This window comes from Ruegeria sp. HKCCD9138 (assembly GCF_057220975.1).
In genome coordinates this window covers 228096-283873 of sequence record NZ_JBWVAZ010000004.1, presented here as the reverse complement: position 1 = coordinate 283873, position 55778 = coordinate 228096, and the positions used below count along the sequence as shown (strand labels likewise).

The 55778-nt window shown below is 58.1% G+C and carries 58 protein-coding genes and 1 tRNA gene (2 of these 59 cut by a window edge); 19 read left to right on the top strand and 40 right to left on the bottom strand.

The features are described 5' to 3' along the window. Positions 1-527: the 5' portion of a DUF1223 domain-containing protein gene (locus AC2TEL_RS09400; RefSeq protein ID WP_480903365.1), read on the bottom strand. The gene continues 172 nt to the left of window position 1, outside the view; only the first 527 of its 699 coding nucleotides appear in the window; it begins with the start codon at positions 525-527; its stop codon lies beyond the left edge, outside the window. A gap of 227 nt (positions 528-754) precedes the next feature. Between AC2TEL_RS09400 and acnA the strand changes: the two genes are divergently transcribed. The 3 genes from acnA to AC2TEL_RS09385 all read left to right on the top strand — a co-directional run bounded on the left by acnA (position 755) and on the right by AC2TEL_RS09385 (position 5930). Further along, positions 755-3445, top strand: coding sequence for an aconitate hydratase AcnA (gene acnA, locus AC2TEL_RS09395; RefSeq protein WP_480843180.1), 2691 nt, complete (start codon positions 755-757; stop codon positions 3443-3445). A gap of 120 nt (positions 3446-3565) precedes the next feature. Beyond that, the gene (locus AC2TEL_RS09390) at positions 3566-5068 is read left to right on the top strand and encodes a BCCT family transporter (RefSeq protein WP_480843181.1); all 1503 of its coding nucleotides are present in this window, start codon (positions 3566-3568) and stop codon (positions 5066-5068) included. A 160-nt stretch (positions 5069-5228) separates the two neighbouring features. After that, a complete protein-coding gene (locus AC2TEL_RS09385) occupies positions 5229-5930 on the top strand; it encodes an SDR family NAD(P)-dependent oxidoreductase (RefSeq protein WP_480843183.1) in 702 nt (233 codons plus the stop codon). Positions 5931-5952: 22 nt separating this feature from the next. Here the strand turns inward: AC2TEL_RS09385 and AC2TEL_RS09380 are convergent, their stop codons facing one another. From AC2TEL_RS09380 to yajC, 10 genes are all read right to left on the bottom strand, one after another. Beyond that, complete coding sequence (locus AC2TEL_RS09380) at positions 5953-6492, bottom strand: DsbE family thiol:disulfide interchange protein (protein WP_480843185.1); 540 nt, start codon at positions 6490-6492, stop codon at positions 5953-5955. Beyond that, on the bottom strand, positions 6485-6643 hold the full coding sequence (gene ccmD / locus AC2TEL_RS09375; RefSeq protein ID WP_480843186.1) for a heme exporter protein CcmD: 159 nt from the start codon (positions 6641-6643) through the stop codon (positions 6485-6487). The genes AC2TEL_RS09380 and ccmD overlap by 8 nt, the downstream gene beginning before the upstream one ends. After that, positions 6640-7413 (bottom strand): heme ABC transporter permease, encoded by a 774-nt coding sequence (locus AC2TEL_RS09370; RefSeq protein WP_480843188.1) that lies wholly within the window; start codon positions 7411-7413, stop codon positions 6640-6642. Before AC2TEL_RS09370 ends, ccmD begins: the two co-directional genes overlap by 4 nt. Positions 7414-7473: 60 nt before the next feature. Continuing rightward, complete coding sequence (ccmB, locus tag AC2TEL_RS09365; RefSeq protein WP_480531669.1) at positions 7474-8130, bottom strand: heme exporter protein CcmB; 657 nt, start codon at positions 8128-8130, stop codon at positions 7474-7476. After that, positions 8127-8741 (bottom strand): heme ABC exporter ATP-binding protein CcmA, encoded by a 615-nt coding sequence (ccmA, locus tag AC2TEL_RS09360; protein WP_480903363.1) that lies wholly within the window; start codon positions 8739-8741, stop codon positions 8127-8129. The genes ccmB and ccmA overlap by 4 nt, the downstream gene beginning before the upstream one ends. A gap of 67 nt (positions 8742-8808) precedes the next feature. Further along, entirely contained in the window at positions 8809-9162 is a 354-nt protein-coding gene (locus AC2TEL_RS09355; RefSeq protein WP_480843192.1) for an Mth938-like domain-containing protein, read from the bottom strand. Between the two features lie 9 nt (positions 9163-9171). Next, complete coding sequence (locus tag AC2TEL_RS09350) at positions 9172-9918, bottom strand: sulfite exporter TauE/SafE family protein (protein WP_480903361.1); 747 nt, start codon at positions 9916-9918, stop codon at positions 9172-9174. Then, positions 9911-10879, bottom strand: a complete 969-nt coding sequence (gene secF / locus AC2TEL_RS09345) for a protein translocase subunit SecF (RefSeq protein ID WP_480843194.1) — start codon at positions 10877-10879, stop codon at positions 9911-9913. Before secF ends, AC2TEL_RS09350 begins: the two co-directional genes overlap by 8 nt. A 1-nt stretch (position 10880) precedes the next feature. Next, positions 10881-12542 (bottom strand): protein translocase subunit SecD, encoded by a 1662-nt coding sequence (gene secD, locus AC2TEL_RS09340; RefSeq protein WP_480903360.1) that lies wholly within the window; start codon positions 12540-12542, stop codon positions 10881-10883. Between the two features lie 33 nt (positions 12543-12575). Next, the gene (gene yajC, locus AC2TEL_RS09335; protein WP_480843197.1) at positions 12576-12860 is read right to left on the bottom strand and encodes a preprotein translocase subunit YajC; all 285 of its coding nucleotides are present in this window, start codon (positions 12858-12860) and stop codon (positions 12576-12578) included. Positions 12861-13061: 201 nt separating this feature from the next. Here yajC and AC2TEL_RS09330 point away from each other — a divergent pair, with 201 nt between their 5' ends. Continuing rightward, on the top strand, positions 13062-14723 hold the full coding sequence (locus AC2TEL_RS09330; protein ID WP_480843199.1) for a mechanosensitive ion channel family protein: 1662 nt from the start codon (positions 13062-13064) through the stop codon (positions 14721-14723). An 87-nt stretch (positions 14724-14810) separates the two neighbouring features. After that, a complete protein-coding gene (serS, locus tag AC2TEL_RS09325) occupies positions 14811-16103 on the top strand; it encodes a serine--tRNA ligase (RefSeq protein WP_480903358.1) in 1293 nt (430 codons plus the stop codon). A 53-nt stretch (positions 16104-16156) separates the two neighbouring features. On the opposite strand, the gene AC2TEL_RS09320 is transcribed toward serS, so the two are convergent. From AC2TEL_RS09320 to AC2TEL_RS09300, 5 genes are all read right to left on the bottom strand, one after another. Continuing rightward, positions 16157-16705, bottom strand: coding sequence for a helix-hairpin-helix domain-containing protein (locus tag AC2TEL_RS09320; protein WP_480903356.1), 549 nt, complete (start codon positions 16703-16705; stop codon positions 16157-16159). Between the two features lie 89 nt (positions 16706-16794). Next, a complete protein-coding gene (locus AC2TEL_RS09315) occupies positions 16795-17781 on the bottom strand; it encodes a fatty acid desaturase (RefSeq protein ID WP_480843205.1) in 987 nt (328 codons plus the stop codon). Positions 17782-17946: 165 nt separating this feature from the next. Then, complete coding sequence (gene der / locus AC2TEL_RS09310; RefSeq protein ID WP_480903354.1) at positions 17947-19410, bottom strand: ribosome biogenesis GTPase Der; 1464 nt, start codon at positions 19408-19410, stop codon at positions 17947-17949. A gap of 48 nt (positions 19411-19458) precedes the next feature. Then, positions 19459-20781, bottom strand: a complete 1323-nt coding sequence (locus AC2TEL_RS09305; RefSeq protein WP_480903351.1) for a PQQ-like beta-propeller repeat protein — start codon at positions 20779-20781, stop codon at positions 19459-19461. 45 nt (positions 20782-20826) lie between these two features. Then, positions 20827-21498, bottom strand: coding sequence for a hypothetical protein (locus AC2TEL_RS09300; protein WP_480843211.1), 672 nt, complete (start codon positions 21496-21498; stop codon positions 20827-20829). 224 nt (positions 21499-21722) lie between these two features. Between AC2TEL_RS09300 and AC2TEL_RS09295 the strand changes: the two genes are divergently transcribed. After that, a complete protein-coding gene (locus AC2TEL_RS09295; protein ID WP_480903350.1) occupies positions 21723-22952 on the top strand; it encodes an efflux RND transporter periplasmic adaptor subunit in 1230 nt (409 codons plus the stop codon). Beyond that, positions 22949-26728 carry an efflux RND transporter permease subunit gene (locus tag AC2TEL_RS09290; RefSeq protein ID WP_480903348.1) on the top strand — a complete coding sequence of 1260 codons (3780 nt, stop codon included), beginning with the start codon at positions 22949-22951 and terminating at the stop codon, positions 26726-26728. The genes AC2TEL_RS09295 and AC2TEL_RS09290 overlap by 4 nt, the downstream gene beginning before the upstream one ends. Positions 26729-26776: 48 nt before the next feature. Here AC2TEL_RS09290 and AC2TEL_RS09285 read toward each other — a convergent pair whose 3' ends face one another. The 4 genes from AC2TEL_RS09285 to AC2TEL_RS09270 form a co-directional block, all read right to left on the bottom strand. Then, the gene (locus AC2TEL_RS09285; protein WP_480843217.1) at positions 26777-27100 is read right to left on the bottom strand and encodes a hypothetical protein; all 324 of its coding nucleotides are present in this window, start codon (positions 27098-27100) and stop codon (positions 26777-26779) included. Between the two features lie 162 nt (positions 27101-27262). Then, entirely contained in the window at positions 27263-27670 is a 408-nt protein-coding gene (locus tag AC2TEL_RS09280; RefSeq protein ID WP_480843218.1) for a DUF2147 domain-containing protein, read from the bottom strand. A gap of 52 nt (positions 27671-27722) precedes the next feature. Beyond that, a complete protein-coding gene (locus AC2TEL_RS09275; protein ID WP_480843220.1) occupies positions 27723-29528 on the bottom strand; it encodes an ABCB family ABC transporter ATP-binding protein/permease in 1806 nt (601 codons plus the stop codon). Positions 29529-29604: 76 nt separating this feature from the next. Continuing rightward, positions 29605-30930: a LysM peptidoglycan-binding domain-containing protein gene (locus tag AC2TEL_RS09270; RefSeq protein WP_480903346.1), complete on the bottom strand. Its 1326-nt coding sequence runs from the start codon at positions 30928-30930 to the stop codon at positions 29605-29607. A gap of 126 nt (positions 30931-31056) precedes the next feature. Between AC2TEL_RS09270 and AC2TEL_RS09265 the strand changes: the two genes are divergently transcribed. After that, positions 31057-31608, top strand: a complete 552-nt coding sequence (locus tag AC2TEL_RS09265; RefSeq protein WP_480843224.1) for an LOG family protein — start codon at positions 31057-31059, stop codon at positions 31606-31608. 42 nt (positions 31609-31650) lie between these two features. Here AC2TEL_RS09265 and AC2TEL_RS09260 read toward each other — a convergent pair whose 3' ends face one another. Both AC2TEL_RS09260 and AC2TEL_RS09255 read right to left on the bottom strand, forming a co-directional pair. Further along, positions 31651-32103: a baeRF12 domain-containing protein gene (locus AC2TEL_RS09260; protein WP_480843226.1), complete on the bottom strand. Its 453-nt coding sequence runs from the start codon at positions 32101-32103 to the stop codon at positions 31651-31653. A 347-nt stretch (positions 32104-32450) separates the two neighbouring features. After that, positions 32451-32867 (bottom strand): winged helix-turn-helix transcriptional regulator, encoded by a 417-nt coding sequence (locus AC2TEL_RS09255; RefSeq protein WP_480843228.1) that lies wholly within the window; start codon positions 32865-32867, stop codon positions 32451-32453. Positions 32868-33012: 145 nt separating this feature from the next. Here AC2TEL_RS09255 and AC2TEL_RS09250 point away from each other — a divergent pair, with 145 nt between their 5' ends. Then, entirely contained in the window at positions 33013-33783 is a 771-nt protein-coding gene (locus tag AC2TEL_RS09250) for a nuclear transport factor 2 family protein (RefSeq protein WP_480903344.1), read from the top strand. Between the two features lie 213 nt (positions 33784-33996). Here the strand turns inward: AC2TEL_RS09250 and AC2TEL_RS09245 are convergent, their stop codons facing one another. After that, positions 33997-34596 (bottom strand): superoxide dismutase, encoded by a 600-nt coding sequence (locus AC2TEL_RS09245; RefSeq protein WP_480903342.1) that lies wholly within the window; start codon positions 34594-34596, stop codon positions 33997-33999. A 100-nt stretch (positions 34597-34696) separates the two neighbouring features. Here AC2TEL_RS09245 and AC2TEL_RS09240 point away from each other — a divergent pair, with 100 nt between their 5' ends. Then, complete coding sequence (locus AC2TEL_RS09240) at positions 34697-35458, top strand: FkbM family methyltransferase (protein WP_480903340.1); 762 nt, start codon at positions 34697-34699, stop codon at positions 35456-35458. A gap of 102 nt (positions 35459-35560) precedes the next feature. After that, positions 35561-35956 (top strand): hypothetical protein, encoded by a 396-nt coding sequence (locus tag AC2TEL_RS09235; RefSeq protein WP_480903338.1) that lies wholly within the window; start codon positions 35561-35563, stop codon positions 35954-35956. Positions 35957-35995: 39 nt separating this feature from the next. Here AC2TEL_RS09235 and AC2TEL_RS09230 read toward each other — a convergent pair whose 3' ends face one another. From AC2TEL_RS09230 to AC2TEL_RS09210, 5 genes are read right to left on the bottom strand one after another with little or no spacing between them, the layout of a single operon-like run. Further along, the gene (locus tag AC2TEL_RS09230; protein WP_480843236.1) at positions 35996-36562 is read right to left on the bottom strand and encodes a sarcosine oxidase subunit gamma; all 567 of its coding nucleotides are present in this window, start codon (positions 36560-36562) and stop codon (positions 35996-35998) included. Beyond that, on the bottom strand, positions 36555-39569 hold the full coding sequence (locus AC2TEL_RS09225; RefSeq protein ID WP_480903337.1) for a sarcosine oxidase subunit alpha family protein: 3015 nt from the start codon (positions 39567-39569) through the stop codon (positions 36555-36557). Before AC2TEL_RS09225 ends, AC2TEL_RS09230 begins: the two co-directional genes overlap by 8 nt. Positions 39570-39612: 43 nt before the next feature. Next, on the bottom strand, positions 39613-39942 hold the full coding sequence (locus AC2TEL_RS09220; protein ID WP_480843238.1) for a sarcosine oxidase subunit delta: 330 nt from the start codon (positions 39940-39942) through the stop codon (positions 39613-39615). After that, positions 39936-40133 carry a hypothetical protein gene (locus AC2TEL_RS09215; protein ID WP_480903335.1) on the bottom strand — a complete coding sequence of 66 codons (198 nt, stop codon included), beginning with the start codon at positions 40131-40133 and terminating at the stop codon, positions 39936-39938. Before AC2TEL_RS09215 ends, AC2TEL_RS09220 begins: the two co-directional genes overlap by 7 nt. Positions 40134-40156: 23 nt before the next feature. After that, a complete protein-coding gene (locus AC2TEL_RS09210) occupies positions 40157-41401 on the bottom strand; it encodes a sarcosine oxidase subunit beta family protein (protein WP_480903333.1) in 1245 nt (414 codons plus the stop codon). Between the two features lie 178 nt (positions 41402-41579). On the opposite strand from AC2TEL_RS09210, the gene ccmI reads away from it, so the two are divergent. From ccmI to AC2TEL_RS09195, 3 genes are read left to right on the top strand one after another with little or no spacing between them, the layout of a single operon-like run. Beyond that, positions 41580-42800 (top strand): c-type cytochrome biogenesis protein CcmI, encoded by a 1221-nt coding sequence (gene ccmI, locus AC2TEL_RS09205; protein ID WP_480903331.1) that lies wholly within the window; start codon positions 41580-41582, stop codon positions 42798-42800. Continuing rightward, complete coding sequence (gene ruvX, locus AC2TEL_RS09200) at positions 42797-43261, top strand: Holliday junction resolvase RuvX (protein WP_480843245.1); 465 nt, start codon at positions 42797-42799, stop codon at positions 43259-43261. The genes ccmI and ruvX overlap by 4 nt, the downstream gene beginning before the upstream one ends. A 17-nt stretch (positions 43262-43278) precedes the next feature. Then, the gene (locus AC2TEL_RS09195; RefSeq protein WP_480843247.1) at positions 43279-43512 is read left to right on the top strand and encodes a DUF1289 domain-containing protein; all 234 of its coding nucleotides are present in this window, start codon (positions 43279-43281) and stop codon (positions 43510-43512) included. A gap of 10 nt (positions 43513-43522) precedes the next feature. Here the strand turns inward: AC2TEL_RS09195 and AC2TEL_RS09190 are convergent, their stop codons facing one another. From AC2TEL_RS09190 to dusA, 5 genes are all read right to left on the bottom strand, one after another. Beyond that, positions 43523-43732: a hypothetical protein gene (locus AC2TEL_RS09190; RefSeq protein WP_480903329.1), complete on the bottom strand. Its 210-nt coding sequence runs from the start codon at positions 43730-43732 to the stop codon at positions 43523-43525. Positions 43733-44094: 362 nt separating this feature from the next. Beyond that, entirely contained in the window at positions 44095-44823 is a 729-nt protein-coding gene (locus tag AC2TEL_RS09185) for a SpoIIAA family protein (RefSeq protein ID WP_480903327.1), read from the bottom strand. 36 nt (positions 44824-44859) lie between these two features. Then, the gene (locus AC2TEL_RS09180) at positions 44860-45645 is read right to left on the bottom strand and encodes a hypothetical protein (protein ID WP_480903325.1); all 786 of its coding nucleotides are present in this window, start codon (positions 45643-45645) and stop codon (positions 44860-44862) included. Further along, on the bottom strand, positions 45639-46463 hold the full coding sequence (locus AC2TEL_RS09175) for a sulfite exporter TauE/SafE family protein (protein WP_480843254.1): 825 nt from the start codon (positions 46461-46463) through the stop codon (positions 45639-45641). Before AC2TEL_RS09175 ends, AC2TEL_RS09180 begins: the two co-directional genes overlap by 7 nt. A gap of 28 nt (positions 46464-46491) precedes the next feature. Continuing rightward, positions 46492-47487: a tRNA dihydrouridine(20/20a) synthase DusA gene (dusA, locus tag AC2TEL_RS09170; RefSeq protein ID WP_480843256.1), complete on the bottom strand. Its 996-nt coding sequence runs from the start codon at positions 47485-47487 to the stop codon at positions 46492-46494. A 549-nt stretch (positions 47488-48036) separates the two neighbouring features. Here dusA and AC2TEL_RS09165 point away from each other — a divergent pair. Then, positions 48037-49680 carry a PQQ-dependent sugar dehydrogenase gene (locus tag AC2TEL_RS09165; RefSeq protein WP_480903323.1) on the top strand — a complete coding sequence of 548 codons (1644 nt, stop codon included), beginning with the start codon at positions 48037-48039 and terminating at the stop codon, positions 49678-49680. Positions 49681-49809: 129 nt separating this feature from the next. Here AC2TEL_RS09165 and AC2TEL_RS09160 read toward each other — a convergent pair. Both AC2TEL_RS09160 and AC2TEL_RS09155 read right to left on the bottom strand, forming a co-directional pair. Then, positions 49810-49886 (bottom strand) — tRNA-His (locus AC2TEL_RS09160). 47 nt (positions 49887-49933) lie between these two features. Continuing rightward, complete coding sequence (locus AC2TEL_RS09155) at positions 49934-50416, bottom strand: GNAT family N-acetyltransferase (protein WP_480843259.1); 483 nt, start codon at positions 50414-50416, stop codon at positions 49934-49936. A gap of 78 nt (positions 50417-50494) precedes the next feature. Between AC2TEL_RS09155 and AC2TEL_RS09150 the strand changes: the two genes are divergently transcribed. Beyond that, on the top strand, positions 50495-50683 hold the full coding sequence (locus AC2TEL_RS09150; protein ID WP_480843260.1) for a DUF6324 family protein: 189 nt from the start codon (positions 50495-50497) through the stop codon (positions 50681-50683). A gap of 4 nt (positions 50684-50687) precedes the next feature. Here the strand turns inward: AC2TEL_RS09150 and AC2TEL_RS09145 are convergent, their stop codons facing one another. After that, positions 50688-51119 (bottom strand): MmcB family DNA repair protein, encoded by a 432-nt coding sequence (locus AC2TEL_RS09145; RefSeq protein WP_480843262.1) that lies wholly within the window; start codon positions 51117-51119, stop codon positions 50688-50690. Between the two features lie 114 nt (positions 51120-51233). Here AC2TEL_RS09145 and AC2TEL_RS09140 point away from each other — a divergent pair, with 114 nt between their 5' ends. Beyond that, positions 51234-51557 (top strand): ArsR/SmtB family transcription factor, encoded by a 324-nt coding sequence (locus AC2TEL_RS09140; RefSeq protein ID WP_480843264.1) that lies wholly within the window; start codon positions 51234-51236, stop codon positions 51555-51557. Then, complete coding sequence (locus AC2TEL_RS09135; RefSeq protein ID WP_480903321.1) at positions 51550-51975, top strand: SRPBCC family protein; 426 nt, start codon at positions 51550-51552, stop codon at positions 51973-51975. The genes AC2TEL_RS09140 and AC2TEL_RS09135 overlap by 8 nt, the downstream gene beginning before the upstream one ends. A gap of 214 nt (positions 51976-52189) precedes the next feature. On the opposite strand, the gene AC2TEL_RS09130 is transcribed toward AC2TEL_RS09135, so the two are convergent. The 4 genes from AC2TEL_RS09130 to ribB are packed head-to-tail and all read right to left on the bottom strand — an operon-like array spanning position 52190 to position 54709. After that, on the bottom strand, positions 52190-52495 hold the full coding sequence (locus AC2TEL_RS09130) for a hypothetical protein (RefSeq protein WP_480843267.1): 306 nt from the start codon (positions 52493-52495) through the stop codon (positions 52190-52192). Between the two features lie 59 nt (positions 52496-52554). Next, positions 52555-53037 carry a transcription antitermination factor NusB gene (gene nusB, locus AC2TEL_RS09125; protein WP_480903319.1) on the bottom strand — a complete coding sequence of 161 codons (483 nt, stop codon included), beginning with the start codon at positions 53035-53037 and terminating at the stop codon, positions 52555-52557. Continuing rightward, positions 53034-53585 (bottom strand): 6,7-dimethyl-8-ribityllumazine synthase, encoded by a 552-nt coding sequence (locus AC2TEL_RS09120; RefSeq protein ID WP_480843270.1) that lies wholly within the window; start codon positions 53583-53585, stop codon positions 53034-53036. Before AC2TEL_RS09120 ends, nusB begins: the two co-directional genes overlap by 4 nt. Positions 53586-53587: 2 nt before the next feature. Next, on the bottom strand, positions 53588-54709 hold the full coding sequence (gene ribB, locus AC2TEL_RS09115; protein WP_480843271.1) for a 3,4-dihydroxy-2-butanone-4-phosphate synthase: 1122 nt from the start codon (positions 54707-54709) through the stop codon (positions 53588-53590). Between the two features lie 413 nt (positions 54710-55122). On the opposite strand from ribB, the gene AC2TEL_RS09110 reads away from it, so the two are divergent. After that, a protein-coding gene (locus AC2TEL_RS09110) for a phosphatase PAP2 family protein (protein ID WP_480903317.1) crosses the window boundary here: on the top strand, positions 55123-55778 show its 5' portion. Its footprint extends 334 nt past the window's final position; 656 of the gene's 990 nt are visible here — the first part of the coding sequence; its start codon is at positions 55123-55125; its stop codon lies beyond the right edge, outside the window.

Below are 55778 nucleotides of genomic sequence, written 5' to 3'. Positions count from 1 at the left end.
GCCAATTCACCACGGCGGATCGAGGCGTGACGCATCGGTGAATACTGCACGACCCGAACGTCATAAATCTCGCCTTCGGGCAATTCGATTGGTGTGACATTGACGGTGACCTCGTTACCGGAACGCATGGCACTGACTTCCGCCTCTGGTGCGGCGGTCAGATGCGCATTGATTATCCGATCCAGTTCCCGTTTCTGTGCACCCACAACGTCCTGCTGACCGTTTATTACCATTTGCGGAGTATAAATCATGGTCCGCCCCCCTTCGCGCGCATAAGCGCGCTGGCGGTCGGTGTGACCGGGGTCAGCGTATTCATCCTTCCAACCGATATAGTCCCAGTAATCCACATGCAGAGCCAAGCCTATCACGTCATCGCGCTGGACCAGATCGTGCATGATCCGGTCCGCCGGCGGGCAGGACGAACACCCTTGCGAGGTAAAAAGCTCCACCACGACCGGATCGGAACCGGCCTCGGCAACTGGGGCAAGGATCAACGATGCCAATGCGACTGCGGCGGGCTTCAACATGATGCAACTCGGTCTGATGGGCGATGCCTAGACCCTAAACTGATATCGTTTCACCCACCAATCAACGTTTCTTGAGACCTGAAAGGGGTCTAAATCAAAAAAATGTGTGCAATGGTATACAAAAATTGCCGCAGGTGGCCTGTTGGACCTTGAACCGGCGCCCTTGGTGATGCAGATACCCCTCAGCGAATCCCAAAATCCACGTCATTTGAGAGGGAGGCCATTAGATGCCCATCAAAGTCGGACAGGATACCGCCAAGACACGCCGCAGCCTGAGCGTGAATGGCAAGTCCATTTCCTATTACTCGATCCCCGCCGCGCAAGAAGCCGGTCTGGGTGATTTCTCGAAACTCCCTGCCGCACTGAAAGTGGTGTTGGAGAACATGCTGCGGTTCGAGGATGACGGCTTCTCGGTCTCGGTTGACGACATCAAGGCCTTTGGTGAATGGGGTGCCAATGGTGGCAAGAACCCGCGCGAAATCGCCTATCGACCAGCCCGCGTTCTGATGCAGGATTTTACCGGTGTTCCGGCCGTTGTTGACCTGGCCGCGATGCGCGACGGGATCAAGGGTCTGGGTGGTGACGCGCAGAAAATCAACCCGCTGAACCCGGTTGATCTGGTCATCGACCACTCGGTCATGATCGACGAATTTGGAAACCCGCGCGCGTTCCAGATGAACGTGGACCGAGAGTACGAGCGCAACATGGAGCGGTATCAGTTCCTGAAATGGGGCCAGAACGCCTTCAACAACTTCCGCGTTGTGCCCCCCGGCACGGGTATCTGCCACCAGGTAAACCTGGAGTATCTGGCCCAAACCGTCTGGACCGACACCGACCAAAACGGGGATGAGGTCGCCTACCCCGACACGCTGGTCGGCACCGACAGCCATACCACCATGGTTAACGGCATGGCCGTTCTGGGCTGGGGCGTTGGCGGCATCGAGGCTGAAGCCGCAATGCTGGGTCAGCCGATCTCGATGCTGATCCCCGAGGTTGTGGGCTTTGAACTGACCGGAGAGCTGGTCGAAGGCACCACCGGCACCGACCTTGTTCTGAAAGTCGTCGAGATGCTGCGCGAAAAGGGCGTGGTTGGCAAATTCGTCGAATTCTACGGTGAAGGTCTGGACCGTCTGCCACTGGCCGACCGCGCGACTATCGCCAACATGGCACCGGAATACGGCGCGACCTGTGGCTTCTTCCCGATCGACAACGAAACCCTGCGCTACCTACGCAACACCGGTCGTGACGAAGATCGCATCGCTCTGGTCGAAGCTTATGCCAAGGAAAACGGTTTCTGGCGTGGCGCGGACTATGCCCCGATCTACACCGATACTCTGTCGCTGGACATGGGCACCATTGTCCCCGCGATCTCGGGTCCGAAACGGCCGCAGGACTATGTTGCACTGACCGACGCCAAATCCGCTTTCACCAGGGAAATGGAAGAGACCTTCAAGCGTCCCATGGGCAAGGAAGTCGCTGTCAAAGGCGAAGACTACACCATGGAATCGGGAAAGGTCGTGATCGCCTCGATCACTTCATGCACCAACACCTCGAACCCTTATGTGATGATCGGTGCGGGTCTGGTGGCACGCAAAGCGGCCGCTTTGGGTCTGAACCGCAAGCCGTGGGTCAAAACCTCTCTGGCTCCGGGGTCGCAGGTCGTGTCCGCTTACCTTGAGGCCGCTGGTCTGCAGGAAGATCTGGATAAGATCGGATTCAACCTTGTCGGTTACGGCTGTACCACTTGTATCGGCAACTCGGGTCCGATCCAGCAGGAGATCTCGGAAGCCATTGCCGAAGGCGACCTGGTCGCGACGTCGGTTCTGTCGGGCAACCGGAATTTCGAGGGCCGTATCTCGCCGGATGTGCGCGCCAACTATCTGGCTTCACCGCCGCTGGTCGTGGTCTACGCTCTGGCCGGTACGCTGGATATTGACCTGACCACGGAACCGGTCGGTCAGGACAAGGACGGCAATGATGTCTACATGAAAGACATCTGGCCCACCCAGAAGGAAATCGCCGAGTTGGTCGAACAGACCGTCACCCGCGAAGCGTTCCAGTCGAAATATGCAGACGTCTTCAAGGGCGATGAGAAATGGCAAGAGGTCGAAGTTCCGCAGCAGGAAACCTATGACTGGCCGCCGACCTCGACCTACATCCAGAACCCGCCCTACTTCCAGAGCATGGGAGCCGAACCCGGCACGATCTCGAATATCGACGGGGCCAAGGTTCTGCTGATCCTGGGTGACATGATCACCACCGACCACATCTCGCCCGCAGGTTCCTTTGCGACGACAACACCGGCAGGTAAGTACCTGACCGACCGTCAGGTTCAGCCGCGCGAGTTCAACTCGTACGGGTCGCGCCGTGGCAACCACGAGGTCATGATGCGCGGCACATTCGCCAACATTCGCGTCAAGAACGAGATGTTGGACGGTGTCGAGGGCGGTTACACCAAAGGCCCCGATGGCGAACAGACTTCGGTCTATGAGGCGTCAATGGCCTATCAGGAACAGGGTGTTCCGCTTGTCGTCTTTGGTGGCGAACAGTACGGGGCGGGTTCCTCGCGTGACTGGGCGGCCAAAGGCACCGCGCTGCTGGGCGTCAAGGCTGTGATCGCCGAAAGCTTTGAGCGTATCCACCGTTCGAACCTGGTTGGCATGGGCGTCATCCCGTTCGAATTCACTGGCGGCGACACCCGCAAGACGCTGGGTCTGAGGGGCGACGAAACCGTTTCGATCCACGGGCTGGACTCGGTTGAGCCCCTGCAGGAAGTGCCCTGCACCATCGTCTACGGTGACGGCACCGAGAAGACCATCACCCTGAAATGCCGCATCGATACCGCGCCCGAGATTGAATACATCGAAAACGGTGGTGTTCTTCAGTACGTTCTGCGGAACCTGGCCAAAGCATCGTAATTCGAAAGCGCCATTGACAACCCAAACCCCCGGCCAATCGCCGGGGGTTTTTTGTTTACTGGCCATTCATTCGAAAATCTGAAACTGTTCGACCGAATTGGTTTGCGGAAACTCATCGCCATGAAGAAACCCAACGCCTTGCTGATCTGTTCACTCAGCGTCATCGCGGTGATCGGGATTTGGGGCGTCATCGACATTCAGAGTTTGGTGACCTGGGCAAATGGCATTGTTCAACAAACCTTCCGCAGTCGCGGATGGTTCGTGATGCTCGCAGCCTCTGGTATGCTGATCGGATGCCTCGTTCTGGCGTTTTCTCCCTATGGCAGCATTCGACTCGGACGGGATGATGAGGAGCCGGAGTTTTCCACCGTCACCTGGATTTCCATGCTGTTCTCTGCTGGGATGGGCGTCGGCTTGCTGTTTTGGGCGGTGGCAGAACCACTGACGCATTTCAACTTCATCTCAGGCATGGCGCCGGACTTCATCGCGGCGCAGCAAGCCATGCTGGCAACGAACTTTCACTGGGGCTTGCACGCATGGGCCATTTACGGCTCAACCGCCCTCACCATCGCCTATTTCAGCTTTCGGCGCGGAACGGGGATGATGGTCAGTGCGCCGATCAAAAGCCTGTTCCCCGGCGAACGCTGGGCCGAGCGCGTTGGGTGGCTGTCGGACTTCATGGCAATTGTCGCCATAGCCATCGGTGTTGGCGGTTCCATGGCCATGGGCGTGTTTCAGGTGGCAGACGGCATTGCCGTCATGGGCGGTCGGGATACGGTCGGTGCCATACTGATCGGTACGGTTTTTGTCGCAATGGTTGCCGCATATGTGCCCGCACTTCTGATCGATCTGGGCCAGGGTATGGCGCGCCTGTCAAACGCCGCGATGCTGATTGCCATCAGCCTGGTGGCGTACACCGTGGTCCTTGGCCCTACGGAGTACCTCTTGAACACGGTGGTTCAGGGATTTGGCGACTACGTCACCAATGTCATACCAAGGGGCTTTCAAACTTTTACGTTCTTCGGGGATGACGTCGCCAGATGGTTCAGCGACTGGACACTTACCTATATGGTCTGGTGGATCGCCTGGGGGCCGTTCGTCGGCGTGTTCGTCGCCCGCATCTCTCGCGGTCGAACGATCAGGGAATTCGTGATCGGCGTCTTGTTCGCACCCACATTGTTTTCCATCCTTTGGTTCGGCGCGTTCGGCGGCATCGGTTTGTTCGAAGCCCTGAACGGCGCAGGTGAGTTGCTGGCTTTGACCCAGACCAATATCGAACGCGTGACCTTTGCCCTGCTCGACCGGCTACCGCTATCGTTGATCACCACACTGGCAACGGTGCTGGCGGCGTTCCTGTTCATTGTAACAAGCGTCGTCAGCGCTGCCTTCGTCCTGGGGACATTCTCGACAGAGGGGGATGAAAACCCGCCCCCGCGCGTTCGGCTGATCTGGGGCGCGTTGCTGGGGCTGCTGAGCGTTGCGATGATCCTGTCGGGCTCGGTGGACTCGGTGAAGATCCTGATTTCGCTGGGTGCCCTACCCTTTGTATTTATCTCGGTTCTGCTGATGGTCTGCCTGTTTCGCGGACTGCGAGAGGAGGGGCAGCGCGATGCTGATCGGTGATCTCACGGACACTCTGATGAATCTGGTCACTTTCGCCTTCATCGCAGCAATGATCTGGATCCTGGTGCGTAGGTAACCCGAACCGGCGCAACAAATTCATTGGCGGATTCAAGGAAAATCGGCATTGAATCCCGGGCGTTTTGCCGGTCTTTTGTCCGATATGGACAAAGTAGCTTTGATAACCGGCGGAACACGCGGCATTGGCCGGGCCATCGTCGAAGACCTGAGCCGTGATCACAACGTCGCTTTTACGTGGAATTCCACTCCACCGCCGGCGCCACTTCAATGTGAAAACGCCCTGCCCATCCAATCGGACCTGACACAGCCGGACCAAGCCGAGGCCGTGATTGCGCAGACCATACAGCGGTTTGGGCGGCTGGATGTCATCGTCAACAACGCAGGTCTGGTGAAGATGACACCCAAAGAGGAGTTCCGGTTCGACGATCACAGGGCGATTCTGGATCTGAATCTGTTGGCTCCGGCTGCACTCTTGTCGGCTGCACTACCGCATCTGAAACGGGGTGCAGCGATCGTCAGCATTTCATCCATGAATGCCGTTTTGCCGCCACGGGATGCCGCCACTTATGGCGCCAGCAAGGCAGCGCTGAATCTCTGGACACGCGCTATGGCGAAAGAGCTTGGGCCAGAGGGCATTCGCGTCAATGCTGTGGCTCCCGGTGCGATCAACACCCCCGAAGCGCCTCGGTCAGACGACCTGACTGCCATATTCGTTGCGGAAACGGCATTGGGCCGCGTGGGCGTGCCTGAAGACATCGCCAGGGCAGTCCGGTTTCTGGCCTCGGATGATGCTGCGTTCATTACGGGTGAGACGCTGTCGGTAACAGGCGGCTACAGGCTGTAAAAGGCGCAACGCGGATCAGGGATCAACCGCCTGCGGCTTTCTCCAAAGCGGGTCGAATGGTGTTTTCGATCACACGCTGCGTGACCGGTCCTGCGAACCTCAGGATGATCGTGCCTTCCCCATCGATCACATAGGTTTCGGGTACGCCGTAGACACCCCAGTCCAACCCCATGCGGCCCTGCTCATCCCGACCGATTGCACGGTAAGGATCACCAAGTTCCGTTAGGAAGGCTTCGGCATTGTCCAACTGGTCTTTGTAATTGATGCCATAGACCGGAATTCCTTCGTCCGACAGGGCCTGAAGGTTGGGATGTTCGACCCGGCACGGCGCGCACCAGCTGGCCCAGTAATTGACAAGCTTGACCTCGCCATCGCGCAGCGTGGCATCGTCAAAGCTGGCTTTGCCTGCGAACTCGGTCAGGACCACCGGAGGAGCGGGTTGCCCCTCGCGCGCAGAGGGCAGCGCGTTGGGATCGTCGCGGAACATCCCAATTCCCGCCAGAACGGCGAAGGCACCAAAAATCAGCGGCGGTGCAAGCATCAGGGGCGAAATCTTAGCCATTGCGCGTCATCCTTTGCTCGACCTTTTCCATCTCGGCCCGAACCTTGCGCCCTCGCATCACGCTGAGAACCACCAGAGCGACCAGCAGAAAGATGGACGCTCCATAGGCGGACAGGACCGTATCAGAGTATTTGCCCAGATCGGGTATCATCCGTTCACCCTTTCCCTTGCAAGCAACGCCTTGATCCGGCGCGCCCGAATTTCAGTGCCGGTGCGATAGAACACCAGCGCAATGAACAGCAGCACGAATCCAACGATGCACAGCAACAGAGGATAGAAATAGATATTGCTGACCTTCTCCTCGGTGTCGGCGCCTGTCACGGCTGCCGCCCGCATGACCGAGGCCCCCTGATGCAGGCCCTGGTTCCAGAAATTCACCGCATAACGGCTGAGGATGGCAAAGACCGACCCCACCAGACACAGAACCGAGGTCAGATCAGCGGCAGTGTCCGGGTCTTCGATGGCTTCCCACAGGGCCACATAGCCCAGATAGAACAGAAACAGGATCAGGAACGAGGTCAGGCGCGGATCCCACGCCCACCAGGTGCCCCACATCGGCTGGCCCCAGATGGCACCGGTCGCCAGCGCAATCAGGGTCATCACGATCCCGATCGGAGCAGCTGCGCGCGCAGCCAGCGCGCTGACATGGTGACGGCGCACCAACCACACCAGCGAGGTCGCCAACATCATCAGCCAACAATTGATTGCCATCAACGCGGCCGGAACGTGCAGGTAGATAATCTTGACTGTCGACCCCTGCTTGTAGTCGTCCGGTGTGAAAAAGAACCCCCAGATAAGCCCAACACCCAGACACACAGAGGATGTAATCCAGAAGAACGGCAGTATCCGTTCGCTGGTCGCGAGGAACTTCCTCGGGTTGGCGTATTCCCAGAGGGCGTTGGCTTTGGCTGCGATAGACATGGGCCTTATCTAGTCCGACTCGGTGGTGTTCTCAATTGACCTCAGTCAAGATTGATCGTGTTATCGAAGATTGATGCGTAGCACCGCAGCGCTGGCAAAGGGCAGCAAAGCGACGGTTGCGGCAGTGATCCCCGCCAACATAAGCAAGGGCGTTTGCGTTTCCATCCCCGTGGCACCGCGACGGGCAACCTCGGCCCCGAAGATAAGGGTCGGCACGTAAAGCGGCAACACCAGAAGGGAAAGTAGCAAACCGCCACGTTTCAGACCAACGGTCAGCGCCGCGCCGAAGGTTCCGATAACGCTCATGGCCGGGGTACCGATCAGCAGTGAAATCACCAGCCAGAAAAACCCCGGCACTGGCAGGTTCAGCAACACGCCCAGAAATGGCGCGGCCAGAACCAGCGGCAAGCCCGTGGTCAGCCAGTGTGCCAGCGCCTTGATCGTCACGACAGATTCCAGCGGCAGGGGTGCGGTCGCCAGCAAATCCAGCGAACCATCCTCCCAATCCAGCGCCAGCAGACGATCCAGTGATAACAGGCACGCAAGCAATGCGCCCAGCCACAACACACCCGGCGCGATGGTTGACAGCAACGAGGACTGCGGGCCGACGGAGAACGGCACCAGCACCGTGACAATTAGAAAGAACGCCAGACCCAGACCGAATCCACCACCCGCGCGGAAGGCCAGTTTCAGGTCACGCAACAAAAGGGCGATCACAGAAAACCTCCGTCAAAGTCGTCGATGGGTTTCGGTTTTGCCTTATTGGGGCCGACATCCAGCACCTCACCATCCAGGCCAAGGTCGATATGGGTGGCAATCAGGGCCGAACCGCCCTGCCGCAGATGCTCGCGCACGGCATCCGCAAACATTTTCACTGCATTGCGGTCGAGTGACACGGTGGGTTCGTCCAGCATCCAGATCGGACGTCCCGTCACCAGCATCCGAGCCAGACCCAACCGTCGTTTCTGACCGGCCGACAGATTGCCCGCTTGCCGGTCTGACAATTCATTCAGGTCGAACGCGTCCAGCGCTGACTGAATACCGTTTGTCCCAAAAACAGCCGCCCAGAAGGTCAGATTCTCGGTCACGGTCAACGTAGGCTTTAACCCGTCCGAGTGAGAGGCATAGGCAATCTGGTCATCGGCCCCCTCAATCCGGCCATGCAGCGGCGGCTGAAGGCCCGCCAGAGTACGCAGCAAGGTGGTTTTGCCGATCCCATTCGGGCCGCGCAGTATCAACGCCTTGCCTGGCTCGAGGACGAAGTTCAACTCTTCGAGCACGGGCACGCCACCACGGGTGATAGCCAGATCGGATACGGTCAGTGTCATGGGGTTCCGCTTAGCCGATTGCCGCCAAAGGCAAAAGGTCGGATTTGCCGCAGGCCATGCGTCTGGCTCAGAGCGGCAACAGGGCCAGTGCAACGCGGCGGCCTTCGGACAGCAATACGTTGTATGTGCGACAGGCCGCAGGCGAATTCATGATCTCGACACCCATTCCTGCTTCTTCCAGTGTGATCCGCAGTTCCGCAGGGATATGAGACAGGTCCGCGCCCGTACCGATGAACAGAACGTCCACATGGTCGGACAATTCCAGCAACGTTGATTGATCGGAATATCCGCCCCAGGCTACTGTTCCGGTGGGGCCGGTCAGAACGGCCCCTTCATGAACCTGCCCGCCGATGCGGAAAAAGCCCGGCCCATACCCATCGATTGGAACGGCGTTGTTGTAGGTGATTTCGTTCAGGCGCATGAGGGTCTTCTAGCCCCAAAGTGGCAGGCCCGACAAGGCCGCAACCGCAATCGCCAGATAGGACGCCCCGCGATACAGCTTTTCCTGTTCAGGTCGAAACAGCCAGCCGCCCAGCCAGTTCCCCGCCATGTTCGGGATCGCCAATAACAGACCAAGAACACTGGCCATCAGTGTGACGCGCCCCATCCCCAAAAGATACCCGAGGATCAGGAAGTCAAAGGCAAAGAGAAACAGAAGGATCGTCGCGCGTATCACCTCAACCGGCAGCGGACGGGCCATGTAGAACAAAATCACAGCCGGGCCGGGTATCCCCGCGACTCCACCCAATAGCCCTGCCATGCCGCCAATAAAGGCGACCATCGCTCGCGATACCTGGCCCCGATAACGCAGGCCCAGGATCAGGATCATCACCATAGACAGTGAAATCAGGCTGACCGCATAGCGAAAGACTTCGGGCGCGACCTGCGTCAGCAACCACAGACCAACTGGCAGGATCAGGGCACAGCCGACCAGAAGGCGTACAAGGTCCGGTTTGCTGACCGCGCGCCAGGCCCGGCGCAGGTTGGGCAACGGGCCGAATATATCCATGAAGGTGAGCGCGACTAGGGCGCTGAATGGGTTCAGGTACTGGCCCGCGACCGGCAGAAAGATCAATGCGGTTCCAAATCCGGAAAATCCGCGCACCAACCCACCCATGAAGGCCGCCAGCGCGATGATGGCCAGCCCCGAAAGGGACTGGCCGAAATACTCAGGCATCGATATTGGCAAACTGGTTGCCCGCCGTATTCGACGGTTTCGACCAGTCGCGCTTGACACCCAACCACAGCAGGATTGTCGAGGCCACGAAGACCGAGGAATACGTCCCCACGATCACGCCCCAGATCATCGCAAAGACAAAACCGCGGATCACGTCCCCGCCCAGCACATAAAGCGAGATCAAGGCCAACAGTGTGGTGACCGAGGTCATCACTGTCCGGCTGAGCGTTTCGTTGATCGAGATGTTCAGGACCTCTTTCAGATCCTTCTTCTTGTACTTCCGCAAGTTCTCGCGAACCCGGTCGAAGACCACAACGGTGTCATTCAGCGAGTAACCCACAATGGTCAAAAGCGCCGCGATAATGGCCAGGTCAAAACGGATTTGCAGCTCCGAGAAAATGCCGATGGTCAGGATCACGTCATGCACCAACGCGGCGACCGCCCCCAGGGCGAACTGCCATTCGAACCGCAGCCAGATGTAGACCAGCACCGCGCCAATGGCGAGCATCACCGCGATGACGGCAGTTTGGATCAACTCGCCCGAGACTTTTGGACCAACGGATTCGACAGAAACGAATTCGATGTCCGGAGCGGCGGAAACCAGCGCCTCTTCCACAGCCGAGATTGTCGCCGCAGAGACGGCTTCGGCATCAGCCTGTGCCTGTATGCGGATCATTGCTACGTTTTCATCCGGGCCGAAGGTGGGGTCAAAAATCTCGGTGATTGTCACATCACCCAGTTCCAACGGCGAAATAGCGTCGCGATAGGCACCAACATCGATTTCCTGAGCGGATTGCGTGCGGATCGTGGTCCCGCCTCGGAAGTCGATACCGAAGTTCAGCCCCTGCAAAAGGAAAGACGTAAAGGCGATCACCATCATCAGGCCGGAGATTCCCAGCCAAATCTTCCAGCGGCTGAAGAAATCGAACGAGGTGTTTTGCGGTACGAGTTTCAGTCTCATGTCAAACCTCGATCATTTTCGGACGGCGGCGTTCAAACCACATGACGATCATCAGGCGTGTCACGAAGATCGCGGTGAAGACCGATGTCAGAATGCCCAGCCCCAGAGTAATCGCGAAGCCGCGCACAGGGCCACTGCCCATGGCAAACAGGATCGTTGCCGTGATGAACGTCGTCACGTTGGCGTCCAGAATCGCGGACAGTGCCTTTTCATAGCCCAACTCGATAGCGCGCGCAGGACCTTTGGCGGATTTCAGTTCCTCGCGAATACGTTCAAAAATCAGCACGTTGGCGTCCACCGCCATACCCACTGTAAGAACGATCCCCGCTATACCCGGCAAGGTCAGTGTGGCCCCGATCAGAGACAGCAATCCAAACAGCAGCCCCACATTGATGATCAGCGCGATATTGGCAAAGACCCCGAACAGGCCGTAACTGAGAGCCATGAAGGTCAGTACTGCGGCAAAGGCCACAATGGTGGCAACCTTACCGGCGTCGATGCTGTCCTGTCCAAGTTCCGGGCCAATGGTGCGTTCTTCAAGGAACTCCAACCCCGCTGGCAACGCACCGGCGCGCAGCAGGACGGCCAGATTGGTGCTTTCCTCTACGGTGAAATTGCCCGTGATGATACCCGAACCGCCTGGGATGTGGCTTTGGATCACCGGGGCTGAAATGACTTCATCATCCAGAACGATGGCAAAGGGCGCGCCGATGTTTTCCAGCGTGTAGTCACCGAATTTCCGCGCCCCGGTCGTGTTGAACCGAAAGTTGACCGCCGGGCGGCCGTTCTGATCGAACGCGGGTTGCGCGTCCACCAACTCTTCGCCGGTAACGACGGGCGCGGCTTCAATGGTGTAATACACGCCGCTTTCGTCAATTGACGGAACCACTTTTTCGCCGATCCCTGGAACTGTGTCCGGGTCCGTGCCGCGTCCAGCGACAGGATTGAAGGTTAACTGAGCTGTGGTCCCGATGATCTCTTTCAACTCGCCTGCACTGCCGATGCCCGGCACCTGAATCAGGATACGGTCGGCGCCCTGACGCTGAATAGTCGGCTCGCGCGTACCGACCTCGTCAATCCGGCGACGCACGATTTCCAGCGATTGACGCACTGTACGGTCGTCCGATGCCAGCTTCTCGGCTTCGGACAACTGCACAACGATCGTGTCGCCTTCGGCCCGCGCCTCAATATCGGTTGCACCGACGCCGGTCAGCGTCTGCACCTGACGGGCAAGACCGCGCACAACTTCCAGGGCTCTGGATATCCCTTCGGGCTGGCTGATCTTGATGCGAATCTCGTCCGGGCCCGAGGGTTGCTTGCGGATGGTGCCAACGGTGGCGCGCTCGTCACGCAGCGCATCGCGAATTTCGGGCCACATGGCCTCCATCCGGGATTCGTAGACGTCAGCGACTTGTACTTCGGCCAGCAGATGCGCGCCGCCTCTCAGGTCGAGCCCCAGATTGACCAGTGATGACGGCAGCCAGTTTGGCCACTGCGCTGCCTCGGCCTGCATTTCAGGGGTGTCGATGCCAAGCTCGATCGCGGCCTTGGCATCGTTTGATTGTTCGACGCGCGTGTAAAACGCATTCGGCAGGGCCATGAACAAGCCGGTCACGCAGACCGCCCAGATCAGAACCCGCTTCCAGGTGTCAATTTGCAGCATTACCCTGCCTTTTCAAGGGATTGTGGCGTGACGTTACTTCGCCGGTTCGGTCTTGTTCAGAACCTGGGCAATGGTTGCCTGAACCACACGCACCTTGACCCCTTCAGCGATCTCGACCTCGATCTCGCCGTCATCCTTGACCTTGGCCACTTTGCCGATCAGGCCGCCCTGCGTGACTACCTGATCCCCGCGACGCAGCGCTTCTACCATCGCTTTGTGTTCTTTCATCTTTTTCTGCTGCGGGCGGATCAACAGAAAATACATGATCCCGAAAATCAGGATCAGCGGGAGAAACTGGGCAATTGCGCCACCTTCCATGGGATATTCCTTTGTTCAGATCTTGCGGCATCGTTCCGCAAATTTGGCGGGAACCTATGCCTTGAACAGGACGTTTGCAAGCAAAGGTGGCACGGCAACGCACCTTGGCGACCGTGCCGTGCCAAAGGATCAGGAAAAGCGTTGCAGATATGCCCTAGGCACAGTGTCCGACTCGGTTATAGTCGCTGTGTAGGGGGACCAATGACAAAGCCGTTCAAGCCATTCCTTTTGCTGTCTTATTTTCTGACGTCACTTGTGCTGAGCCTGTGGCTGGCAACATCTCTCTTGGCGCAGGAAGCAATACCGGTTGAACCGGAATCCGAGGTCGAAGACTCCGATGCGTTCATGGCGCCGGTCATCGTGGATGGGGACATCCTGTTTCAGGTCCGCGGCTCAAGCGCGTTGCCTGCCCCGGAACGTGCGGAAGATGTACAGAACAAAATCATCGAAGTCGCCGAGGCCTCTGACGCCGCGACCGTAGACATCACGTACCAAGAGACGGAACTGGGAATTTGGATTCTGGCGGGAGGCACCAGGATTTCCATCGTGACCGATGCGGACGCCGAACTGGACCAGATGGATCTCAGCGTCGTGAGCGTTCTGCACGGGAACGCAATCAAAGAAGCCATTGAGGGATATCGCGCTAACCGGACGGAACAGGCCCGCGTATCCGGTGCCATCGAAGCAGCCGGATGGACCTTGGTATTCGTGCTCTTCGTCGTGGTGATCCTTTGGCTGCACCGCCGCATCAGACGGCGCACGCTGCGGTTCGTACAGCGCTACTTAAAGGATGTGGAGACGGCCACAGCCGAACATGTGCAGGCAGAGGCGATGGCCGCGCTGATCCGGTACGGGCTGAACTTCATTCTGCTCATCGTCTTTTTTCTGGGGTTCTACTATTATCTGTCCTTCATATTGCTGGCCTTTGCCGAAACCCGGTATTTTGCCCAGCTGTTGCTGACCTATCTGACCGAGCCGGTCCTGCAGATCGCCCAGGGCATAATCAGCTATTTGCCCAACCTGATCATGCTGGGGCTGATCACATGGGTTACCATGTACGTTATCAAGGGGATGCGCGTTTTCTTTAATGCCGTCGAAGCGGGAACTTTCGACCTTGGGGATTTCGAAAAGCACTGGGTCAACCCGACATTCAACATCGCACGCGTCGTCGTGATCCTCATCGCTCTGGTCTTCGCGGTTCCCTATATTCCGGGTTCGGATTCCGCTGCCTTTCAAGGTCTGACGATTCTGGTAGGGGCCATGTTGTCACTGGGCGCGAATTCGGTCGTTTCCAACATGCTTGCAGGCCTGTTCGTCATCTATCGACGATCGACCTCGATCGGGGACCGCATTCAAATAGGTGAACATATTGGCGACGTCGTCGAGATCAAGCTGATGGAGACACATCTGAAATCCATCAAGAACGAGTTGATTTCGATTCCCAACGCGCAGTTGATGAATTCCGACGTAATCAATTTTTCGAAAAAAACCGATGGCAGCGGCCTGTTGCTGCACACCACAGTTGGGATCGGTTACGAAGAACCACCGCAAAAGGTCGAGGCGATGCTGGTCGAGGCTGCGCACCGCACCAAGGGGATCAAGGCCAAACCGGAACCCTTCGTGCTGTGGACCGCGCTGGCCGATTACGCGATCAACTATCAGATCAACGGCTACACAACGCGCGGCAGCATCATACCGAAGATCCGGTCGGACCTGCATCGCAACATCGTTGCCGTATTCAACGAGAATAACGTGCAGATCATGACACCGTCCTATATGGCGGACCCACCCGAGCCGAAAATACCGGCCGAGGAATGGGATGGTCACCTGGCCCACGAATCCGAAGAGGATGCCGGAAAGTAAGTGTTATTTGCTTTACCGGTGCTACACCCTTCCCTCCATATGGTGCATAAGCGGCTCTAGTGATTCACGCATTCAAGGATCTGAGACATGCACGACATCCGCGCCATTCGCGAAAACCCCGATGCCTTCGACGCCGCCCTCGCGCGCCGTGGAGATGCGCCGGTGTCGTCAGACCTGCTGCGACTGGACGAAAGCCGCCGAGCCAAGATTCTTGCCGCCGAAACCGCTCAGGCCGAACAGAACAAGGCCAGCAAAGAGGTTGGCGCCGCCAAAGGGCGCGGCGACGAAGCTGAGTTCGAACGCCTGCGCGCGCTTGTGGCCGAGAAAAAGGCCGAAGTCGCCCGGATGCAGACCGAAGCCAAGGATCTGGACGCCCTTTTGACCGATCAACTGGCGCGCATCGCCAACCTGCCTGCCGAGGATGTGCCGCAGGGCGACGACGAGGACGACAATGTCCAGGTCAATCGCTGGGGCACCCCGCGCGAGTTCGATTTCGCGCCGAAGGAGCATTATGAGATCCCCGCTGTCGCCGCCGCAATGGATTTCGAAACGGCCGCCAAGACCAGCGGCAGCCGCTTTGTGAACCTGTCCAAAGGCGTCGCCCGCATTCACCGCGCTTTGGCACAGTTCATGCTGGACACGCATATCGACAAGAACGGCCTGACCGAAACCCAGACGCCCGTTCTGGTCCGCGATGAGGCGATGTACGGCACCGATAAGCTGCCGAAATTCGGTGATGACAGCTATCAGACGACAAACGGCTGGTGGCTGATCCCGACCTCAGAAGTCACGCTTACCTATTCGGTAGCGGGTGACATTCTGGATGAGGCCGCCCTGCCCGTCCGAATGACGGCCCACACAGTTTGTTTCCGGTCCGAGGCCGGCAGCGCCGGTAAGGACACCGCCGGAATGCTGCGCCAGCACCAGTTTGAAAAGGTCGAGATGGTCTCGGTCACTCATCCAGACAAATCGGACGAGGAACAAAAGCGCATGTTGCGCTGTGCCGAGGATCTTCTGGAACAGTTGGGCATCCCCTATCGCACCGTCGTCTTGTGCACCGGTGATATGGGTTTTGGCGCGCGCCGCACGTTTGACATCGAAGCCTGGCTCCCCGGCCAGAACACCTATCGCGAGATCAGCTCGGTTTCGACCACCGGCGATTTTCAAGCCCGCCGCATGAACGCCCGCTTCAGGCCCGAAGCTGGCGGCAAGCCGGAATACGTTCACACGCTGAATGGCTCTGGTCTGGCAGTGGGGCGTTGCCTGATTGCGGTGCTTGAAAACGGCCAGAACGCAGACGGCACCGTAACTTTGCCCGAGGTTCTGACCCCCTATCTGGGTGGAAAGCTGACACTGCAAACAGACGGCAACCTGGCATAAGAAAAACCGGCCACCCGCTGGGGCGCCGGTCTTTTTCACAAGGCGGAGAAAAACTACTTCTTCGCCTTTTTCTTATCTTTCTTTTTGTCGGCCTTCTTTTTGTCGTCCTTTTTGGACTTCTTAGACTTTTTGCCTTTCTTGGACTTCTCCTTGACTTTTTCTTTGGCTTTCTTGAATGCAGCCTCCATCTCAGATTTCTTTCTGGCGGCCTTTTCTGCCTTGGCTTTGGCTTTGGCTTTTTTCTTGGCTTTGGCCTCGGCTGCTGCCAATTCGGCTGCCAATTCAGCCGCCGCGCGCTGCTCAGCGGCTTTCCGTTCCGCTTCGGCCTTTTTTGCTGCGGCTGTTACCCGCGATGTCGTCGGACGCGCAGCCGGTTTGCGGGCCGGAGCGCGCCGGGTCGTGGACTTGGCCGCAGGTTTTGCCGCCGCCGCCTCTTGTGCCGCCGAGATCAAAACAGATGCCCGAGCCGTACCAATGCGCGGCACCTTGACCAGTTCCTCAGGTTTGGCCTTGGCCAGTTCTTCGGCTGTTTTGTAGCCATTTGCGCTGAGGGCCTGTGCCAGCGCTTTTCCTACGCCGCGCACATCGGTTACTGCGGTCATTGCGGGTCCTTTCGTTATCTCCTCATGCACACGTATATACGAGGCATATACACCTGCGCAAGTGTGCGCGGCGCTTATAATCGTTGACCTCAGCCGCTTTGGGCCAATTGCCGGCCCGAAGCCTTTTTCGGGAATGGGACCAGGCGTTTTGCGTCCTCGTCCCAAAGTTTAAGGTTCAGGGCCGCCACAGCCTCGGGGAACTTGATCCGGCGCGGCGTGTATTCGGGCGGCAGGTTATAGTGGCAGGCACGCAGCCGATAGGACGGGATCCGCGCATTGAAATGATGGATGTCGTGCAGTGTGATGCAAGCCACCGCGTTGTCGAACCACCAACCGAAATCCAACGCTGACGACCCTTCCAACGCCGCCAGCTTCGGATCCAGATCCGGGCGACGGTCCCAATAGGTGTCCTCGAAATTGTGCTGCAGGTAGACCAGAAAAACGCCCAGCATTCCGCCCAGCAGCGAGAACACAAGCCAGACCAGAATGCCCGTTGATCCGGCGATCAGATATAGCAGGCCAAGGAACACCACGATTGAAAGATTGTGCAGCAACACACCCTTCACTCCAAAGCGGACGGTGTTCTTGGGCCAGCGATAGCGGATGAAATAGGTGAACAGTGCTCCTACCGGAACCAGAATGAACGGGTTGCGATAAAGCCTGTAGAACAGGCGCTTTTTCCAATCAGCCTCATTCCATTCCCGCAGGGTCATCGTATGGATTTCCCCGGTTTCGCGGTGTTCCAGATTGCCAATACCAGCATGATGCAGGTTGTGGTTCTGTTTCATCACTTCGAATGGGGCAAAGGTGAACGGAGACAACCCGTGCCCAGCCCACTCGTTTTGTGTTCGCGTCTCGAACAACGAGTGATGGCCGCAATCGTGTTGCAGCACATAAAGACGTACAGCGGAGAAGGCGAACACCACGCCAGCCGGAACCATGATGTACCAGCGATCAACGTAGACAATCGCCAGTGCCAGTGATGCAAAGTAAACCGCGAAGGTCCCGAAATAGCTGAGAGCGGCCAGCCTGTTATCCTGAATTGCGTATTGCCTTGTGTAGTCTCTTAGGTCCATTCAGCTCGCTCCCCACGACGCCTTGGCACAAAGTCATATCCAAATTAGGCGCGGAATTTCCGCGTACAAGCAGCGCGTGCGCAAACAAATGCACGCGCCTGAATGCTAACGCGATGCCGAATGGCTGTCACGCCCCCACGGCTAAAATGCTGAAAATTGGCGCAGTTACGCGCGGCCCTTGAGATGTTTGGCCAGCGCGCCCGCGTTTTTCTTGCGCCGTCCCTTGTACGGGTTCTTGTCCCCTTGCCCGCGCAAGGTCAACCGGATTGGCGTCCCCGGCATGTCAAAGTCTTCGCGCAGTCCATTCACCAGATAGCGTGAATAGCTGTCCGGCATCTTGTCGGGATGTGAGCACATGACCACAAACCCTGGCGGACGGGTCTTGGCCTGGGTCATGTAGCGCAGTTTGATCCGGCGGCCCTGCGGCGCTGGGGGCGGATGCTGTTCCAGCATCGCGGTCAGCCAACGGTTCAAGGCAGCCGTCGGCACGCGACGGTTCCAGACATCATGGGCGCGCAAGATGGCGGCGCGCAGACGCTCCAGACCCCGGCCCGTTTTGGCGGAAACGGTTACCAGCGGCGCTCCGCGCAACTGTGGCAAAAGGCGGTCGAAGGATTCCTTCAACTCGCGCAGCTTTTCCTGCTTGTTGTCCTCGACATCCCATTTATTGACGGCGACCACGACGGCACGGCCTTCACGTTCAGCCAGATCGGCGATGCGCAGGTCTTGCTGCTCGAACGGAATGGCGGCATCCAACAGTACCACCACGACCTCGGCGAACTTGACCGCGCGCAGGCCGTCCGAGACCGAAAGCTTCTCAAGCTTTTCCTGCACCTTGGCCTTCTTGCGCATCCCAGCCGTGTCGAAAATCCGCATCGGCGTGCTGCTGCCATCAGGGTCCGCCCAATCGATCTGCAGGCTTATCGCATCTCGGGTGATCCCGGTTTCGGGACCGGTCAGCAGGCGATCTTCGCCGATGATCTTGTTGATCAAAGTAGATTTTCCGGCGTTCGGACGGCCAACAACGGCCACCTGCAGCGGTTTTGCCGCTGTGATCAGAGGGCTCTCGCCCTCGCCGTCTTCATCCAGTTCGATATCCGTCTCTGGGGCGTCGTCCTGCGCCTGTTCCTCGGCGGCATCCGCCAGAGGCATCAACTGCGCATAAAGGTCGGTCATCCCCTCGCCATGCTCACCCGACAGACGAACCGGTTCGCCCAGACCCAGATTGTAAGCCTCAAGCACTCCGGCATCAGCCGCGCTGCCCTCGGCTTTGTTGGCTGCCAGAATCACGTGCTTGGAGCGCTTGCGCAGGATTTCGGCGAACATCTCATCCGTCGGCGTCAGGCCAGCCCGGGCGTCGATCATGAACAGGCACACATCAGCCATGTCCACCGCTCGTTCGGTCAGCCGGCGCATCCGGCCTTGCAGGCTGTCGTCGGTCGCGTCCTCCAGCCCTGCCGTGTCAATCACGGTGAAGCGCAGATCGCCCAGACGTCCTTCGCCTTCGCGCAGGTCGCGCGTAACGCCGGGCTGGTCGTCGACCAATGCCAGACGTTTGCCCACAAGGCGGTTGAACAGGGTGGATTTGCCCACATTCGGGCGCCCCACGATGGCGAGGGTCAGCGACATGATACTCAACTTTCAAGACTCAGACGCGCCCTTTAGCGCATCTTGTCGTCAACGGAAAGCGTGTAGATCACCTTTGGTCGAGACCACATACAGCGTCTGCCCGGCCACGACGGGCGTGGTCGTTGCCCCGCCCGGCACCTCGGCCTGATAGACAAGTGCGCCGTCAACCGGGTTGAAGAATCGCAGGAAGCCGTCATTCGAGGCCACGACAATACGCCCACCCGCCAGGATCGGCCCGTAATGCGCATAGATCGCGCCGCGACGACCCGGCTTGTCCTTGACGAAACCGGGCAAGTCCTGCGCCCAGACGATCGAACCATCCGCCGCGTTCAGACGGACCAGTTGGTTGCGGTCGCTGATCAGAAACACGCTGTTGCCTGCGACCCAAACCGTGTCCACTGCACCTTCGGCGGCCGTCCAGTTCCGCTCGCCCGAGCTGGCGTCAAATGACACGGTGCGGCCAGAGTGGTTGCCGATATAGATCGCATTGCCAACGACCATCGGCCCTCCGGTCACATCCACGACCTGCGCAGCCGCGCGCCCCCGGCGACCACCTGCGACCGATGCATTCCAGCGCCGGATACCACCCTTGCGGAACGTGGCTGCAATATCACCTGAACCAAATGCAAAGACCGCGAGGTCCGAGGTCAGAACCGGGGCCGGAGCACCCAAGACATTGCCGACGCTGGGTGTACCGTCGATCTGCCAGGCAATGCGCCCGTCTTTGGTATTCACCGCCCAGCCGGTTTCGTCACCGGCCACCAGATAGAGCAGACCGCCGCTGACCAGCGGCGAACCACTGCCGGTCGCGTTCAACCGTTTTTGCCAACGCTGCGCGCCTGTCTTTGCGTCCAGGGCCGTCAGACGCCCGAAACCGGACGAAACATAAAGAACCCCTTCGGCATAGGCGAGGCCACCACCGGTGGCCTGGTTGTCTTTCTCGGATGGTGGGATCAGATTGGTGCTCCAGGCGACCTGCCCCTGTGGCGTGACGGCGGTGACGGTCGCTCCGGAATCGAGCGTGTAAATCAGGCCGCCCGCGACAACCGGTTCTGCCGTAATCCGTTGTTTGCGCGAATCCCCGGCACCGATCGATGTAGACCAGACACGCTGTGGTGTAGAGCCAAGCGCCGCATTTGTCGTCCGGAACGCGGGTGTTCCAGGGCTTTGCGCCCAACTGGCATTCCGTGACTGGGCAGGCAGGCTGATTGGCTTGGCCCCTTGGGTTTCGACAGTTTCGTTATCCTGAACAGACCGGATGTCTTCACGGGCACCAGGTAGTATGACTTCGGGTTCCTGACAGGCACTCAGCGTGGTCAGGGCAATCACAGCAGCGGGCATCCCAAAGCCTGAGAAAAATCTTGTTACCATCTTTGTTCGAACTCGCCTGTCTGTTTCCCTGGTTCCGCCGCCCGATCAGCCCTGCTGTCCTGCAACCGGAGCAGGCTCGCCACCCAGCGCGATGATCAGCTGCGCAGCGCGCTGTTGCAGATCGACACCCGCCTCAGCGTCCTGCCGCAACGCCTGCAAGCGGTCCATCGCCGCCTGCGTTTCGCCCTCGGCCACATCGATCAGTGCCAATTGCTCCTCTGCCAGCAGACGCAAGGGCGCGCCGGGCACGGCCAGAGCCTCGAATTGCTGACGACGGTCCGCCACGGGCATAGTATCGCCTTGCAGCAGCAATGCCTTGAAAGACGCAATGGCACGGTAGATTTCGGGCAGATCGCCCTGCACCGCAATGGCGTTCAGGCTGGCCACTGCGTCCTGCCGCGACCCGGCTTCGATCTGCGAAGCGGACAGCAGCATGTTCAGCACCGCCTCTCCACCCGGCGATTGCGTCTCGATCCCCTCAAGGCTGGCCGCCCGTTCGGTCGAGTCGTTTTCGGCCAGCGACGACAGAATCGCATCACCCAATGCTTCGGCCTGCGCGGCGTCGCGTGCTTTGCGGTATTCATTGAAGGCCGCACCACCCACAATGGCGATGACGGCGATGACCCCGACCCATCCCCAACGGCGCAAAAGTTGGTACATTCGGTCGCGGCGCACCTCTTCGGTGACTTCTTCAATGAAACTGTCGGCGTCGCTCATCCCTGCCCCCAGGCTACGTGTCTGGCTTTCTAGCGCCATGTCATACCCCGCCGCCACCGGCAAGCCAAGTGCCCGAATTTACACATTTGCGCCGACTGGCGTGGCACTTGCTAAAAAAAGTAAACCGAACTATTCAGTTCAGTATGGACAAGTCCGCAACCTGACCCCATTTGAAAGCTAATACGCCAATGTCAGGTTGGCCGTAAAATCTGGAAAGGCACCACATGCGTTTGATTTCATTTGTCAACGCCGTATTGGTAATTATTGCATTGTATTTCCTCGTGTTTGAGCGCGACGCGTTGTTTGCTTTTGCCGGTCGCGGCGATGATCAGGCCGAAGCCCCAACTGAGACTGCACCGGAGACCATTGCACAGGCGCCCGGCACGATCGGCGTGATCGCCTTGCGCTCGACCGCGCGCGAAATTGGCAGCGCCGTTCAGTTGCGCGGCCAGACCAAGGCGAACCGTCAGGTCGAAGTTCTGGCCGAGACGACGTCGACCGTGTTGTCCGACCCAAAGCGCAAAGGTGCTTTCGTCGAGACCGGAGATCTGTTGTGCGAACTTGATCCCGGCACCCGCCCGGCGAGCTTGGCCGAAGCTAAAGCGGCATTGCTTGAAGCCGAAAGCCGCGTCCCCGAGGCCGAAGCCCGCCTGCAAGAGGCCCATGCCCGACTGGCAGAGGCGGAAATCAACCTGAAGGCCGCGCGAAAGCTGTCGGAAACCGGGTTCGGGTCGGAAACCCGTCGGATTTCGAGCGAGGCGGAGATGAGCAGCGCGCAAGCGGGAATCAAGTCCGCCGAAGCCGGTCTGGAAGCAACGCAGGCCGGGATCGAGGCTGCGCAGGCCGCGGTCGCCGCAGCTCAACGCGAAATGGACCGGCTTACCATTGAAGCTCCGTTCAAAGGTCTGCTGGAAAGCGACGCGGCCGAACTGGGCAGCCTGATGCAGCCGGGATCGCTGTGCGCGACGGTTATCCAGTTGGACCCGATCAAGTTGGTGGGCTTTGTTCCGGAAACCGAAGTGAACCGGATTGTTGTCGGCTCGATGGCGTCGGCGCAGCTGGTTACCGGGCTGCAGGTCGAGGGGCGCGTAACCTTCCTCAGCCGCTCGGCGGATGAAACCACCCGCACTTTCGAGGTCGAGATTACCGTACCCAACCCGGAATTGCTGATCCGTGACGGCCAGACCGCAAATATCCAGATCGCGGCCGAAGGCGTGAAAGCACATCTGCTGCCGCAATCGGCCCTGACCCTGAACAACGAAGGTAAGCTGGGTGTTCGTACGGTCGGCGCCGGTGATGTGGTCGGCTTCGTTCCGATCCAGTTGCTGCGCGACACCGCCGAAGGCGTCTGGGTCGGCGGTTTGCCGGAAACGGCCGACGTCATCGTGGTCGGTCAGGAATTCGTAACCAGCGGCGTCACGGTTGCGCCCACCTATCAGGAAGCGTCTCAATGACGGGTATTGTCAGTTGGGCCGCTGGCCGGGCCCGAATGGTCATCGCCTTCATCGCGATCTCACTGATCGTCGGTGGGTTTGCCTATGTGAACCTGCCCAAGGAGGGCGAACCGGACATCGAGATACCGGCCTTGTTCGTGTCGGTCAGTTTCCCCGGAATCTCAGCAGAAGACAGCGAAAACCTTCTGATAAAACCGATGGAAACCGAACTGGCGGATCTGGACGGTCTGAAAGAAATGACCGCTACCGCTGCCGAAGGCTATGCCGGTATTGCGCTGGAATTCGACTTTGGCTGGGACAAGACGGCCATAACCGCGGACGTGCGCGATGCCATGAACACCGCGCAGGCCGATTTCCCGGATGGGGCGGAACAATACACACTGACCGAGATCAACTTCTCAGAATTCCCCATCGTTATCGTCAACCTGACCGGCGCTGTCCCTGAACGTACAATGGCCCGCATTGCCAAGGACTTGCAGGACGAGCTTGAGTCTCTGGATGCAGTTCTTGAGGCCGGAATCGCCGGTAACCGCGACGAGATGCTTGAGGTCGTCATCGACCCCCTTCGACTTGAGGCTTACAACGTCACCGCCGACGAACTGATCAACGTGGTTCGGAACAACAACCAGCTGATCGCGGCAGGTGAGGTGGAAACCGCGCAAGGGACATTTTCGGTCAAGATCCCTTCGTCCTTCAAAACCGCGCAGGACGTTTATGGTCTGCCGATCAAGGTCAACGGTGACCGGGTTGTGACGCTCGGTGAGCTTGCCCAGATCAACTACACGTTTGAAGACCGCGAAGGCACCGCGCGCTTTGACGGCGAACCGACGGTCGCTTTGCAGGTGGTCAAACGCAAGGGCTTCAACCTGATCGACACAGTTGCGCTGGTCAAAGAAACTGTCGCCGCCGCGCAGGCCAAATGGCCGCCCGAGATGCAGGCCGCCGTTGGTGTCGGCACATCCAACGACCAAAGCCGCATTGTGGGCTCCATGGTCAGCCAGTTGGAAGGCTCGGTTCTGACCGCGATTGCGCTGGTGATGATCGTGGTTCTGGCCTCGCTGGGCACGCGGGCAGCACTTTTGGTGGGTTTCGCAATTCCCACCTCATTCCTGCTGTGTTTCGCCTTCCTTGCCGTGATGGGCGTCAGCATTTCGAACATTGTGATGTTCGGCCTCATCCTTGCTGTGGGGATGCTGGTCGATGGTGCGATCGTGGTGGTGGAATACGCCGACAAGCGCATCAAAGAAGGCGTCGGCCCGATGCACGCCTATGTCGAGGCGGCGCAACGCATGTTCTGGCCCATCGTTTCGTCAACCGCGACAACCCTGTGTGCTTTCCTGCCCATGTTGTTCTGGCCCGGCGTACCGGGCGAGTTCATGGGAATGCTGCCGGTCACGCTGATCTTCGTTCTGTCGGCCTCGCTGATCGTGGCGCTGATCTACTTGCCGGTCATGGGTGGTGTCTCGGGCCGTCTGAGCCGAGTGTTCGACCGCACCTCGAACTGGCTGCGGGCCCGCACGCCCTGGTGGATGCGCGCGATCATGGTGCCGCCGTCGCTGTACATGATCTTCCTTGGCGCGATGCAAATGCTGAACCCGGATTACCTGTTGCCCGGAGGCTCATTCGCCGGTGCCCTGCTGTTCCTGTTCGGCGCTTTCGCCGGCTCGGTAACCCTGAGCGCCGCCAGAATCGAACGCCATGTCGAAGAGCGCGTGCACACGGCCAAGGAACACACACCTTTCGGCTATGTAATCAAGTTCCTCGTCGGCAACCCGATCATGCCGATTGTATCGCTCGTTGCAGTTGGCTTTGCCGTGTTCACTGTCATGACTGCCTATGGCGAGAACAACCGGGGCGTCGAGTTCTTCGTCGAAAGCGAACCGGAACAGGCCACTGCCTATGTCCGTGCACGCGGTAACCTGTCTCTGGCTGAAAAGGACGCGATGGTCCTGGCCGCCGAAAAGGTGATTGCTGCGCATCCTGCGGTGATCAATGTCTTTGCCTTTGCTGGCGAGGGCGGACTGAACCAGAACAACGGTGGGGCTCAGGCCCCGGCCGATACCGTGGGCCGCGTCCAGTTCGAAATCATTCCTTGGGAAGATCGTCCGAATATCTCGGAACCCGTTCTGGGTGGCCTGTTCGATCGGCACGTTGTGGCGCCGGACTATGATGGCGACTTTGTCATTGATCAGCTAAATGCAGAACTTGCGAAACTGCCCGGTATAGTGGTTGAAATCCTGGCACTGGAACAGGGACCAGCCTCGGCCAAGCCGGTGCATCTGCGCATTAAAGGTGACGGCTGGGAGGAACTGACCACCGCCACAGTCGCGGCACGCGAAGCTTTCGAACAAACGCCCGGTCTGATCAAGATCGAGGATACCTTGCCCCTTCCCGGCATCGACTGGCAAATCGACGTCGACGTCGCGAAAGCGGGCCGCTTTGGCGCAGACGTTGCGACCGTAGGCGCCATGGTCCAGTTGGTCACGCGCGGCATCCTGTTGGGTGAGATGCGTCCGGACAGCACGGATGAAGAGATCGAAATCCGCGTTCGACTGCCCGAGAATGACCGGGTTCTGTCCACTCTGGATACGCTCAAAGTACGCACGCCGGACGGATTGGTCCCCCTGTCGAACTTTGTCACGCGTCAGCCGGTGCCGAAGCTTGCCGAGATCAACCGCGTAAATCAGCAGCGCTATTATGATGTTAAGGCCGATGTTGAACCCGGTTTGAACAAGGTTGTGATTGACGGCCCGGATGGCAGTGAACAACGACTGGCTGTCGTACGCGAAGTGGCCGAGGGCTTGACCCCAACCAATGCAGTTTTAACCAGCACGGATGGCATAGACTATGAGCTGTTCCAACTGACCGAAGCCGAGAACGTTGGCGCCCTTCAGGCTGCCATAGACGGCGGCGAGGCCCGGTTTGCCCTTATCAATCCCAATGAGCGGATCTCGGTACTGACGGAATGGCTGCAAAGCGATCCGTTTGGCAACACCATCAGCTGGGAGTGGACCGGCGATCAGGAGGATCAGGAGGAATCCGGAGCCTTCCTCGTCAACGCCTTCATGGGCGCGCTGGGCCTGATGTTCGTGATCCTGCTGGCGCAGTTCAACTCGTTCTACAACTCGGTGCTGGTTCTGCTGGCCGTGGTATTGTCGACCACCGGAGTGCTGATCGGGATGATGGTCATGCAACAACCGTTCTCGATCATCATGACCGGTACCGGCATTGTGGCCCTGGCAGGGATCGTCGTGAACAACAACATTGTTCTGATCGATACCTATCAGGAATACAGCACCTACATGCCAAGGATCGAGGCGATTGTGCGCACGGCTGAATCGCGCATTCGACCGGTCCTGCTGACCACGCTGACCACGATGGCGGGTCTGACACCGATGATGTTCGGCTTGTCGCTGGATTTTATCAACGGCGGATACTCGATCGACAGCCCCACAGCGCTGTGGTGGAAACAGCTGGCCACTGCGGTTGTGTTCGGCCTGGGTATTGCCACCGTGCTGACGCTGATTGTAACGCCGTCCTTCCTGGCGTTGCGCGTGTGGGTGACCACATATGCCATCTGGCTGGGCAAACTGCTGGCGCGTGTGACAGCGGGTCGGGCGAGCAAGATCGCGCAGGACATGGCCATCGGCAGATCCGCGCGCAGCATGCAGACCACCGAAATCCTGTGGGATGGCGACGAGGTTCCGACCGGCCAAGACGGGACGGATCAGGAACCGCGCGATCCCCCATCCCATCCGCTCAAGGCTGCAGAATAAAAAAATGGCGAGCCCCAGGGCTCGCCATTTTCAAATCGGGGTCACGGATCAATCCGTAAAGACATACTCACCCAGGTCGCACAGATCCAGGCCATAATCCTCGGCTGTCGATCCATCCGAGAACTCTCCGCGGATGTCGTAGATACAGGTCGACAATCCGTCTGCGATCACAACATCGATCTCGTAACCCGGCGCGATGTACCCTCCGCGCAGCAGGTTACCTTCCCAGTCATTCGAAGATGCAGGTGAAACATTGAACCCGGTCAGGTCTGCGCTGCTTTCATTTGCCAGCAGAAACGTCAGGTCCTCGGCCTGAGCCGTGGACGCCAGAAACAAAACGCCAACAATCGGTGCTGCAAGAAATTTCTTCATCAAGGTTTCCTCTGTAATCGTGCCTCATCTCACGCGAACTGCGTGCCGCAGTTCGTGCACATCGGTAATATGTGATGGTGACACCCGGTCAACTAAATATTGCGACCAGGGATTTCGGGAGGCTTCCCCAAAAGTGATCGGTAGCGCAGCGCGATACCGGATTTAAGGGTGCAGCCGCGTCCAGGTCTGATGCGCGCATACAACGTGCTCGCATCCCCGCACGGAAAGTGAATTGCCGGACAAGGTCATTTGCGGGGAAACGTCAACGTTGATCATGGGGACCCAGAAATCACCACCCCCGTAGTTGCCACCGCCTTGGTTTGCCACATCCCAAAACAGTTTCTTTCCGATATTGGGCGTCTGCACTTCCTTGCCGGACGCATCATAGGCCGAGAGTATCTGCCCGCAGAATTTGTCGCCGCAGGCCGTGATTTTGATGTGAGAGGTCAGGTTCTTACGATCCGGTTCCGTCTTCCATACACCTTCGATCGGGTCGGCCGCGGCAGCAACCGCACCAATTAGCAAGGCCGCCAATGCCGGCAGAAACGTCTTTCGCAGTGATCCGCGCATGAGGAACCCTCCGCTGATCTGCGACCCATCATAGCATTTCTGAGCGGCTTCTTCACGCCGCCTGTGCGTCCGCCTGCTGCCGGCTCCAAAGCTGTGCGTACCGGCCCTCGCGCGACAGCAGTTCGTCATGCGTGCCCTGTTCGATGATCTCGCCACGTTCCAGCACGACGATCTGGTCCGCCTCTGCGATCGTGCTCAGGCGGTGGGCAATCGTAATCACCGTCCGCCCCTCACCTGCGCGCGCCAGAGCGTCCTTGATGTCCTGTTCCGTGTCGGTATCCAATGCCGAGGTCGCCTCGTCCAGCAACAGGATCGGTGGGTTCTTCAGCAGCGTCCGGGCGATGCCCACGCGCTGTTTTTCACCCCCGGACAGTTTCAATCCCCGCTCGCCCACCTTGGTATCATAACCCTCGGGCAACGAGACGATAAAATCGTGTATCTGGGCGGCCTTAGCGGCCTCTTCTACATCGGCTTGCGAGGCGCCTTCGCGACCGTAGGCAATGTTGTAGCGGATCGTGTCGTTGAACAGTACGGTATCCTGCGGCACTACGCCGATGGAAGAGTGCAAGCTGGTCTGAGTAACATCGCGCACATCCTGCCCATCGATCTTCAATGCCCCGCCGGTGACGTCATAGAACCGGAACAACAATCGGCCAATGGTGGATTTTCCCGACCCGGTCGCACCCACGATAGCCACGGTCTGCCCCGCCGGTACAGTCAGGGAAACACCTTTGAGGATTTCTCTGTCCGCCTCATAGCCAAACCGGACATTTTCCAGCGCGACCTCGCCGCCGGACACATTCAGGTCCGGTGCACCCGGTTTGTCGGTGACTTCAGCAGGTTGTTCGAGCAGGTCGAACATCTGCCCCATATCCACCAGTGACTGCCGGATTTCCCGATAGACCGTGCCCAGAAAGTTCAGTGGCACCGTGATCTGGATCATGTAGGCGTTTACCATCACGAAATCGCCCACTGTCAGCGACCCGTTCTGAACCCCGGTCGCGGCCAGAACCATGACGCCGATCAGACCGCATGTGATCAGAAAAGACTGACCAAAATTCAGAAACGCCAGCGAATAGGCCGTTTTCAAAGCCGCCTGCGCATAAGCTTTCATTGACACGTCATAACGATCAGCTTCGCGCGTTTCGGCGTTGAAATACTTGACCGTTTCGAAGTTCAGCAGGCTGTCGATGGCGCGTTGATTGGCCTCGGTGTCCTGATCGTTCATCTCGCGCCGCAGCTTCACGCGCCATTCGGTTATGGCAAAAGTGAACCAGATATAAAGCGCAATGGTGACGGCAACGACGACCAGGTACCAGACATCGAAAAGCCACATCAGGATGATCGCGACCAGCAACAGTTCCAGGATCAACGGTCCAATGGAAAACAGCAGGAACCGCAACAGGAATTCGACACCCTTTACCCCGCGCTCAATGATCCGGCTGAGGCCACCAGTGCGGCGGGTCACGTGATAGCGCATCGATAACTGATGGATATGCTGAAAGGTTTCCAGCGCCAGTGCACGCAGCGCCCTCTGTCCGACCGGTGCGAACAAGGCATCGCGCAATTGCTGGAACCCGACGGTCATCATGCGCGCAACGCCATAGGCCACGGTCAGGCCAACCGCGCCCAACGCCAATGGCGGAACGCCTTCGCCGGCCAGACTGTCCACCGCCCCTTTATACAGGATCGGCGTATAGACGGCGATCAGCTTGGCCAGAACCAGCATGACCATTGCCAGCACCACGCGACGTTTGACCCACGATTCGTCTTCGGGCCAAAGGTACGGCGCGACCTTGCGTATGGTGCGCCAGCCCGAGCGGTGTTCGTCTGGTGCGGGATTGTCGGCGGAATGCATCAGGGTGTTTGCCTTTTCACGTACCTTGTGCGGTCAGGGATATTCGCCAGCCCCAATAGGGCCAGAGGTCATGCGCTTACTCGGGGATGGTGAATATCTGCCCCGGATAGATCAGGTCGGGGTCTCGGATCGAATCCCGGTTAGCCTCGAACACCCTGACATACAGAATACCGTCCCCATACCGCTTGCGTGAAATGGCCCAGAGCGTATCTCCCTTCTGAACCGTCACCGACCGGATCGGAGGCGTCTCGCCTGTTGTTTCAGGCTCTGCCTCGCGCAGCACCTCCACAGGTTCGCGTTTGAAAGGCGTTTCAAGGCGGCTGACAACCGTCCCGTCCGACGCGACCTCATCCACGCGCAGGGTATAGACACCGGGGTCAATGTCTTCCAGCTCACTCCGCCACTTTCCATCTTCGGTCGGGGCAAGATCATCGACAAGTCGATTGTCCAGATACAGCCGCACAGCCGAATCCTGCTGCACGCGTCCTGTCAACTCGACGTCACCGACGTCGGAGTAGCCGATAGTGTCTAATGCAACTTGCTCCGGCGGAGTGGTCTGTACGGTCGGCGGTTGTACAAGCTCCACGCCCTCCTCGCCCGAACGTATTACAGCCACTTGCTGGTCCTGCGTGGCGTCCGTCGCATCCGTGGTGAGTTCGGCTTGTGCGTCGAGCTGTCCCTCCTCTTCGGTCCGTTCGGGATCTGCATCAGCGGTCTCGGCATTTGCCGGTTCGGTCGCAGAATCCTGAGATGCGGCATCTTCGGCTGCGGGTGACGCGGCGACCCCAGCCGGAGAGGCTTCCGGCTCCGGTTCGGGCAATGCGGCGATCAGGTAGTCATCCGATCTTTTCGACTGCGCACCGTCTCTGGTCTCCAGGACAAGCCCGCGCGCCGTCTCGGCAAAGGGTATGGTAACGAAAACGGCGAATTGCCCGGTTTCATCCACCGTGAAGCTGTGTACCGGCACTCCATCGAGCAATACGTTGATTTCGACACCGGGATCGGCAGTTCCCGACAAAACCGCATTTCCATCCGGTTCAACGAAAATCTGGTCCAGAACAGGTGCCGCCGCAACTGTCGCCGGAGCTTTGGTTTCACCCACTGCTTCGTCCACTGGTGTCTCGGCAGTCTCGGTCGCGGCTTCTTCCGTAACCTGCTCAGATTCCTCTGTTACGGATGGTGTCTCTTCAGTCGCCTCAGGCGTCGCGTCGTCTGTCTGTGCAACGGTTTCATCCGTCGGCTGTTGTGCTTCAGACTCTGCCGTCTGAGCCGGAGGCGCATCGCCATCTCCGTTCAAGATGCCGCTCAGATACAGTCCTCCCGCTGCGATCACTGCAATGAGACCGGCGATCACCCCCCAGGCGAATGTTCCGAAACCTCCGCTTCCCGACTTGGCGTCCATTGTTTTCCTTTCATTCCGCAGCGCAAATGCTTTGACTTCCACACATTCTGCGTGGCGGTTGAGCCAACCTATCAATCCCGCTATCAGGGGTCAAAACCTGAGATACAAGTCCGGAGTCTTCAATTCATGTCCCAGAAATCCGTCTGTGTGTATTGCGGGTCACGTAACGGCGCAAACACAGCCTATGCCGACGCAGCCCGAGAGTTCGGGACCCTGCTGGCCAACGAGGGATGGCGCCTCGTCTACGGTGCCGGAGATGTCGGCTTGATGGGAGAGGTCTCGCGCGCCGCCCAATCGGCCGGAGGTGACACGTTCGGCGTGATCCCCGTACACCTGTTGCAACGCGAGGTTGGCAAAACCGACCTGACGCGCTTTGTCGTTACTGAAACGATGCACGAGCGCAAAAAAGTCATGATCATGAATGCGGATGCCGTAATGGTATTGCCCGGTGGCCCCGGGTCATTGGACGAACTGTTCGAGGCCCTCACATGGCGTCAGTTGGGGCTGCATGACAAACCAATTCTGGTGATGAATGTCGCCGGGTATTGGGACGCCCTGCATACATTACTGGACGGTGTTATCGACCAAGGATTTGCCGAAAGCTCTTTGGCAGAGTTCATTACCTGGGTCGACACACCGCAGACCGCCATGTCCAAACTGCGCAACATGCTGGCCTGACAGAAGAAAACGGGCGGTCCATGCCGCCCGTTAGTTTTTGACTTAGGCCGGTTTGGCCAACCTGGATCTGAGGATCCCTTCGACCTTGTGCAGGGGATGATTGGTCAAGGTCTTGTCAATTTCGGCGACAACCTTCGCCAAAACTTCGGTGTGAAGACGGCGGCGCAAAAGGCCCAGAACGTGCGGGCTGGCAACCAGAACCAACCGTTTGTAAGCCCCTTTCAATCCTTTTCGGTTCAGCAGATTGGCAACATCCTGAACGAACAGTGATTTGGCATGGGTTTTCCATGTTTCTTCTTCGACTGCCGATTTCTGCTTCGGGCCCCCGTCATAGCGCCGGCCAGCTTTATCGTTGCGTTTTGAAGGCTCTGCGTCCGTTTCTTCAACGGATACGACCACCAGGTTGGGGTCCTGTGCATCCGTGATGTTCTCCATCACCAATGCCTTTTCTCCGTCGGCGATGATGACCCAAGTTCCCTGTTCAAGTGCTGCCATTGTAATCTCCTGCAAAGGCTAAACTGGCTTCCCTCGTTTTTCAGACACAATTCTGCAATTGCGCGCAGACGGGTTTTCCACGCACCGTTTCGATAGGTCTTCTATTGGTTGGCGGCTCTCTCCCTCCGCACACTATAGCTAGGTATTGCCAGCGCCCCTGCAATAGGTCTCAATCCGAAAGTTGACGTATCGGCAGGTTTTCACCGGCAATCGGCCAAGTAAGAAATGCCGTTACCCATCGACAAGCGGCGCGGCTGCAGGTTGGGAATGGCGGTTCGATGCAACGTCGACCCAATGTCAGGTTGATACAACATTTACGGCCTCGAAAAAGACACCGGCCCTTAGCGTCACTTCGTCTGCTCTCTCTCGAATTCCATGCGCGCGGATTTTACCTGGTCCATTTGCTCGTGAGACCACAATACCAGCGGTTTTAGCAGTTCCAGCAAACTGCGGCCCAATGGTGTAAGCTCGTACGACACCGCGACAGGTGGACCCGGATCGACCGTTCGGGTCAGGTACCCGTCACGCTGCAGACCCCGCAGGTTCTCGGTCAGCACGCGCTGCGTTACGTCTCCGATACAACGCTTGAGCTCTCCAAACCGTTTAGGTTCGTCCTCCAACGCCAGAATAATGATCATGCGCCATTTACCCGTCACGTTGGACAGAACGGAGCGAATAGAGCAGTTCGACGCTTCGGCTTTGCTGTTGACGCCTACAGGCAGCATTGTGATCCCAGGTGCGTTTTTGATACTAAACACGATCATAGTACCAAATCCTTTTAATTCAAGTCCATGTTTTTAATGCAGTATCCTTTACACAACCATGTTCCCATAAAGTGCGTAATTGATATGTAGTTCGTTTTTAATACTTACTATTGCCACAACTCGAATCACGAAAAGGAAGCTCAACATGACCCCCAAAGAACTTGTCCTCGCCTTGTTTTCAGCGGCCTTTATTGAACACGACCCTCAAGCCGCGGGGCAATTGGTGGCACCCGACTACATTCAGCATAATCCGCAAGTCCCAACCGGTGCCGAAGGTCTGATTGGGCTGATACCTTTGGTTGAACAATCTGGCATGACGGTGACGACCCATCGGGTGATAACCGAAGGCGATCTGGTGGTGTTGCACAATACTTACGAAAACGCCGACGCCTTTGGCGCGCCATCCCTCGCCGCCTTCGATGTGTTCCGCGTCGAGGACGGCAAGGTCGTCGAACACTGGGACAATCTGCAAGCGGTTCCCGAAACCACCGTTTCTGGCCGCGGGATGACAGACGGCGCCACTGAAATCACCGATCCGGACCAGACCCAAGCCAACAAAGCGCTTGTTCTGGGCTTTGTCCGCGACGTACTGGCCGGGGCCGCCCCGGAAAATGTGGCGGATTACATGGATCCCGAAATCTATATGCAGCATAACCCGATGATCGACGATGGTCTGGATGGGCTAATGGCCGCCATTGAAGAATATGCCGCGCAGGGTCAGGTTATCACAAAATTCGAACCGCAATTCGCCGTGGCCGAAGGAAATTTTGTCTTTGTGGCATCGGACGCAATCATGGGTGGCAAGCCCTGGGCGTTCTTTGATCTTTGGCGCGTTGAGAACAGCAAAATCGTCGAACACTGGGATGTGGTTTCTCCGATCCCCGTAGAAATGGCGCATGACAACGGAAAGTTCTGACCGTCTTCATACCCTTGCCTGGCGGGCAATTTCCCAGATGTTGCCCGCTGGACTTAGAGTTGTTTCGTTTGCACTCAGCACTGCCAAGCAATGGCCCCGACCCGACAAATTCGCTGCCGCGGCGCTGTCCTCGGCTAACAGCCGCCCCAGAAAGAAAAAGCCCGCCAGCGTCACTGCCGGCGGGCCCTTGTCCCACGTTAGCGGGCTATTGGATTACATGCGCGACGCAACGTTTTCCCAGTTCACCAGATTGTCGAGGAAGTTCGACAGGTATGCCGGACGCTTGTTGCGGAAATCGATGTAATAGGAATGCTCCCACACGTCGCAACCCAGCAGAGCAGTCTGACCGAAGCACAGCGGGTTCACACCGTTTTCGGTCTTGGTGACAGCCAGCGAACCGTCCGAGTTCTTGACCAGCCACGCCCAACCGGAACCAAACTGGCCTGCACCGGCGGCGCTGAACTGCGATTTGAATTCGTCGACCGAGCCGAAGCTCTCGGTCAGGGCCTTCTCCAACTCGCCAGGCATGGCGTTGCCGCCGGGGCCCATCATTTCCCAGAATTGGTTGTGGTTCCACAGCTGGCTGATGTTGTTGAAGATGCCGTTCTGCGCGACGGAGTTGGCGTCGTAGGTGCCAACGATGATCTCTTCCAGCGACTTGCCGTCCCACTCGGTTCCGGCGATCAGCTTGTTGCCGTTGTCGACATAGGCTTTGTGGTGCAGGTCGTGGTGATATTCCAACGTTTCCGCGGACATACCCTTGGCTGCCAGCGCGTCATGTGCATAAGGAAGATCAGGAAGTTCAAAAGCCATCTTGGCCCCCTGTGAAATATAAGTTGCGGTTCCCAAGGGTTAAATGCTTTGGCAACAGCCGCAGGTCAAGGGCCGAGATCACAAAACCACGAGGTCCGCGATGCTGACACAGGCGCGCAAGATGTTTTACCGCGCCCGCGGGTATTATGCAGGCAACCTGAATGGCGAGCCATTTCGTCTGGACCCCTACCATTCGAAATTCTGGCGCAAAGCCTCGGCCGGTGCCTGGGAACCCGAGACTTTTGACGTGCTGGACAAACACCTGTCCCCTGACAGGGATTATCTGGATATCGGCGCATGGATCGGCCCCACCGTCCTGTACGGTGCCCGCCGCGCCCGTCATGTGTGGTGTTTCGAACCCGATCCCACCGCGTTTCGGCACCTGGCATGGAATTTGGACCTGAACAACATTCGCAACGTTTCGGCCTTCTGTGTCGCCCTGTCGGACGAGTTCGGCGTTGCGCGTATGGCCTCGGTTCGGGGCGAACCTGGCGATTCCACCAGCTCTCTGCTGCATGACGGCGCACACGGGACCGACGCTTTGACCATCGCATGGGATCAGTTCGAGGCAGTCAATGACCTGTCCAGAGTTTCGCTGGTCAAGATGGATATCGAGGGGGCCGAGTTTTTTGTTTTGCCGACGCTGTTGGCATGGCTGAAGAAACAGCGCCCAGCCTTGTTCCTGTCGCTTCATTCGCCCTTGTTGGCAGACGAAAATCGGCATGAATGGACAAAAAATCTCTTAGAAAGCCTGTCATTCTATTCCGAGGTTCGGAACGTAGCCGGACATCCTTTGGACATCCGGAATATCCTTGGGCAACAGGAGTTGATGAAGTACCAATCCATATTGCTCTTACGGTAGAGTGGGTGAACTCATTTTCCCGAATAAGTAATTTTACGCTTGCAACCTCAAATAAGTGATTGTTGAACTGCACTTACGGAAGAGTAGGAAGGATATTAACTAGTGAGAGTTTCATTAGCTTTATTGATTGCCGGCATGTTGACCGCTCAGACAGCAGCCGCAGAGACCATGACCATTCATTGCAAAATGACCAAACAGGATGGCCTTGGCTGGATCGCACCTGAATATGCGTTCCAGATTGATGCCAATTCAGAAAAGGCGAAGGCCGTCAGCAGCTATCACGACTGGACAGAGGCGCGATTGAAGAACCGTGGTGCAAAAGGGTATCGCATTTCTTGGAACATAACCGCTCCATTGTCTGATGGCACGAAACAGCGGGTGAAATACCAAGCAAACCTGGATGCCGAGAACAAGACAGTAAAAGTCCGTATGTGCTGGGCTCATGCGAATTACAGCAACAAACCCTACGGTGTCGGTAATTGCAGCGCCAAAAGTTAAGAGAGGCCCCGGAAGATCTGGGGCCTTCACTTTTCGGTACTAGTAAACCCCGACCTCACTGCCCGGCTGCGCCGCCACCTTGATCAGTTTGAATACATAATCGGCAGTCGACCGGAAACAGACGACGCGGAAGGTCTCGGCATCGTCCATCCAGAATGCCCCCGCCACTTGCGCCAGGCGCGAACGGCGGATCTGGCCGGGTTGAAATGCCTCGGCTGACAGATCAACCGGAGCCAGCTTGCCCAGCACTTCGCACGCGTTGCCACCCGAGATGCGGAACACGGCGCGGGCATCCGACACGTTGACCGCCAGTGCATGCGTGCCGCTCAGCGCGTTGGTCATGGCGGTCAGTTTGGCCTCGACCTCGGCGTAGGGAACAAGCACCAGCAATTCGTCAGTGGACATCCAGCAGACGCCGGTATCGCCGTTGACAAGTGCCTCACGCTGGCCGGGCACCTTCTGCCCGGTGGCGTCCTTGACGGCCTTGGCCAACACCTTGTCTGACAAGTCGCCGCGCAGGGTGATCATGCCCTGCAGGCCGACTTCCTCGACCTTGGCGATGCCATCATAGCTGGCGTGGTTCAGTGCGCTGATGGGTTCAGACATTCTGCTTCTCCCCGTCCTTGTCGAAGAAGATCGGGTCCACGATCTTTGCTTTGTAGGTTTTGCCGTCGGTGCCCGGGAATTCGACAATCTCACCCATCCGGTCCGGGCCGTGCTTGATCAGGCCCATGGCGATGCCTTTGCCCAGGTTGGCCGAGTAATAAGTCGACGTCACACGCCCGATCATGTTGCGCTGACCGTTGGCATTGACGCCCTCGCCCGCTGCGTAAGCCCCGTCGGGAATGACAGAACCATCCACAGTCTCGAGCCCGACCAGTTTCCAGCGCTCCGGATCGGTCATATGGACACGTTCCTGAGCCCGTTTCCCGAGGAAATCTTCTTTCTTTTTCGAGATTGCCCAGTGCAGCCCCAGATCCTGCGGGATCACGGTGCCGTCGGTCTCGTCCCCGATCATGATAAAGCCTTTCTCGGCCCGCAGGATGTGAAGACATTCGGTGCCATAGGGCATCACGCCGAACTCTTTGCCCGCTGCCATCAGAGCGTCCCAGAACGCCTGTCCCTGGCTGGCAGGAACTGCGATCTCATAGGACAGTTCGCCCGAGAACGAGATACGGTAAGCGCGGCAATCGAACTCACCGATCTTGCCATCGCGCCACTCCATGAACGGCAGCGCCTCTTTGCTGACATCCATGCCGCCTAGCTTTTCCAAAACCTTGCGGGCGTTGGGGCCGACCACAGCGACCTGAGCATACTGCTCGGTCACATTGGCGACGTAGACTTTCCAGTCCCACCATTCGGTCTGCAGCCATTCCTCCATGTGACCATGGATGCGCTCGGCCCCGCCCGTGGTAGTGTGGCACAGCCAGGTATCCTCATCGATTCGGGCGACAACACCGTCGTCGATCAGGAAGCCGTTTTCCGAACACATCAGGCCATAGCGGCATTTCCCGACCTTCAGCGTGGACATCATGTTGGTGTACATCATGTCGAGGAACTTGCCTGCGTCGGGGCCCTTGACGATCAACTTGCCCAGCGTCGAGGCATCAAGCAGGCCGAGGTTTTCGCGGGTGTTTTTCACTTCGCGGTTCACCGCGTCATGCACGGACTCACCGGGACGGACATAGGCGTAGGTCCGGCGCCAGTGGCCGACCGGTTCCCAGTCTGCTCCGTTCTTGTCGTGCCAGTTGTGCATCGGTGTCTGGCGGATTGGCTGGAACACGTCGCCACGCGCTTCGCCGCCGATCGCACCCATGGAAATGGGCGTGTACGGTGGGCGGAACGTGGTGGTGCCGACTTGCGGAATCTCCGAATTCAGTGAGTCCGCCAGAATCGCCAAACCGTTGATGTTGCTCAACTTACCCTGATCGGTCGCCATTCCCAGCGTCGTGTATCGCTTGGTGTGCTCAACGCTCTCATAACCCTCGCGCGCGGCGAGCTGAACGTCGGACACTTTGACATCGTTCTGGAAGTCGAGCCAGGATTTCATCCGCAGTTGAACCTCGGCATTGGCCGGCATCAGCCAGACGGCTTCCATCGGTGCTTCATCCGTGGTTTCGCCGGTCGGAGCCTTGGTGTTCTTGGGCTTGAAACCGGCGGCCTTCGCTGCGGCCTTCCCCGCCGCATGCGCGTCGGCCAGAACTTCACCCAACGCCAGCGGCCCGTTCGAGGACCCGGCAGCAACAACGAACCCTTCGCCATCGGCACCAAGCGGCGGACGATCCGGATCAGGGCGGAAATGCGCATTGGCTTCGTCCCAGATCAGCTTACCGCCGCAATGGGACCACATGTGCACGACCGGAGACCAGCCACCCGACATGGCGACCGCATCGGCCTCGACCTCTTCGCGTGCACCACCGACACCTTCCTGATTGCAGATCGCAACCTTCTTGACGCGCTTGCCGCCTTTGACTTTGGCAATGGCTTTGCCCGGGTCGACACGAATGCCCAGTTGGCGCGCCTCTTCCGCCAGCGGACCCGCCGCAGCACGGGCGTCAACAATACGCAGCACTTCGACGCCGGCCTGCTTCAGGATGATTGCTGTGCGATAGGCGTCGTCATTGTTGGTGGCGATGATAACGCGCTCACCGGGTGTGACACCCCAGTTCACCACGTAATCGCGCATGGCCGAGGCCAGCATAACGCCCGGCACATCATTGCCCGCGAAAGACAGCGGACGCTCGATAGCGCCAGTGGCTGTGACAACCTGCTTTGCCCGGATGCGCCACAGGCGATGACGTGGTCCCTGAACGCCTGGTGTGTGGTCGGTCAGACGCTCATACCCCAGCACATAGCCGTGGTCATAGACGCCTGCGCCCATGCAGCGCGAGCGCATCGTGACGTTATCCATTGTTTCCAGTTCGGAAACCAATTGTTCCACGAACTTATCCACAGGCTCGCCATTGATGGTTCCGCCGTCAACCGGGGCGCGACCACCCCAATGCGCGGTCTGTTCAATCAACATGACCTTGGCACCGGACTGAGCTGCCGCCTTCGCGGCTTGCAGGCCAGCGACACCGCCACCGATGACCAGAACATCGAAGAAGGCGTAGAAGTGTTCGTAGGTATCCGCGTCGCGGGTATCCTTGTCAGGTGCTTTACCCAGACCGGCAGACTGACGGATAAACGGTTCGTAGACGTGTTTCCAGAACGGTTTCGGATGGATGAATGTCTTGTAGTAGAAACCGGCCGGCAGGAACCGGGCAAAAGCCGTGTTCACCGCGCCAATATCAAACTCCAGATTCGGCCAGTGATTCTGCGAGATAGCGGTCAAGCCGTTGAACAGTTCGGTCGTGGTCGCACGCTGATTCGGTTCGAACCGGTTGCCCTGTCCCAAACCGACCAGAGCGTTTGGCTCTTCCGCCCCACTGGCGACGACACCGCGCGGACGGTGGTATTTGAACGACCGGCCCATCATCATCTGATCATTGGCCAACAGCGCCGAGGCGAGCGTGTCGCCCTCGTAGCCCTGCATCGAGGTGCCGTTGAAAGTAAAAGTGACCTGTTTCGACCGGTCAATCAGCCGGCCTTGTTTTGCGAGACGGGTGCTCATGTTGCGGACCTTTCGCAGGCGGTATTACGGATGGCGGCGCGGATCATTCAAACTCTCTCCACTTCCAGCCAGGGCGCTTGGCCGAAATAGCCTCGCGAATTTCTTTCGGGGGCTCGGTGGTCTGCGCGGAATACGTTCCGAACACTTCGAGCGTGTTGGTGCAGCGTGCCGCGTGGAACCACTTGCCGCAGCCATTTGCATGGCGCCAGCGTTCAAAATGAACGCCTTTGGGGTTCTCACGCATGAACAGGTAGTCGTGGAAGTCATTGTCCGACGAACCCGGGCCATAGCGCTTCAGATGCGCCTCGCCGCCAGCGGCCAGTTCAGATTCTTCGGCATCTACGCCACAGTAAGGGCAATTCAGGATCAGCATTTTGCCACTCCTCGCTTGATTTTTTTCATCCACACGCTCAAGTTGAAGGCATGGATTCTTTTACTATTTTTTTCATCATTACCGGCACGTTGGCCGCAATCGGTCTGATCACCCTTCTTGTCTTCCGAACGGAAGAGAAAAAAGCGATCAAGCCGCGCCCCGAAACCCCGGAACGCCCGGATAGCATTCATCGAGCTGACTCCGGCGACTGACATCAGTGGGCCACCCCGGCGGCGACGCTTTCATCAATGAAGCGTCCCTCTTTGAAGCGCTCCAGCGAGAAGGCTTCGGTCAGCGGCGAATGGCCGGTGGCCATCAGCTGTGCCATGCCCCAACCTGACCCCGGGATAGACTTGAAGCCGCCAGTGCCCCAGCCGCAGTTGATAAAGCAGCCGCCCAAGGGCGTTTTCGACAGGATGGGCGAGCGGTCACCAGTCATGTCCACGATGCCGCCCCACTGACGCAGCATTTTCAGACGCGAGATCATCGGGAAGGTCTCGACCAGCGCGCGGACGGTTTCCTCGATATGGTGGAACGACCCGCGCTGAGTGTAGTTGTTGAACCCGTCGGTGCCGCCGCCAATCACCATCTCGCCTTTGTCGGATTGGGACATGTAGCCGTGAACGGTATTGGCCATGACCACCACGTCCATACAGGGCTTGATCGGCTCGGACACCAGCGCCTGCAGGGCCAGCGACTCGACCGGCAGACGGAAGCCCGCCATCTCGGCCAGTTGGCCCGAGTGACCGGCGACAACAATGCCCAGCTTGTCACACTCGATCGCACCCTTGGTGGTTTCGACACCCGTTACGCGTCCGTTTTCCCGACGCACGCCGGTGACTTCGCATTTCTGGATGATGTCCATGCCCATGTTCGAGCATGCGCGCGCATAGCCCCAGGCCACCGCATCATGTCGGGCCGTGCCACCGCGTTCCTGCCACAGCGCGCCCAGAACCGGATAGCGCGGACCGTCGATATTGATGATTGGCACCAGTTCCTTGACGCGCTCGGGGGTGATCCACTCGGTTTTTACACCCTGCAGTGCGTTGGCATGTGCCGTGCGCTGATATCCGCGAATCTCGTGCTGGGTTTGGGCTAGCATCATCACGCCGCGGGGGCTGAACATGATGTTGTAGTTCAGTTCCTGGCTCAGATCCTCATACAGGCCGCGCGCCTTTTCGTAGATCGCAGCCGACGGATCCTGCAAATAGTTCGAGCGGATGATGGTGGTATTTCGACCGGTATTGCCACCGCCCAGCCAGCCTTTCTCGATTACCGCGACATTCTGGATACCGTAGTTCTTCCCCAGGTAATACGCGGTCGCCAAGCCGTGACCACCGGCACCGACGATGATCACGTCATACCGTTTCTTTGGCTCGGGCGAGTGCCAGGCGCGCTCCCATCCGGTGTGATAGCGCAGCGCTTCACGCGCCACAGCAAAGGCTGAGTAGTGTTTCATGTGCGAATCCGTCCGGTCTTCGGTGATTGGGCGCAGATATGCCGTGTGGCGGCATTTTACCTGTGCCACACAACGTCGCAATAATGCGTTATTGCGACATGAAGGCCCCTCGCGGCCATTTGTCCCTTTTTTCGGGTCGCCGACAGGTCTAAGTCAGGGCAACCATTTTGGAGGGACCATGACGTTCTCGGTTCTCATCGTCTTGATCGCACTGCTGATCACAGGGTTTCTTGGGTATTCCATGCTGCGCGGACGCCGGAACGGCAAGCCGACAGCGGCATATGACCTGAGTGTCTATCGGGAGCAACTGGCCAGCGTCGATCGCGATCTGGCGCGCGGCGTGATCGGCAAGGCCGACGCGGACCGTGTGCGCACGGAAATCTCGCGTCGCATTCTGGCCGCTGACGCCCAAATGCGCGGCGAAACTGACAGCGCCGGCCCGTCACGGGCTGTATCCGTGGTTGCTCTGGTGCTGATGGCCGCAATTCTGGTGGGCGGCGCATTGGCCATGTATCGTCAGATGGGGGCCGCAGGTTTTCCAGACATGCCCCTGTCCGCGCGAATCGAAATGGCGGAAGACGTGCGGGAAAACCGCCCCGGCCAATCCGATGCAGAGGGAATGGCGCCTGCGGTGCAGACACCGGAACTGGAAGAAAGTTATGCAGCACTGCTGACGCAGCTGCGTGATACGGTGGCGCAGCGTCCCGATGATCTGCAAGGCCATATGCTGCTGGCACAGCACGAAACCAACGCCGGCAATTTCAAGGCCGGATACGAGGCGCAACAGCGCGTTATCGAATTGTCCGGCGACACTGCCACGGCCGAAGCTTATGCCGATCTGGCGGAAATGATGATCCTTGCGGCTGGCGGCTACGTCTCGCCCGAGGCTGAAGAGGCTTTGCGTCAGGCGCTGGAACGCGATCCGAGCTTTGGGCCAGCGCGCTACTATTGGGGACAGATGCTGGCCCAGATCGGGCGGCCCGACATGGCCTACCGGGTGTGGGTGGACACGCTGCGCGACTCTCCGTCCGGGGCGCCATGGGTACAGGCGATCCGAGGGCAGATCGACGACCTGTCCTTCCGCGCGGGCGTCTTCAACGCGCCCAGCCTGAGCGCCGAACCCGGCCCTTCGCAGGAAGACATGCAGGCCGCGGCTGAGCTGACCCCCGAAGAACGGCAGGAGATGATTCAGGGCATGGTGGACCAACTATCTGACCGTCTGGCCACCGAAGGCGGTTCACCTGAAGAATGGGCACGCCTGATTGCGGCGCTTGGCGTGCTGGGACAGGGTCAACGCGCGATCGACATCCGGGATGAGGCGATGGCTGTCTTTGCCGGCAACACCGAAGCGCTGCAGGTGATTGATGCGGCGGCGCTTCAGGCCGGAATTGCGCAATGATCTACGACGTGTTCGAAGAGTTTGCCTCGGCTTTGCCTCCGATGACGGCACTGATGGGGTTGGACCTTGGGGAAAAGACCATCGGTGTGGCGGTCTCGGACCGGATGCGTACCGTCGCGAGCCCATTGGAGACCGTTCGGCGCAAGAAATTCACCCTCGATTCAGCCCGCCTGATCGAGATTGCGACGGATCGTGAAATCGGCGGCATCCTTCTTGGCCTGCCCAGGAACATGGACGGGACCGAGGGCCCCAGATGCCAGTCGACCCGCGCTTTTGCACGGAATCTGATGCGTTTGACCGATTTACCGATTGGTTTCTGGGATGAACGACTCAGCACAGTTGCTGCCGAAAAGGCACTACTTGAGGCGGATACGACACGAAAACGTCGCGGACAGGTTATCGATCACGTTGCGGCCGGCTATATCCTGCAGGGAGCGCTGGACAGACTGCGCTTTCTTTAACGGATCGGAAAACGCTGATGACAAATATGGTTTGGAAACGGAACGAGGTCGAAAGCCCTTGCATCCAGATCTGCGTCGTCCACCCGACCGAACGCATCTGCACCGGCTGTTACCGCACCATCGATGAAATTACCCGGTGGTCCAAGATGGACAGCTCTGAACGCGCCGGCATCATGCAGGAATTGCCCGAGCGAAAGCCCCGTTTGGCCAAGCGCCGCGGCGGTCGTTCCGCACGCCTGAACGGATCTTGACCCCGAAACTTCAGTCCTTCGACTCGGAATCCGAAGCCTGCACTGAAACAGCGTGCAGGTCTTCGTGCGCGCGCAAGTCGGCACCGAACAACTCGACCAGTTCGGTCTGGTTGGTTGAGTGCGACGCCTGCCTGTCCGCATCTGACCTAAAATCAAGCGGGATCGGCAGGACCATTGTCTTTTCCGAGAAGAAGCGTTTCCAAACAGAATTGATTTTCATTTCACATGCCAATGAGGGTCAACCAACGTCGCTGCGGGTCGGCTCCGAACTCCGAGGGGGAAAGTGAGTTCGGGCGCTTTAGCTTGAGTGAGTGGCACCCCCCAGCGACGCGGTCCAGTTTCGATGCCCGCCCCTTGAAATCCGGAGGCAGACCCGCGAATTTCTGAAACTTTTTGATTGATCAATCAAGAAACACCCCGGATGTTTTTTGCCTTCCGTGGCGTCAAGCCGTGCCCTGCTCGCAAAAGACCATGCGAGGCAGAACAGTTTTTTCTGCCGCAAACAACCCTCATCGTCGACCAACGATCAGTTTTTTCGCGGACTAATAGATCGCAGAAGTTGACTTTTTCGCGCCTGACCTCTTACCCGGCCGAGAGCCACGCTTTGGCGTTTTCAAAATCCTCCGACGGGAAATACTGCGTCCGTGTGCCCAGAACATGGCTGGCCATTCGCTGCGCCATTTTTTGCCAGGCCTTATCTCCGACAATTGCGGCCCGATCCAGCATTCCGATATGCCCTGCCGCCAGACGAAAATGTGCAGCCATGGCGGTAAGTCCCTGCCATCCATCAAATTCTCGCAGGTCGATCAGCAAGCGAAAACCCTTCCGGTCGCCCAGCGTGGCGTCCAGATCGACCTGCGCCTGTTTGTATTCTTCTGAATCCAGCTTCCCCATCAGACTGATCTGGACGCACGGTCCGCCCAGATCGGTCACGTGAATTGTACCAAGAGATTCGCGAATCCATCTGCGGGCTGATTCTAATTCATCCATCCCGAACACCTGAACCGGACAGGGCAGGATCGGTGCCGCTAACCGAATGCTCGTCTGCACCCAGCCCTGATCGGCGACAACGCCGATGCGGTCGAACCCGCGCCAGTGGCTGAGCCCAAGCTTGGTGTCGGACCAGGCGGCGCCCAGATCGTACCCCTTGAATTCCGGCGTGACGATCGCCAACAGGCGCACCGCGTCGTGATCTTCCAGTGCGGCTTCGATTGCAGGGACCAAAGTGGCTGCGTAATCTGCGCTTGTGACCTCACCGGACAATTCCACCTCGATCAGGGCACCATCGGAATTCGTGTGAACCGTAATCATTGAAAATCTCTCCAAAGCCATAAGAATGGCAGGAGGTTACGGGGATTCGAGCCATTCGGCTACACCGCCCGGACACTCGGGCCGGAAATAGGCGATCATCCGTCCGTCGGGCCCTGCGGTGGCGTTCTCGCCCCAAGGCGCAACACCGTGCAGACAATGCCTGTGCAGCAAATAAGCCTCTCCCGGACGGGCGGGCAGTTCAATGCGTGGACAGGTGTCAAAAACCTCTCTTCGGGCGGCCTGATAAACGTCCGTGACGTCGGCCCGACCCAACGCGTCAGGCGCCACGTCCGCCAAGGACCGCCGAAAGGCGGCGCCCAGTATTTTGTGGCTTCCTTCCCACAGCACCATGGGCGCGGCGTTCGCACTCGCCTCGTTCAGGGGAATGCCCAATATCCAGGCATGTGGTTCATCGACCTGACGTCGGCGATCCGGGCCCGTCGGTTTCAGGCCGTCCACGTGTGCCGCATCACGCCTGCTTCTGTATCGTGCCGCGGCCTCAGATTCCCCGCGCCGGGGTTGCGGATAGCCCGGATAAATCACCGACACCTGCGCCTTGTGCAAATCGATCCGTCCATATTGCCGTGTAGCAAAGTCGATCGCCTGACCAGAAAGCGAGGGTGAGCCTGCCACCCTGCCCCGCACGTCATTGTCCAACGCATCGACTCCGATGAACCACGTCCCCTCGCAATCGTGCCATTCCGCAAGGGCCGGATCTGCCACCGAAGCGCGGGCCGCAGGCAGGGCGTGTGCAACCCATTCAAACAATATCGGGTCGTATGGAAACTTGACCCAACCGCGATCCCGGAACACGTTTACCACCCCAACGCTCGCCGCAGCATGTTCAGCGCTACGAGTGTCAGGAACACCGCAAATACGCGTTTCAGCGGTTTGGGATTCATGGCATGGGCCAGTTTGACCCCCCAAGGCGCAGTAATCATCGTCATTGCGATGACGATGAAGAAGGCCACTAGGTTCACGGCACCAATGGTGAACGGAGGACGGTGTTCCGGAGCAATATTGAGAAACAGGAAGCCAAGAACCGACGGAACGGCGATAATCACTCCGAACCCGGCAGCGGTCGCCACAGCCCGATGAATCGGCGTGTTGTAAAGGCTCATCAGCGGTACGCCAAAACTGCCACCCCCGATGCCCATCAATACCGACAGAAACCCCACGGACGGGGAAAGCGCCGCGCGCTTCACGCCTTTGGGCATCGCGTCACCCAATCTCCATTCGGATCGACCCAGCCCGAGATATGCACCGATTACCATGCCCAGAATACCAAACAACGCCTGCAGCATTTCAGTCCGCAACGCCGAGGCCACCAGGACCCCAATGATCGCGCCCACGGCAATCCCCGGTCCCCAACCACGCAGGATATCCCAATCCACCGCGCCTTTCTTGTTGTGGCTCAGCACGGACCGGACCGAAGTCACGATGATCGTTGCCAGGGACGTCGCCAGGCACATCTGCATCAGCTGCGGCCCGCCATAACCAAGCGTCTGAAAGGTATAGAAAAACGCAGGAACCAGAACAATTCCTCCACCAACGCCCAGCAACCCGGCCAGAACCCCAGCCAAAGCGCCGATCGCAAGCAAAAGGCCCAGCATCTGGGCCAGCAACATTGTCTCGGGCATCATCCCCCCATGTCGGCGCTGGGCCGTATCAAACCGCTCGATCCACCCGTGACAGTGGTTCGACGCAGGCCAGGGCCTGCAACACCACCTCAGGGCCCGCATGTTCGCGTACCGCGCCTTCGGACAAGGTCCTGCGCCAACCGCGCGCTCCGGGGCGGCCTGCGAACAAGCCCAACATGTGGCGGGTGACCTGGTGCAGACGCCCACCCTTGGCAAGGTGTCGGTCAATATAGGGCACCATTTTGTGTACGGTGTCCACCGGATCAACTCTCGGTCCGGTGCCAAAAACCTGCAGATCTGCTTCGGCCAGAATATCAGCGGGCTGGTGATAGGCCGCGCGTCCGATCATCACACCATCCAGCCCGGCCTCAAGATGCGCGCGGGCCTGCGAAAGCGAGGTAATGCCGCCGTTGATCGAGATATGAAGGTCGGGAAAAACTGTCTTCATCCGATGCACCAGATCATAATCCAATGGCGGAATATCTCTGTTCTCTTTGGGGCTTAGCCCCTGAAGCCAAGCCTTGCGGGCATGAATAGTAACGCGCTGGCATCCTGCAACCTGAATCTGGTCGAGAAAAGCCGGCAGCACTTTCTGCGGGTCTTGTTCATCAACGCCAATTCGGCATTTGACCGTAACCTCGACATCCACGGCCTCGCGCATCGCGGCGACGCAATCCGCGACCCGGCCGGGTTCCTTCATCAGAACCGCACCGAACGTCCCCGACTGCACCCTGTCCGATGGGCACCCACAGTTCAGGTTAATTTCATCATAGCCCGCATCCGCTCCTGTTTTGGCCGCTTGGGCCAGCTCTTTGGGGTCGGAACCACCCAACTGCAACGCCACTGGGTGCTCTGCCGGATCATGATCCAACAGGTGCAATGCCCCGCCCCGCACCAGCGCCGGCGCAGTGACCATTTCGGTGTAGAGCAACGTCTCGGCACTCAGCAGCCGGTGAAAGTACCGGCAATGCCGATCTGTCCAATCCATCATGGGCGCGCAGCTCAAAGCTGCGTGTCGGCGCATTTTTTCTCTTCTTTCTTTAGACACCTGCCCAATCCCCAAATGCTCAAAACGCGCAACTAGCATAAAAGAATTTCCAAGATAAACCGAATTCGGTGCGAGGACGGACGGCGGCCGCGTCGATTTTGGATAGGTACGGCCTGCAACGTCGCTGGAATCTGGCGCGAAACGCCTTTTCTCGCAAACAAGTCAATCGTCAGCACGTGGAACCAGCAATGAGTTTTTGGTTCGACAGCCCAGAAACCAAGTTGCGATTGATAGGATGGTAACCTGAGGAGGCCACCGAAAGGCATTTCCTTGCGCCGCCGCTCAGGTTTCCACAACCGACCGTTGTGGGAGTTCTCGACACCAGTCGAGACTGGTTGCAGAAAATGCAAAGAAGAGCAAAAACATACGCTTGATTCCAATGCGATGCTGATCCCGCAAGATCGCAGAAGAAATTTTGAACTCTGTTTCTTTCTACTAGGTTGCTATTATGCTCAGCCTTGCAATCCTTTGCCGCAGGTACGGGCAACTTTCTGCTTGGCGAGTTCAGTGTGAGGTAAAAGTGCGATGAATTTATTTTTGAAGGCTGTTTTTGTTTTGTTTCTTGGCGGCGCAACCATGGGAGCGGGTGCGGCAATAGTGCACTACAACACTGCGCCATATCGGGCGGCAAAAAAGGCAGTAAAAAGCGTTTTCCCAAAGGATTCGGCGGACGAACACTATTACGAAACAATCCTTTTCGCACTTAGGGGTGAAGAGTTTGTTGTTCCCAGAACTCGCGAAGGGTCTGGCGGCGCATTGACGGAAATTGATGGCGATGTGCTTTTGCTAACCCACGAGGGGGAATTCTTCCATGTCGTCGACTCATCGGATGTCGAGAAACTTGATATTGCGCCGCCATTTAATGGTCTGGAAGCCTATATCGCCGATGCTGAGGACAAATTCTCGCATTTGCGGCATGAGTTTACCACTTTCCGCTACAACGACGTCATGATTGTGAACAAACCCGGAAGGCGCGAACTTTATGTGTCCTTCACGCGCTACGTTCCGCAAGAAAACTGCTTTCACAACACGATTGCGCGGGTGCGATTGCCAACTAAACACATCCGGGCGACGGAGCTTTCAGAGACAGATTGGGACGTCGTTTTCGATGCAGCGCCATGCATGCCGATCACGGAAACGTTTGTCGCGATCGAAGGCCACATGGCAGGTGGACGCATGGCTTTCGATGGTGTTGAAACAATCTATTTAGGCTCGGGCGACTATCACTTCGACGGAGAACACGCGGACAGAATTATCGCTCAGGACAGTGCATACCAGTACGGAAAAGTCATTGCGCTCAATCTGGACACTCTCGAAAGCCGCATTGTTTCGGTTGGAAACCGCAATATGCAAGGCGTCGCTTATCTGGATGGCGACCTATTCGTCGTTGAACACGCATCTCGTGGAGGCGATGAGCTAAACCTTATCAAAGAGGGTGCGGACTACGGTTGGCCCTCCGTTACACTCGGCACATCCTACGAGAAAACACCAATGCCGATCCCCGATCCCAAGGACTACGGGCGGCACGACGGTTATGAGAAACCGGTCTTTTCGTGGCTTCCATCGGTTGCGATATCCAGCCTTAACGCAATTGACGGATTTCATGCCTCCTGGGACGGCGACCTGCTCATGGGGTCCCTGAAGGCGCGGAGCCTGTTTCGGATTCGCGTGGAAGAGGGGCGGGTTCTCTTCGCGGAACACATATTCATTGGTGAGCGGGTGCGATATGCTCTGCAACAGTCGGATCGCATTGTCCTGTGGACCGATTCAGGCAAGCTTATTTTCCTTGAGATCGAACCTTTTGGAAAAAATAAATCCCACGTAGACGATGCAATTGCCGCGATGAACCTGTCAGAGAACGAGGCGGAAACATTGGCGCAGGTATTTTTGGGTTGTCAGGAATGTCACTCCGTTCAACCGAACGAAAACCAGAGCGCCCCGAGCCTCGCCGCCGTGTTTGGTCAGCCAATTGCATCGCGACCTTACGATGGATACTCGGAGGCCCTGACCCGCAAGGGTGGCAATTGGACACGCGAAAACCTGTTTGCTTACCTCAGCGACACCGGCGCGTTCGCTCCTGGTACGCTGATGCCAGCGGCCCGTTTGCAGGGTCCGAATGAAGTTCACTCGGTCATCAACCTTTTGGAACAGCTTTCGGAGCTTAACTGAAGGGCCATTAGTGTGGCTGGTGTGTTCAGAGTACGGCAACAGCCTGCTTTGGTCGCGCCGTCACCGATTGCGACATACCGGACAGCAATACAAGCTATTGTTATTGTGTGTTTATTTCGTCGTGAGAGATGGTACCGCCTCCCTGGCTTGAACAGGGGACCTCTGGATCCACAATCCAGCGCTCTAACCAACTGAGCTAAGGCGGCACTCGTGAAGGGCGATGTACCGAACGCGTGCGGGGAATGCAAGGGTATTAAAGCCGAATTCTCCAGCTTTGTTCGACAAGATCGACGCCGAAAGAATGTACCGGTTTGCTGTCGATAAGCTGCCATCCGAACGCCCGATAAAGCGCGCAGGCGGCCGAGTGGCTTTCGTGCGTCCAAAGAACCATGTCTCGGTAACCGGACTCGCGTGCGAACTCCATGCAGGTGCGTAGAAGGCGCTTGCCCAGACCCTGCCCGCGCACCTTTGGTTCCAACAGAAACAGACGCAGTTTGGCCGTCCGGTCATCGTGCGAAACGCAAAAGATGCTTCCCAGTCGCACAGCGTCTTTTTCCGCGATCCAGCCCCGTTCCCGTGTCGCGTCATGACCCGCCACGAATTCGTCGAGAATACGCGCGACCAACGGGGCAAAACTGTCATCAAAGCCTTCATCCCGGGTGTAGTGGGCCCCGTGACGCTCGATCAGCCAGGGGGCGTCATCCGGGCGGAACAGTCTGATTGTAATATCATCCATGCCCTATTTGACCGCAGAGGCCGCTTGATTCTCAACCCGCTGCGCGCTAGCACAAACGCTCAGTCCCCGGAGGCGCAAATGGGCATAAACACCGAACGCGATATCGAAGCTAACCTGCAAATCGGCCCGACCGATCAGGGCATGGTGCGCTTGTTCATCGAGGCACCGGGCACCGAAATACCGATGGATTTCGACCCCGAAGAGGCCGAGGAAATCGCGGATGAGATTCGCGCCGCGGCTCAGGCAGCCAGGGCGGTGAAAGGCTGAGTGGTCAGACCCGTGGGTCCCGCAATGCCTGTAACCTGCGAGCGGCATCTACGGCAAATTTCTGAATCATCTTCTTGCGACGTGCCGGTGCCAGTTTGCTTTCCGGCCCCATTCGCAGAATCTCGGCATCATAAGCGTCAGCGATAATCAACCCGGTCTCAGGTGGCAACAGATCGGTCGGGAACTCGGTATCCACCGCCCAGAAAAACCGATCGCACCATTCCAGGTAACCCTGCCATTTCGAGTCCGACTGATAGTCGGCCCGGCTGGATTTGCATTCGATCACCCAGATCTCACCCTTGGGACCCAGCCCCATGACGTCGACCCGCAATCCGCGCGCAGGCACGAATTCCTCAATCGAAACATAGCCATGAGACGCAAGGTGCCGCGAGACACCGCGTGCAAGTTTCTGTCCGGGCTGCAACTCCATGGTCATTTCAGGAATGTGAACAATTCGTGAACAAAAAGCAAGTACACCTGAATACTTGACATGATACCATTTGGTACTCTATTTAAATGATACCAAAAGGTATCGTAAATGAGAGAACTCATGGACCATCAAACCCAAAACGCGTTTCGCGCCCTCGCCGACCCGACGCGTCGCGACATCGTTCGCATACTGGCAAGTCAGGACATGACCATCGCTCAGCTGACCGACCAGTTCGACATGACGCGCGCTGCGGTCAAAAAGCACCTGACGGTGCTTTCCGATGGTGGGCTGATCACGGTCGAGTCCAAAGGCCGCGAGCGCATCAACAGACTTGAACCTGCGGGAATGACGCCCGTTCTGGACTGGCTCAGATATTTCGACCGGTTCTGGGATGACCGCCTTGCCAACCTGAAAGACGCAATTGAAAGGAAAAGACATGACTGACGCTGTATTGCAAAAGACGATCTTCCTGCGAGCAGATCCCGAATCCGTCTGGGATTACCTGACCGAGCCGGGCCGGTTGGCCGAATGGTTTCACAAACCCGAACGCCGTTTGGCCGCTGGCCAAAAACTTGAGATGTTTGGCACCACCAGCGGAGATCTTCTGATTTGGGGAGAAGTTCGCGCGGCCCGTCGGCCAGAATACCTTGAGTATACTTTTACCGTGAAGCCCATGGGCGATGCCGTCAGCGTGGTCAAATGGACCCTGGAACCGGTTGCGGGTGGAACCCGCCTTGGGCTGCTGCATGAAGGCCTGCCACAAGGTGCCGAGGCGTTCGGCCTGATCCTTGCCCTGGATAACGGCTGGGACGAGCATTTCGGCAAGATGCGCACCGCCTTGCACGAAACTGTTGACGCGTGACCCCTTGTGCAAACCCGCCGCACGCCCTACTTAGGCGCGTGGCGGGTTCTGCCCTTCTCGTGTCCGGCAGCATTCCGGTGGCCTTAAGCAATTCCGAGGGAGCTGGCTCTGTTCAGGTCCTGGCCTGATTACCCGGCGCCCACCTGTATACACAGGTCCTCGGGAATCAAAGCCCCACGGTTGACTGGCGGTCCCGCCACATTTCTTTCGAAATTCAACGCCCTGCGCGGGCTTCCTGCTTTGCGACCATTGGTTCAAAGCTGTGGGCAACCGGCGTACCCCGCCGAGGGCCTTTGGGCTTTTCGGCCATATTCATGATCGCGTAAGCGAATTGAACACCGGCAAAAACGATCCCATTCATGAACCAGATCATCAGCAATGCGATCAGACCGATGTCCGAACCGGTGATCAAATGGCGCAGATTGGCGACGTTCAGCGCCAGAAGTACCCCGACAAACACGGCCGAGATGACGAATCCCCAAGCAACCTGAGTGATATAAAGACGGATCAATTTGGGCATTAGGAACCTCCTTGCGCCATGACATTCAGCTTAGCGCATGTCTGTTCCGGGTAAAGGCGTCAGAACGCCTCGGGCTTGGCCTCGCGCGCCATGTGATCCAGAACAGCGTTGACGAATTTGGGCTCTTTCCCTTCCGGGAAGAACGCGCGGGCCACGTCAACGAATTCGGTTATGACCACTTTGGGCGGCGTGTCGCTGTGGGTCAGTTCAGACGCTGCCGCGCGGAACAGGGCGCGCAGAGTTGGGTCGATGCGCGCAATCGGCCATTTGGCCACCAGCGCACGGTCGGTCATCTGGTCAATGGGCGCCTGATAATTCACTGCATTGTCGACCAGCGATCGGAAGACTGCGATGTCTCCATCCAGCATTTCTTCGCCCTCGTAGACAGCGCCGAAACGGTGATCCAGAAACTCGTTTACGACCTGTTCGGTCGTCTGCCCGGATTGCTCCATCTGGAACAGTGCCTGCACAGCATAGAGCCGGGCAGCGGATTTCATCAGGCGTTTCTTGTTAACCGGTTTCGGCGCGTCTGTCTGGGTCATGCGGTCGTGGATCCGTTGTTGTCGCCCGCCACAAGGATGGACTCGGACGGAGGTTTGAAGCCGACGCCCTTTTGTGAGGCGCCCCACTTACGGCTGAGCGCGATCAGATGCAAGGCCGCGGCGGCCGCTCCGCCGCCTTTATTCATCTTTTCGGGATTTGCGCGAACTTCAGCCTGATCGTCATTCTCGACTGTCAGGATGCCGTTGCCGATGCAAAGACCCTGGAGACCCATCAGTTGGATCGCGCGGCTCGAGTCGTTACACACTGTCTCATAATGCGTTGTCTCACCGCGAATGACGCAGCCCAGCGCCACGTAGCCGTCGAAATTGCACTGACGGTCGGCCATGGCGATTGCAGTGGGGATTTCAAGCGCGCCGGGCACCTCGGCCACTTCACAGGTGCCACCTGCTGCTTCGATCTCGGCCTTTGCACCGGCCACAAGGTTGTCGGCAATTGCACGGTAGAACGGAGCCACCACAATCAGCAGTTTCACCGGCTTGTCAAAAGTCGGCGTCGGAAGCACGCCATGTTTGTCTTGTTCAGCCACGATCAGTCATCCTTGAGAATGGAGCGGGTCCCGACGATGGACAGGCCAAAGGCGTCGAGCCCCAGATATACGGTTTCCGGCGAGTCGGTCAGCAGCACCAGTTCCTGAATACCCATCTTGGACAGGATCTGAGCACCAAGCCCGGTTTGCTTGATGGTGCGCGGGCCTTCTTCCTCGGTGGCGTACAGAGAGTTGCGCGGCTGGCGGAACAGGCACACCACTCCGCGACCTTCATTGGCGATCTTCTCCATCGCGCGCGGCAGTTCCTGCGGAGATTTCGGGCCGAGACCCAGTATGTCCGGTGCTTCGTGCAATGCGTGGGTGCGGGTCAGTACCGGCTCGGGCGTGGTAATGTCGCCTTTGATCATGACCACGTGCTCGATTCCGTGGGTCTGATCGGTGAACAGGCGCATCTCCCACTCGCCACCATATTCCGACGTCACCATTTCCCGAGACGTCTCGACCACCAGATTGTCATTTCGCGAACGATAGGCGATCAGGTCGCTGATCGTGCCGATCTTCATGTCGTGCTCTCTGGCAAACTCCACCAGATCCGGAAGGCGCGCCATGGTGCCGTCAGGCTTCATGATCTCGCAGATCACGCCCGAGGGGTTCAACCCCGCCAGTCGCGAAATATCCACTGCAGCTTCGGTATGGCCTGCACGCACCAGCACCCCTCCCCGCTTGGCCCTTAGCGGGAAGATGTGACCCGGTGTCGCGATGTGGGCCATCGTGTTTTGTTCGTTGATCGCCGTCGCCACCGTCAGAGCACGGTCTGCCGCCGAAATGCCGGTGCTGACACCTTCGCGCGCTTCGATCGAAACGGTGAACGCGGTTTCATGACGCGACGAGTTGTTCACCGCCATCATCGGCAAGCCCAGGGCATCCACCCGCTCTGCCGTCATCGGCAGGCAGATCAACCCGCGACCGTGGGTCGCCATAAAATTGATCGCCTCGGCATCCGCGAATTCGGCGGGGATTACCAGATCGCCTTCATTCTCGCGATCCTCGTGGTCGACCAAAATATACATCCGGCCCTTGCGCGCCTCTTCGATGATATCCTCGATCGGGCTGATCGCATCGCGCAGCTGGGCCTCAACCGGTCCGGGGGTTTCAAAGCTCATGGGGCAGCCTTTCACAAGAGCATGTTTGTTGGGCGGGATAGACCAGTGTGGGCCCAATGACCAGACGACAATCGACTGACCTACCTAAAAGTGCAGTCTGGCTGTGTATTGTGATGTGCAAATCCATGTGACTTCGAATGCATTCAGACCCGTCGCCATGGTGACGACAAAGCACTTCCCCCATCCAACGCAAATGCTGCTAGCACACACAAACGCACAAGCAGTTAGCACCAAAAAAAGCCTCGGTGCAATTGTCCACAAAAATGCCCAAATCAGGTCGTTGGATTGCCCAAGCTTACCCCCAATGAATAACCGACGCACCATGAATTTGATGAGACAAAGCGACTGTGTTTTTTTCAACAGAATTACCCCAACAAAGGTCCTACTTTTCGGGAGTTGTCAGGCGAAACAGGTTGTTAATTTCCATCGTGTCGCTGCATGTACTCTGCGGGATAGCTGTTAGTATCTACACGGGCCGCTCTTACTGGGCATCCACTGCACCAAACATCCTGCATAGTTTCACCACGCTATCTATGTTTATAGCGTCAAACTACTTTCTTTGGCGGCTGGCTATTGCGGTTGTCAAAGCGAAACCCTCCAAGCCAATTCACTGGATGCTTTCCGACCTGAGAACGACGCTTTCGGACCGGGAGAGAACTTCTGACGCGATTGTATGCTACCTGAGCATTGTACCGCTAATCGTTACGTTTTCGTATCTCAAAGACGAAATACCCAATTTGGTTGCGTATTCATGGGATCCTTTTTTTGCCCAATTGGACAGAACCCTTCACCAAGGTCATGACGTATGGACGCTCCTCTGGCCTGCCCTGGGTTCCCCATATGTCACAACCGCGATCAACATGGCTTATCATGGTTGGTTCGTCCTGATTTACATAGCGGTCTGTCTCGCCTGCTTAGACCGTCGCGATCCTGACAGAAGCACTGTTTTTCTGGTCGCCTTCGCACTGAGCTGGGCCATCGGCGGCAATCTTCTTGCCACTATCTTTGCCTCTGTCGGTCCAGTCTACTATGAGGCATTTGGCTTTGGCGACACATTTACACCGCAAAT

Coding starts and splice junctions, on each gene's coding strand:
- acnA (WP_480843180.1), top strand. CDS start 755: ATGCCCATCAAAGTCGGACAGGATACCGCCAAGACACGCCGCAGCCTG.
- AC2TEL_RS09390 (WP_480843181.1), top strand. CDS start 3,566: ATGAAGAAACCCAACGCCTTGCTGATCTGTTCACTCAGCGTCATCGCG.
- AC2TEL_RS09385 (WP_480843183.1), top strand. CDS start 5,229: ATGGACAAAGTAGCTTTGATAACCGGCGGAACACGCGGCATTGGCCGG.
- AC2TEL_RS09380 (WP_480843185.1), bottom strand. CDS start 6,492: ATGGCTAAGATTTCGCCCCTGATGCTTGCACCGCCGCTGATTTTTGGT.
- ccmD (WP_480843186.1), bottom strand. CDS start 6,643: ATGATACCCGATCTGGGCAAATACTCTGATACGGTCCTGTCCGCCTAT.
- AC2TEL_RS09370 (WP_480843188.1), bottom strand. CDS start 7,413: ATGTCTATCGCAGCCAAAGCCAACGCCCTCTGGGAATACGCCAACCCG.
- ccmA (WP_480903363.1), bottom strand. CDS start 8,741: ATGACACTGACCGTATCCGATCTGGCTATCACCCGTGGTGGCGTGCCC.
- AC2TEL_RS09355 (WP_480843192.1), bottom strand. CDS start 9,162: ATGCGCCTGAACGAAATCACCTACAACAACGCCGTTCCAATCGATGGG.
- AC2TEL_RS09350 (WP_480903361.1), bottom strand. CDS start 9,918: ATGCCTGAGTATTTCGGCCAGTCCCTTTCGGGGCTGGCCATCATCGCG.
- secF (WP_480843194.1), bottom strand. CDS start 10,879: ATGAGACTGAAACTCGTACCGCAAAACACCTCGTTCGATTTCTTCAGC.
- secD (WP_480903360.1), bottom strand. CDS start 12,542: ATGCTGCAAATTGACACCTGGAAGCGGGTTCTGATCTGGGCGGTCTGC.
- yajC (WP_480843197.1), bottom strand. CDS start 12,860: ATGGAAGGTGGCGCAATTGCCCAGTTTCTCCCGCTGATCCTGATTTTC.
- AC2TEL_RS09330 (WP_480843199.1), top strand. CDS start 13,062: ATGACAAAGCCGTTCAAGCCATTCCTTTTGCTGTCTTATTTTCTGACG.
- serS (WP_480903358.1), top strand. CDS start 14,811: ATGCACGACATCCGCGCCATTCGCGAAAACCCCGATGCCTTCGACGCC.
- AC2TEL_RS09320 (WP_480903356.1), bottom strand. CDS start 16,705: ATGACCGCAGTAACCGATGTGCGCGGCGTAGGAAAAGCGCTGGCACAG.
- AC2TEL_RS09315 (WP_480843205.1), bottom strand. CDS start 17,781: ATGGACCTAAGAGACTACACAAGGCAATACGCAATTCAGGATAACAGG.
- der (WP_480903354.1), bottom strand. CDS start 19,410: ATGTCGCTGACCCTCGCCATCGTGGGGCGCCCGAATGTGGGCAAATCC.
- AC2TEL_RS09305 (WP_480903351.1), bottom strand. CDS start 20,781: ATGGTAACAAGATTTTTCTCAGGCTTTGGGATGCCCGCTGCTGTGATT.
- AC2TEL_RS09300 (WP_480843211.1), bottom strand. CDS start 21,498: ATGAGCGACGCCGACAGTTTCATTGAAGAAGTCACCGAAGAGGTGCGC.
- AC2TEL_RS09295 (WP_480903350.1), top strand. CDS start 21,723: ATGCGTTTGATTTCATTTGTCAACGCCGTATTGGTAATTATTGCATTG.
- AC2TEL_RS09290 (WP_480903348.1), top strand. CDS start 22,949: ATGACGGGTATTGTCAGTTGGGCCGCTGGCCGGGCCCGAATGGTCATC.
- AC2TEL_RS09285 (WP_480843217.1), bottom strand. CDS start 27,100: ATGAAGAAATTTCTTGCAGCACCGATTGTTGGCGTTTTGTTTCTGGCG.
- AC2TEL_RS09280 (WP_480843218.1), bottom strand. CDS start 27,670: ATGCGCGGATCACTGCGAAAGACGTTTCTGCCGGCATTGGCGGCCTTG.
- AC2TEL_RS09275 (WP_480843220.1), bottom strand. CDS start 29,528: ATGCATTCCGCCGACAATCCCGCACCAGACGAACACCGCTCGGGCTGG.
- AC2TEL_RS09270 (WP_480903346.1), bottom strand. CDS start 30,930: ATGGACGCCAAGTCGGGAAGCGGAGGTTTCGGAACATTCGCCTGGGGG.
- AC2TEL_RS09265 (WP_480843224.1), top strand. CDS start 31,057: ATGTCCCAGAAATCCGTCTGTGTGTATTGCGGGTCACGTAACGGCGCA.
- AC2TEL_RS09260 (WP_480843226.1), bottom strand. CDS start 32,103: ATGGCAGCACTTGAACAGGGAACTTGGGTCATCATCGCCGACGGAGAA.
- AC2TEL_RS09255 (WP_480843228.1), bottom strand. CDS start 32,867: ATGATCGTGTTTAGTATCAAAAACGCACCTGGGATCACAATGCTGCCT.
- AC2TEL_RS09250 (WP_480903344.1), top strand. CDS start 33,013: ATGACCCCCAAAGAACTTGTCCTCGCCTTGTTTTCAGCGGCCTTTATT.
- AC2TEL_RS09245 (WP_480903342.1), bottom strand. CDS start 34,596: ATGGCTTTTGAACTTCCTGATCTTCCTTATGCACATGACGCGCTGGCA.
- AC2TEL_RS09240 (WP_480903340.1), top strand. CDS start 34,697: ATGCTGACACAGGCGCGCAAGATGTTTTACCGCGCCCGCGGGTATTAT.
- AC2TEL_RS09230 (WP_480843236.1), bottom strand. CDS start 36,562: ATGTCTGAACCCATCAGCGCACTGAACCACGCCAGCTATGATGGCATC.
- AC2TEL_RS09225 (WP_480903337.1), bottom strand. CDS start 39,569: ATGAGCACCCGTCTCGCAAAACAAGGCCGGCTGATTGACCGGTCGAAA.
- AC2TEL_RS09220 (WP_480843238.1), bottom strand. CDS start 39,942: ATGCTGATCCTGAATTGCCCTTACTGTGGCGTAGATGCCGAAGAATCT.
- AC2TEL_RS09215 (WP_480903335.1), bottom strand. CDS start 40,133: ATGAATGCTATCCGGGCGTTCCGGGGTTTCGGGGCGCGGCTTGATCGC.
- AC2TEL_RS09210 (WP_480903333.1), bottom strand. CDS start 41,401: ATGAAACACTACTCAGCCTTTGCTGTGGCGCGTGAAGCGCTGCGCTAT.
- ccmI (WP_480903331.1), top strand. CDS start 41,580: ATGACGTTCTCGGTTCTCATCGTCTTGATCGCACTGCTGATCACAGGG.
- ruvX (WP_480843245.1), top strand. CDS start 42,797: ATGATCTACGACGTGTTCGAAGAGTTTGCCTCGGCTTTGCCTCCGATG.
- AC2TEL_RS09195 (WP_480843247.1), top strand. CDS start 43,279: ATGACAAATATGGTTTGGAAACGGAACGAGGTCGAAAGCCCTTGCATC.
- AC2TEL_RS09190 (WP_480903329.1), bottom strand. CDS start 43,732: ATGAAAATCAATTCTGTTTGGAAACGCTTCTTCTCGGAAAAGACAATG.
- AC2TEL_RS09185 (WP_480903327.1), bottom strand. CDS start 44,823: ATGATTACGGTTCACACGAATTCCGATGGTGCCCTGATCGAGGTGGAA.
- AC2TEL_RS09175 (WP_480843254.1), bottom strand. CDS start 46,463: ATGCCCGAGACAATGTTGCTGGCCCAGATGCTGGGCCTTTTGCTTGCG.
- dusA (WP_480843256.1), bottom strand. CDS start 47,487: ATGCGCCGACACGCAGCTTTGAGCTGCGCGCCCATGATGGATTGGACA.
- AC2TEL_RS09165 (WP_480903323.1), top strand. CDS start 48,037: ATGAATTTATTTTTGAAGGCTGTTTTTGTTTTGTTTCTTGGCGGCGCA.
- AC2TEL_RS09155 (WP_480843259.1), bottom strand. CDS start 50,416: ATGGATGATATTACAATCAGACTGTTCCGCCCGGATGACGCCCCCTGG.
- AC2TEL_RS09150 (WP_480843260.1), top strand. CDS start 50,495: ATGGGCATAAACACCGAACGCGATATCGAAGCTAACCTGCAAATCGGC.
- AC2TEL_RS09145 (WP_480843262.1), bottom strand. CDS start 51,119: ATGACCATGGAGTTGCAGCCCGGACAGAAACTTGCACGCGGTGTCTCG.
- AC2TEL_RS09140 (WP_480843264.1), top strand. CDS start 51,234: ATGGACCATCAAACCCAAAACGCGTTTCGCGCCCTCGCCGACCCGACG.
- AC2TEL_RS09135 (WP_480903321.1), top strand. CDS start 51,550: ATGACTGACGCTGTATTGCAAAAGACGATCTTCCTGCGAGCAGATCCC.
- AC2TEL_RS09130 (WP_480843267.1), bottom strand. CDS start 52,495: ATGCCCAAATTGATCCGTCTTTATATCACTCAGGTTGCTTGGGGATTC.
- nusB (WP_480903319.1), bottom strand. CDS start 53,037: ATGACCCAGACAGACGCGCCGAAACCGGTTAACAAGAAACGCCTGATG.
- ribB (WP_480843271.1), bottom strand. CDS start 54,709: ATGAGCTTTGAAACCCCCGGACCGGTTGAGGCCCAGCTGCGCGATGCG.